This is a genomic window from Streptomyces sp. NPDC005281 (genome assembly GCF_040607495.1).
In the GTDB taxonomy this organism is placed as follows: domain Bacteria; phylum Actinomycetota; class Actinomycetes; order Streptomycetales; family Streptomycetaceae; genus Streptomyces.
This window is the reverse complement of the sequence record NZ_JBEXGX010000010.1, coordinates 1-57,671: the sequence shown is the minus strand read 5'-3', so window position 1 is coordinate 57,671 and position 57,671 is coordinate 1. Positions and strand designations below refer to the sequence as shown.

The 57,671-nt window shown below is 71.0% G+C and carries 42 protein-coding genes, 3 tRNA genes and 1 pseudogene (1 of these 46 running past the window's edge); 7 read left to right on the top strand and 39 right to left on the bottom strand.

All coding sequences use genetic code 11. The features are described 5' to 3' along the window. A protein-coding gene (locus ABZV42_RS16025; RefSeq protein WP_356052277.1) for a SpoIIE family protein phosphatase crosses the window boundary here: on the bottom strand, positions 1–1,478 show its 5' portion. 652 nt of this gene lie to the left of the window's left edge; only the first 1,478 of its 2,130 coding nucleotides appear in the window; the start codon lies at positions 1,476–1,478; the stop codon falls past the left edge of the window. Between the two features lie 291 nt (positions 1,479–1,769). On the opposite strand from ABZV42_RS16025, the gene ABZV42_RS16020 reads away from it, so the two are divergent. Continuing rightward, positions 1,770–2,354, top strand: a complete 585-nt coding sequence (locus ABZV42_RS16020; RefSeq protein WP_356052275.1) for a response regulator — start codon at positions 1,770–1,772, stop codon at positions 2,352–2,354. Positions 2,355–2,552: 198 nt separating this feature from the next. On the opposite strand, the gene ABZV42_RS16015 is transcribed toward ABZV42_RS16020, so the two are convergent. Together ABZV42_RS16015 and lepA are read right to left on the bottom strand one after the other, a co-directional pair. After that, complete coding sequence (locus ABZV42_RS16015) at positions 2,553–4,424, bottom strand: AMP-dependent synthetase/ligase (protein WP_356052274.1); 1,872 nt, start codon at positions 4,422–4,424, stop codon at positions 2,553–2,555. Between the two features lie 217 nt (positions 4,425–4,641). After that, on the bottom strand, positions 4,642–6,510 hold the full coding sequence (gene lepA, locus ABZV42_RS16010) for a translation elongation factor 4 (RefSeq protein WP_355976545.1): 1,869 nt from the start codon (positions 6,508–6,510) through the stop codon (positions 4,642–4,644). Positions 6,511–6,827: 317 nt separating this feature from the next. Between lepA and rpsT the strand changes: the two genes are divergently transcribed. Further along, entirely contained in the window at positions 6,828–7,094 is a 267-nt protein-coding gene (gene rpsT, locus ABZV42_RS16005) for a 30S ribosomal protein S20 (protein ID WP_355976546.1), read from the top strand. 422 nt (positions 7,095–7,516) lie between these two features. On the opposite strand, the gene holA is transcribed toward rpsT, so the two are convergent. The 8 genes from holA to leuS all read right to left on the bottom strand — a co-directional run bounded on the left by holA (position 7,517) and on the right by leuS (position 19,149). Then, a complete protein-coding gene (gene holA, locus ABZV42_RS16000) occupies positions 7,517–8,506 on the bottom strand; it encodes a DNA polymerase III subunit delta (RefSeq protein WP_355976767.1) in 990 nt (329 codons plus the stop codon). Positions 8,507–8,642: 136 nt separating this feature from the next. Next, on the bottom strand, positions 8,643–8,888 hold the full coding sequence (locus ABZV42_RS15995; RefSeq protein WP_355976547.1) for a hypothetical protein: 246 nt from the start codon (positions 8,886–8,888) through the stop codon (positions 8,643–8,645). Between the two features lie 83 nt (positions 8,889–8,971). Further along, the gene (locus ABZV42_RS15990) at positions 8,972–9,802 is read right to left on the bottom strand and encodes an arylamine N-acetyltransferase (RefSeq protein ID WP_356052272.1); all 831 of its coding nucleotides are present in this window, start codon (positions 9,800–9,802) and stop codon (positions 8,972–8,974) included. 4 nt (positions 9,803–9,806) lie between these two features. Beyond that, positions 9,807–12,221: a ComEC/Rec2 family competence protein gene (locus ABZV42_RS15985; RefSeq protein ID WP_356052390.1), complete on the bottom strand. Its 2,415-nt coding sequence runs from the start codon at positions 12,219–12,221 to the stop codon at positions 9,807–9,809. A gap of 699 nt (positions 12,222–12,920) precedes the next feature. After that, on the bottom strand, positions 12,921–13,748 hold the full coding sequence (locus tag ABZV42_RS15980; RefSeq protein ID WP_356052270.1) for a ComEA family DNA-binding protein: 828 nt from the start codon (positions 13,746–13,748) through the stop codon (positions 12,921–12,923). Positions 13,749–14,456: 708 nt separating this feature from the next. Next, a complete protein-coding gene (locus ABZV42_RS15975) occupies positions 14,457–15,302 on the bottom strand; it encodes a DegV family protein (protein WP_355976551.1) in 846 nt (281 codons plus the stop codon). 72 nt (positions 15,303–15,374) lie between these two features. Then, positions 15,375–16,106 carry a hypothetical protein gene (locus ABZV42_RS15970; RefSeq protein WP_356052268.1) on the bottom strand — a complete coding sequence of 244 codons (732 nt, stop codon included), beginning with the start codon at positions 16,104–16,106 and terminating at the stop codon, positions 15,375–15,377. Between the two features lie 151 nt (positions 16,107–16,257). Beyond that, the gene (gene leuS / locus ABZV42_RS15965) at positions 16,258–19,149 is read right to left on the bottom strand and encodes a leucine--tRNA ligase (RefSeq protein ID WP_356052265.1); all 2,892 of its coding nucleotides are present in this window, start codon (positions 19,147–19,149) and stop codon (positions 16,258–16,260) included. Between the two features lie 407 nt (positions 19,150–19,556). Here leuS and ABZV42_RS15960 point away from each other — a divergent pair, with 407 nt between their 5' ends. Both ABZV42_RS15960 and ABZV42_RS15955 read left to right on the top strand, forming a co-directional pair. Then, positions 19,557–20,843: a ferric reductase-like transmembrane domain-containing protein gene (locus ABZV42_RS15960; RefSeq protein ID WP_355976557.1), complete on the top strand. Its 1,287-nt coding sequence runs from the start codon at positions 19,557–19,559 to the stop codon at positions 20,841–20,843. After that, the gene (locus ABZV42_RS15955; protein ID WP_355976560.1) at positions 20,840–22,456 is read left to right on the top strand and encodes an NADH-ubiquinone oxidoreductase-F iron-sulfur binding region domain-containing protein; all 1,617 of its coding nucleotides are present in this window, start codon (positions 20,840–20,842) and stop codon (positions 22,454–22,456) included. The genes ABZV42_RS15960 and ABZV42_RS15955 overlap by 4 nt, the downstream gene beginning before the upstream one ends. Before the next feature lie 135 nt (positions 22,457–22,591). On the opposite strand, the gene ABZV42_RS15950 is transcribed toward ABZV42_RS15955, so the two are convergent. The 10 genes from ABZV42_RS15950 to ABZV42_RS15905 form a co-directional block, all read right to left on the bottom strand. Next, positions 22,592–22,664, bottom strand: a tRNA-Ala gene (locus ABZV42_RS15950). Positions 22,665–23,093: 429 nt separating this feature from the next. Then, entirely contained in the window at positions 23,094–23,327 is a 234-nt protein-coding gene (locus ABZV42_RS15945; protein ID WP_037618755.1) for a hypothetical protein, read from the bottom strand. A gap of 3 nt (positions 23,328–23,330) precedes the next feature. Then, complete coding sequence (locus ABZV42_RS15940; RefSeq protein WP_103553920.1) at positions 23,331–23,504, bottom strand: hypothetical protein; 174 nt, start codon at positions 23,502–23,504, stop codon at positions 23,331–23,333. Between the two features lie 474 nt (positions 23,505–23,978). Continuing rightward, positions 23,979–24,051 (bottom strand) — tRNA-Ala (locus tag ABZV42_RS15935). Between the two features lie 117 nt (positions 24,052–24,168). After that, positions 24,169–24,849 (bottom strand): histidine phosphatase family protein, encoded by a 681-nt coding sequence (locus ABZV42_RS15930; RefSeq protein WP_355976563.1) that lies wholly within the window; start codon positions 24,847–24,849, stop codon positions 24,169–24,171. Further along, entirely contained in the window at positions 24,846–25,289 is a 444-nt protein-coding gene (rsfS, locus tag ABZV42_RS15925; RefSeq protein WP_355976566.1) for a ribosome silencing factor, read from the bottom strand. The genes ABZV42_RS15930 and rsfS overlap by 4 nt, the downstream gene beginning before the upstream one ends. A 126-nt stretch (positions 25,290–25,415) precedes the next feature. Next, the gene (locus ABZV42_RS15920) at positions 25,416–27,263 is read right to left on the bottom strand and encodes a LytR C-terminal domain-containing protein (RefSeq protein ID WP_356052263.1); all 1,848 of its coding nucleotides are present in this window, start codon (positions 27,261–27,263) and stop codon (positions 25,416–25,418) included. A 17-nt stretch (positions 27,264–27,280) separates the two neighbouring features. Next, positions 27,281–28,012 carry a nicotinate-nucleotide adenylyltransferase gene (gene nadD / locus ABZV42_RS15915; protein ID WP_355976572.1) on the bottom strand — a complete coding sequence of 244 codons (732 nt, stop codon included), beginning with the start codon at positions 28,010–28,012 and terminating at the stop codon, positions 27,281–27,283. Positions 28,013–28,079: 67 nt separating this feature from the next. After that, the gene (locus ABZV42_RS15910; RefSeq protein WP_037618764.1) at positions 28,080–28,241 is read right to left on the bottom strand and encodes a hypothetical protein; all 162 of its coding nucleotides are present in this window, start codon (positions 28,239–28,241) and stop codon (positions 28,080–28,082) included. 262 nt (positions 28,242–28,503) lie between these two features. After that, on the bottom strand, positions 28,504–28,695 hold the full coding sequence (locus tag ABZV42_RS15905; protein WP_355976785.1) for a hypothetical protein: 192 nt from the start codon (positions 28,693–28,695) through the stop codon (positions 28,504–28,506). Positions 28,696–28,765: 70 nt separating this feature from the next. On the opposite strand from ABZV42_RS15905, the gene ABZV42_RS15900 reads away from it, so the two are divergent. After that, positions 28,766–29,935 (top strand): M48 family metallopeptidase, encoded by a 1,170-nt coding sequence (locus ABZV42_RS15900; RefSeq protein WP_356052261.1) that lies wholly within the window; start codon positions 28,766–28,768, stop codon positions 29,933–29,935. A gap of 157 nt (positions 29,936–30,092) precedes the next feature. Here the strand turns inward: ABZV42_RS15900 and ABZV42_RS15895 are convergent, their stop codons facing one another. The 5 genes from ABZV42_RS15895 to proB all read right to left on the bottom strand — a co-directional run bounded on the left by ABZV42_RS15895 (position 30,093) and on the right by proB (position 35,291). After that, positions 30,093–31,160 carry a hypothetical protein gene (locus ABZV42_RS15895; protein WP_355976577.1) on the bottom strand — a complete coding sequence of 356 codons (1,068 nt, stop codon included), beginning with the start codon at positions 31,158–31,160 and terminating at the stop codon, positions 30,093–30,095. Positions 31,161–31,283: 123 nt separating this feature from the next. Then, entirely contained in the window at positions 31,284–31,886 is a 603-nt protein-coding gene (locus ABZV42_RS15890; RefSeq protein WP_355976580.1) for a hypothetical protein, read from the bottom strand. Between the two features lie 235 nt (positions 31,887–32,121). Continuing rightward, positions 32,122–33,408 carry a glutamate-5-semialdehyde dehydrogenase gene (locus ABZV42_RS15885; protein WP_356052259.1) on the bottom strand — a complete coding sequence of 429 codons (1,287 nt, stop codon included), beginning with the start codon at positions 33,406–33,408 and terminating at the stop codon, positions 32,122–32,124. 61 nt (positions 33,409–33,469) lie between these two features. After that, entirely contained in the window at positions 33,470–33,880 is a 411-nt protein-coding gene (locus ABZV42_RS15880) for a hypothetical protein (RefSeq protein WP_355976773.1), read from the bottom strand. A 304-nt stretch (positions 33,881–34,184) separates the two neighbouring features. Then, complete coding sequence (gene proB, locus ABZV42_RS15875) at positions 34,185–35,291, bottom strand: glutamate 5-kinase (RefSeq protein ID WP_356052388.1); 1,107 nt, start codon at positions 35,289–35,291, stop codon at positions 34,185–34,187. A gap of 256 nt (positions 35,292–35,547) precedes the next feature. Here proB and ABZV42_RS15870 point away from each other — a divergent pair, with 256 nt between their 5' ends. Next, positions 35,548–36,948, top strand: a complete 1,401-nt coding sequence (locus ABZV42_RS15870) for a polysaccharide pyruvyl transferase family protein (protein WP_355976585.1) — start codon at positions 35,548–35,550, stop codon at positions 36,946–36,948. Positions 36,949–37,037: 89 nt separating this feature from the next. On the opposite strand, the gene ABZV42_RS15865 is transcribed toward ABZV42_RS15870, so the two are convergent. From ABZV42_RS15865 to ABZV42_RS15820, 10 genes are all read right to left on the bottom strand, one after another. Then, positions 37,038–38,174 (bottom strand): glycosyltransferase family 2 protein, encoded by a 1,137-nt coding sequence (locus ABZV42_RS15865; RefSeq protein ID WP_355976779.1) that lies wholly within the window; start codon positions 38,172–38,174, stop codon positions 37,038–37,040. 299 nt (positions 38,175–38,473) lie between these two features. Next, entirely contained in the window at positions 38,474–40,579 is a 2,106-nt protein-coding gene (locus ABZV42_RS15860) for a hypothetical protein (RefSeq protein WP_355976588.1), read from the bottom strand. A 171-nt stretch (positions 40,580–40,750) separates the two neighbouring features. Beyond that, entirely contained in the window at positions 40,751–42,250 is a 1,500-nt protein-coding gene (locus ABZV42_RS15855; RefSeq protein ID WP_355976591.1) for a bifunctional cytidylyltransferase/SDR family oxidoreductase, read from the bottom strand. Between the two features lie 263 nt (positions 42,251–42,513). Next, entirely contained in the window at positions 42,514–44,064 is a 1,551-nt protein-coding gene (locus ABZV42_RS15850) for an alkaline phosphatase D family protein (RefSeq protein WP_356052257.1), read from the bottom strand. 435 nt (positions 44,065–44,499) lie between these two features. Continuing rightward, positions 44,500–45,936, bottom strand: a complete 1,437-nt coding sequence (gene obgE / locus ABZV42_RS15845) for a GTPase ObgE (RefSeq protein ID WP_355976597.1) — start codon at positions 45,934–45,936, stop codon at positions 44,500–44,502. Positions 45,937–46,126: 190 nt separating this feature from the next. After that, on the bottom strand, positions 46,127–46,381 hold the full coding sequence (gene rpmA, locus ABZV42_RS15840) for a 50S ribosomal protein L27 (RefSeq protein ID WP_037618784.1): 255 nt from the start codon (positions 46,379–46,381) through the stop codon (positions 46,127–46,129). Positions 46,382–46,392: 11 nt separating this feature from the next. After that, a complete protein-coding gene (rplU, locus tag ABZV42_RS15835) occupies positions 46,393–46,713 on the bottom strand; it encodes a 50S ribosomal protein L21 (protein WP_164320786.1) in 321 nt (106 codons plus the stop codon). Between the two features lie 270 nt (positions 46,714–46,983). Beyond that, positions 46,984–51,042 (bottom strand): Rne/Rng family ribonuclease, encoded by a 4,059-nt coding sequence (locus ABZV42_RS15830; RefSeq protein ID WP_356052255.1) that lies wholly within the window; start codon positions 51,040–51,042, stop codon positions 46,984–46,986. Positions 51,043–51,304: 262 nt separating this feature from the next. Further along, positions 51,305–52,093 carry a TIGR03936 family radical SAM-associated protein gene (locus ABZV42_RS15825; protein ID WP_355976602.1) on the bottom strand — a complete coding sequence of 263 codons (789 nt, stop codon included), beginning with the start codon at positions 52,091–52,093 and terminating at the stop codon, positions 51,305–51,307. Between the two features lie 48 nt (positions 52,094–52,141). Continuing rightward, the gene (locus ABZV42_RS15820) at positions 52,142–53,371 is read right to left on the bottom strand and encodes a hypothetical protein (RefSeq protein WP_356052253.1); all 1,230 of its coding nucleotides are present in this window, start codon (positions 53,369–53,371) and stop codon (positions 52,142–52,144) included. Positions 53,372–53,919: 548 nt separating this feature from the next. Between ABZV42_RS15820 and ABZV42_RS15815 the strand changes: the two genes are divergently transcribed. Further along, on the top strand, positions 53,920–54,684 hold the full coding sequence (locus ABZV42_RS15815; protein ID WP_356052251.1) for a hypothetical protein: 765 nt from the start codon (positions 53,920–53,922) through the stop codon (positions 54,682–54,684). 309 nt (positions 54,685–54,993) lie between these two features. Here ABZV42_RS15815 and ABZV42_RS15810 read toward each other — a convergent pair. The 3 genes and pseudogenes from ABZV42_RS15810 to ABZV42_RS15800 form a co-directional block, all read right to left on the bottom strand. Continuing rightward, positions 54,994–55,085 (bottom strand) — tRNA-Glu (locus tag ABZV42_RS15810). A gap of 72 nt (positions 55,086–55,157) precedes the next feature. Then, on the bottom strand, positions 55,158–56,150 hold the full coding sequence (locus tag ABZV42_RS15805) for a phospholipase D-like domain-containing protein (RefSeq protein ID WP_355976611.1): 993 nt from the start codon (positions 56,148–56,150) through the stop codon (positions 55,158–55,160). Positions 56,151–56,703: 553 nt separating this feature from the next. After that, positions 56,704–57,150 (bottom strand): annotated as a pseudogene (locus tag ABZV42_RS15800) (IS30 family transposase); the annotation flags it as partial. Between the last annotated feature and the right edge of the window lie 521 nt (positions 57,151–57,671).

The window sequence follows — 57,671 nt, the reverse complement described above, 5'->3', positions numbered from 1 at the left end:
CCCGCCGGGAACACGTCGTAGAAGTCACCGCTCGGCCCGCCCTTGTCGAGCGGCTCGTAGACGAGGGCGCTGCGCACCCCGGGGATCTCGGCGACCGCGCCCGGCAGCAGCCCGCGCTGGAGGACCCGGCTGATGGTGGCCTGGCGCGCGTACTGGCGGGCCGCGCCGATGGCCAGGGCGATACGGCGGCTGAGGTCCTCGACGAGTCCGGTGACCTCGTCGGGGAAGTCGGGCGGTCCGGCCCGCCCGATGACGAGGGTGCCAAGCGGCCGGCCTCCCGCGATGAGCCGGTACGCCAGCGCCGCCCCGCTCGTTCCACGGGCGCCCAGCGCCTCGCCGGGCCAGGGCACCGCAACGGCACGGGAGCGCACCGCGTCGGGCAGCCGCGGCGGGTCCTTCTCCAGCGCGTGGCGCAGTCCCTCGATGAGGTTCTCGCTGCCGTGCCAGACGCGGGCGAGCCGGGGTCCGAGAGCGAGGCCGAGTCCGCCGGCCCGGTCGGTGGCCTCGTCCTCCAGCCATACGGCGCACCAGTCGGCGAGGCGCGGGACGAGGAGCTGCCCGGCCAGTGCGGCGACCAGGTCCTCGTCGAGCTGTCCCGCGAGCAGGTCGGAGGCCTCGGCGAGGAAGGAGAGGGCTCCACGGTCGAGCCAGTCGTGGCCCCGGGCGGTGCCCCGGTCCGCCTCCGAGGCGTACACGGCGCGGTACGGCCCGCCGCCGGCCACCGACGCGCGTCCCGGGACCGGCCCCTCGGCGTACGCGGCGGCCCCGGCCCCGGCCTGCTCCGGACCGCCCGCGTACCCACCCGGTCCGGCAAGAACGTCGTCGTCCGCGAATCCACCGCACCCCGGCAGACCGCCCGTACGCGCGAGGCCGCCCTGTCCTGGCAGAACGTCCGCGTCCTCGAAGCGGCCCGGCCGGCTCAGGTCGTCGGCGCCCGCGAAGACGTCCGCCCCCGGCAGGGCGCCGGCGGCCCCGTCGGCCAGCAGCCTCGACCAGACCGTCTTGACGCCCGGGCGGTAGGTGATCCCCCATGCCTCGGAGAGCGCGGAGACGAGACGCAGGCCCCGCCCGTACTCCGGTGTCCCGTAGGGCGGTTCGGCGCTGTCCTCCCGTATGGCACGCGAGGGGTGGTGGTCGGAGACCTCGACGACCAGCGTGCCGGGCGGGCCGTCGGCCGGGCTCTCCAGCCGGCACAGCAGCTCGACGTCGGTGCCCGCGTGCACGACCGCGTTGGTGACGAGCTCGCTGACCACCACGACCGCGTCGCCGGTGAGCCGGTCGTCGATGATCTCGGCACCGGGCAGGGCCATCTCGGCCCAGCTCACGAGCGCGTCCCGCAGGAACCGGCGCGCGGCCGCGGGAGCGAGTGGAGTGCCGGGCAACGATGTACGTGACACGACGTCCCGGCCTGCGCGGTGGTACGCGAGCGTGTCCGGTGCGCACGCCGTGGACTCCCGTTGCGTCGGAATGGCCCCCACTGTGCGGCTCCCTGGGCAGTTCGGACGAATACACGTCGGACGATGCGGCCAGGGTGACAGACTGGCGGCACTCATAAGCACCGAGTCACCGAACTGGGCCGCCATGAGTGAGAACAGTGGTAGGGATGTGCTCGAAGTCGGACAGAATCGAGCATCCGGTCCGCGTCCACCGCCCGCCACGACGACCGCGACGCGGGACGGCGGCCGCGGCGCGGCGCCCGGGGCGGGGCGTGGACCGGTCGCCGGACCGCGGGCACCGGGAAACCACGCACCGAGTGAGGCACCGACATCATGAGCGCCGAGGCGAGGAACGACGAGGGCGCGAGCATCCTCCTGGTCGACGACATGGAGGACAACCTGGTCGCGCTGGAAGCCGTCCTGCGTTCCCTCAACGAACCGCTGGTGCGGGCGCGTTCGGGCGAGGAGGCGATGGAGGCACTGCTGCGGCAGCGGTTCGCGGTCGTCCTGCTCGACATCCGGATGCCGGGCATGGACGGATTCGAGACGGCCGCGAACATCAAGCGGCTCGACCGGACCAAGGACGTGCCCATCATCTTCCTGACGGGCACGGACGCCGACGCGGGCTACGCCTTCCGCGGGTACGCGACGGGCGCCGCGGACTATCTGACGAAGCCGTTCGACCCCTGGGTCCTGCGCGCCAAGGTCACCGTCTTCCTCGACCTGCACCGCAAGAACCGCCAACTGGAGTGCCTGCTCGCCCGCGAACAGGACCAGATCGACGAACTCGCCGCCCGGCTCAGGAGGATGGACACGCGCCTGGCCGGCGGCGCCGTCCAGGACGTACCCGAACTACGCGACCAGATACGACAGATGGACGAACTGCTGAGCCGGATGCGGCGCAGGCGGGACGGATGAACCGCGGAGGACCACGGAACGGGGGCGGGACGGCCCAACGGCAGGGAGTCGCGCAACGGGGCGGGACGGATGGACGGCAGGCTTGCAGGCTCCGCGGAACGGGGGCGGGACGCGCGGGTCCCCGCCGCCCGTTCGCGGAGAGGTCCTGCGCGCCACCGCCCCCGTTCGGGCAGAGGTACGCGTTACGAGGTACGAGGGCTATGCCTCGCGGGAGCCCGCGTACATCTCGTCGATCAGGTGCTTGTACGCCTTCTCGACGACCGGGCGCTTCAGCTTGAGGCTCGGCGTGATCTCACCGTGCTCGATGTCCAGGTCGCGGGGCAGCAGACGGAACTTCTTGATCGTCTGCCAGCGCTGGAGGCCCCCGTTGAGCTCCTTCACGTAGCCCTCGACGAGGGCGACCGTGGCGGGCGCCGCGACGACCTCGGCGTACGACCTGCCCTCCAGGCCGTTGTCCTTGGCCCACTCCAGGATGGAGGGCTCGTCGAGCGCGATGAGCGCGGTGCAGAAGTTCCGGTCGGCGCCGTGCACGAGGATGTTGGACACGTACGGGCACACGGCCTTGAACTGGCCCTCGGCCTCGGCGGGCGAGATGTACTTGCCGCCCGAGGTCTTGATGAGGTCCTTCTTGCGGTCGGTGATCCGCAGATAGCCGTCGGCGGACAGCTCGCCGATGTCGCCGGTGTGGAACCAGCCGTCCGCCTCGAGCACCTCGGCGGTCTTCTCCGGGAGCCCGTGGTAGCCCTCCATGATGCCGGGGCCGCGCAGCAGGATCTCGCCGTCGTCCGCGATGCGCACCTCGGTGCCGGGCAGCGGCTTGCCGACCGTGCCGGTGCGGTAGGCCTCGCCCGGGTTCACGAAGGATGCGGCGGAGGACTCGGTGAGTCCGTAGCCCTCCAGGATGTGGATGCCGGCGCCGGCGAAGAAGTAGCCGATCTCCGGCGCGAGCGCGGCGGAGCCGGAGATGCAGGCACGCAGGTTGCCGCCGAAGGCCTCGCGGATCTTGGCGAAGACGAGCGCGTCGGCGACCTTGTGCTTGGCTGCGAGCGCGAACGGCACCGAGGCCGAGCCGGTGCGGCGGAAATTGTCCTGGCCGGCCTTCGCGTACTCGCGGGAGACCTCGGCGGCCCACTGGAAGATCTTGTACTTGGCGCCGCCACCGGCCCGCGCCTTGGCCGCGACCCCGTTGTAGACCTTCTCGAAGATGCGCGGCACGGCCGCCATGTACGTCGGCCGCACCACCGGAAGGTTCTCGATGATCTTGTCCACGCGGCCGTCGACGGCGGTGACGTGCCCGACCTCGATCTGGCCGGAGGTCAGGACCTTGCCGAAGACGTGCGCGAGCGGCAGCCACAGGTACTGGACGTCGTCCTGGCCGAGCAGGCCGGTCGAGGCGATCGCCTTGGCCATGTAGGACCAGTTGTCCTGCGGCAGCCGGACACCCTTGGGGCGGCCGGTGGTGCCCGAGGTGTAGATGAGGGTCGCGAGCTGGTCGGCGGTGATCGCGCCGACGCGCTCCTTGATCAGCTCGGGGTGCTTCTCCAGGTACGCGGTGCCGCGCGCCTCCAGCTCCCCGAGCGTCAGGATCCAGTCCTCGGTCTCCACGCCCTTGGCGTCGATAACCACGACATGTGTGAGCTCGGGGAGCTCGGCGCGCTTCTCCCGGGCCTTGGCGAGCTGGACCGCGTCCTCCGCGATCAGGACCCGGCTGCCGGAGTCGGCGAGGATGAACGCCGACTCCTCCGCGTTGGTCTGCGGATACACGGTCGTGGTGGCCGCGCCCGCGCAGAGGATGCCGAGGTCGGCCAGGATCCACTCGACGCGCGTCGAGGAGGCGAGCGCGACGCGCTGCTCCGGCTGGACGCCGAGTTCGATCAGACCGGCCGCGATGGCGTAGACCCGCTCGGCGGCCTGCGCCCAGGTCAGCGACTTCCACTCGTCCGGTCCGTCGCCCGAGGCCGGTACCGGGTAACGGTATGCCTCGGCGTCGGGTGTGGCCGCCACGCGCTCCAGGAAGAGGGTGGCGACGGACGGCGGACGGTTCTCGATCAGGGTCTGTGTGTCGCTCACGACATCCTCCGGGGCCCGCGGCAGTGCGGCGGTGGCTCAATTTGCGGCTGTTGTTTAACTCGCGAGTAACTACCGAGCAGAGATCAGACTAGAGCGCGTCCGGCCGGTGCGTAAGAGGCATCGGCGGGTGACTTCATGCAGCACACACCCATGAGACAAGCACAGAGCCCGCCGCACCGAAGCGCGACGGGCCCTGAATTTGCGGGATTCGGCGTGGCTACTTCTTGCCCTTGGCCGAACCGCCGCTGTCGTCACTGGACAGCACGGCGATGAAGGCCTCTTGCGGAACTTCCACAGAGCCCACCATCTTCATCCGCTTCTTGCCCTCCTTCTGCTTCTCCAGCAGCTTCCGCTTACGGGAGATGTCACCGCCGTAGCACTTGGCGAGGACGTCCTTGCGGATGGCGCGGATGGTCTCGCGGGCGATGACCCGGGAGCCGATGGCCGCCTGGATGGGCACCTCGAAGGCCTGGCGCGGGATCAGCTCGCGCAGCTTGGCGACCAGCCGGACACCGTACGCGTACGCCGCGTCCTTGTGGGTGACCGCCGAGAAGGCGTCGACCTTGTCGCCGTGCAGCAGGATGTCGACCTTGACCAGGCTGGAACTCTGCTCGCCGGTGGGCTCGTAGTCGAGCGAGGCGTAGCCGCGGGTCTTCGACTTCAGCTGGTCGAAGAAGTCGAAGACGATCTCCGCGAGGGGCAGGGTGTAGCGGATCTCGACCCGGTCCTCGGAGAGGTAGTCCATGCCGAGCAGGGTGCCGCGCCGGGTCTGGCACAGCTCCATGATCGAGCCGATGAACTCCGAGGGGGCGAGGATCGTCGCCCGCACGACAGGCTCGTAGACCTTGTCGATCTTGCCCTCGGGGAACTCGCTCGGGTTGGTGACGATGTGCTCGCTGCGGTCCTCCATCTCGACGCGGTAGACCACGTTCGGGGCGGTCGCGATCAGGTCGAGCCCGAACTCGCGCTCCAGCCGCTCACGGATCACGTCGAGGTGCAGCAGGCCGAGGAAACCGACACGGAAGCCGAAGCCCAGCGCCGCCGAGGTCTCCGGCTCGTAGACCAGGGCCGCGTCGTTGAGCTGGAGCTTGTCGAGGGCGTCGCGCAGCTCGGGGTAGTCGGACCCGTCCATCGGATACAGCCCCGAGAAGACCATGGGCCTGGGGTCCTTGTAACCGCCGAGCGCCTCGGTCGCACCCTTGTGCAGGGTGGTGATCGTGTCGCCGACCTTGGACTGGCGGACGTCCTTCACGCCGGTGATGAGGTAACCCACCTCACCGACGCCGATCCCGTCGGCCGCCTTCATCTCGGGGGCCGAGACACCGATCTCCAGCAGCTCGTGGGTCGCGCCGGTCGACATCATCCGGATGCGCTCACGCTTGTTGAGCTGCCCGTCGATGACACGGACGTACGTCACGACACCGCGGTAGGAGTCGTAGACCGAGTCGAAGATCATCGCGCGGGCGGGGGCGTCCTGGACGCCGACCGGGGCGGGGATCTCCGCGACGACCCTGTCGAGCAGCGCCTCGACGCCCAGGCCGGTCTTGGCGGAGACCTTCAGCACGTCCTCGGGGTCGCACCCGATGAGGTTGGCGAGCTCCTCGGAGAACTTCTCCGGCTGGGCGGCCGGCAGGTCGATCTTGTTCAGTACGGGGATGATCTTGAGGTCGTTCTCCATCGCCAGGTAGAGGTTGGCGAGAGTCTGCGCCTCGATGCCCTGGGCCGCGTCGACGAGCAGCACCGTGCCCTCGCAGGCCGCGAGGGACCGGGACACCTCGTACGTGAAGTCGACGTGCCCGGGGGTGTCGATCATGTTGAGGATGTGGGTCTTGCCCGGATCCTCGGTCGGCGCCCAGGGCAGCCGGACCGCCTGGGACTTGATCGTGATGCCACGCTCGCGCTCGATGTCCATACGGTCGAGGTACTGAGCACGCATCTGCCGCGGGTCGACCACCCCGGTCAGCTGGAGCATGCGGTCGGCGAGCGTGGACTTGCCGTGGTCGATGTGCGCGATGATGCAGAAATTGCGGATCAGAGCCGGGTCGGTACGGCTCGGCTCGGGCACATTGTTAGGGGTCGCGGGCACGCAGGGTCCTGTCTCTTGAGGCGCCTGTCGCCTCGGGTCGGATCGATACGTAGGCTCCATGGTCCCACGCGCGGCGGGCTGCGACCGGTTCGGGCCGCGCGAGCGGGACGGCTGCGGCCGGCCCGAAGGACCTGCCCAGGGCATCGGCGACCGGTCCCCGGACCGGGGACGTACGGCCGGTTTGGGCCGGTCGAGCGGGGGCTGGTAGCCTGGGTGGCTGTGTCTCGTGCCCTCTCAGCAGGAGACGCACCCAAGAAAATCAAACGGCGGGTGAGACGTGTACCGTCTCGCGCGCCTGAACCTGTAAAGGCTCATTCGTGGCGAACATCAAGTCCCAGATCAAGCGGATCAAGACCAACGAGAAGGCCCGGCAGCGCAACAAGGCCGTCAAGTCCTCTCTGAAGACCGCGATCCGCAAGGCCCGCGAGGCGTCTGCCGCGGGTGACGTCGAGAAGGCCACCGAGTACACGCGCGCCGCGTCGCGCGCGCTCGACAAGGCTGTCTCGAAGGGCGTCATCCACAAGAACCAGGCCGCCAACAAGAAGTCGGCGCTTGCTTCGAAGGTCGCCACGCTCAAGGGCTGAGTCGGCTGAGCTCCTCGGGGCTCAACCTCTGACTTACTTGACGTGACCGTCGGCCGGACCCGAGCGGGCCCTCTCTCTCCGCTCCCGACCGACACCCCGGATTCGCGCACGATCTGCGTTCGCCACGCGGGCGTGAATCCACCATCTTGTACCGAAGGCCCCGCTCCTCCCTTCCCCGGGAGACCAAGCGGGGCCTTCGGTATGCCAGGGGCCTTCGGTCGTAGGCGCGCCGCCGGCGACAACCCTTCGGGTGTGCGAGCCGCGCGTCGGTGGACTGCGGAGGTTCTGGGGACTGCGGAGGTTCTGGCGGAGCCGTTCCCGAACGGAGCCGGGCCTCGGGGTGGGCCACGACCGGTCCCGGCACGGCTAACGTCGGGCGGAGCGAGCCGCACGGGCGATGACCACGACCGGTCCCGGCAGGACTAACCTCGGCCGGAGCGAGCCGCACGAGCGATGGCCACGACCGCCTTCTCCAGGGCGTACTCGGGGTCGTCCCCGCCGCCCTTGACGCCGGCGTCCGCCTCCGCGACGGCCGTGAGCGCCATGGCGACCCCGTCCGGCGTCCAGCCCCGCATCTGCTGCCGCACGCGATCGATCTTCCACGGCGGCATCCCCAGCTCACGGGCCAGGTCGGCGGGCCTGCCGCCCCGTGCGGAGGACAGCTTCCCGATCGCTCGCACCCCTTGCGCGAGCGCACTGGTGATCAGGACGGGTGCCACACCGGTCGACAGCGACCAGCGCAGCGCCTCGAGCGCCTCCGCGGCCCGCCCCTCCACGGCCCGGTCGGCCACGGTGAAGCTGGACGCCTCGGCCCGCCCGGTGTAGTACCTCCCGACGACGGCCTCGTCGATCGTCCCCTCGACGTCCGCGGTCAGCTGCGACGCGGCCGACGCCAGCTCCCGCAGATCGCTCCCGATGGAGTCCACCAGCGCCTGGCAGGCCTCCGGAGTGGCCGCCCGGCCGAGCGTCCGGAACTCGCCCCGCACGAACGCCAGCCGGTCCGCCGGTTTGGTCATCTTGGGACACGCCACCTCCCGCGCGCCCACCTTGCGCGCGGCGTCGAGCAGCCCCTTGCCCTTGGCCCCGCCCGCGTGCAGGAGCACCAGGGTGATCTCCTCGGCGGGAGCCCCCAGATACCCCTTCACGTCCTTGATCGTGTCGGCCGACAGATCCTGGGCGTTGCGTACGATCACGACCTTGCGCTCAGAGAAGAGCGAGGGACTCGTCAGCTCGGCGAGCGTGCCCGGCTGCAACTGGTCCGGGGTGAGATCCCGTACGTCCGTGTCGGCGTCGCTGGCCCTCGCGGCGGCCACCACCTCCCGCACGGCACGGTCGAGCAGGAGATCCTCCTGGCCCACTGCCAGCGTGACAGGGGCGAGAAGGTCGTCTTGTGCGGTCTTCTTGGCCATCACCGAAAGCATCCCACGCGCCACCGACAACCCAAGCCGCCGACGCCCACCCACCCGGGGTGACCACGCCTCACGCACCACCCCCGGCTCGACCCCACGAGGCCCGACGAGCTCGGGCGAGCGGGCGGGCCGGAGGCCGTCACGGCTCCTCGTGCCAGCCGTCCCACTCGGCTGCGAACTCGTCCAGTTCCCTCGGGTCCAGCCGTGCCTCGGGGTCCGCCAGCACCACCAGCCACTGCGCGTCCTCGGCGTCGTCCTCGCCCGCGAGCGCGTCACGGACGAGCTGCGGCTCCTCAGGCAGGCCGAACCGGTCGCCGACGGCCTCCGCCGCCTCCTCGGCAGCGTCACGGTCGGGCAGCACCAGTACATGTCTCACATTGCTCACCCGAACATCTTCCGGCACGCCCGACGCGCCCCGCGCCGGGATCGGGATCCCGAGCATGTGATCTGCGCGGCTCCCGGCCCCGGCTACGGGAGTTCCTTGACCTCCGGCACCCGGTCCAGCTCGATCCCGAAACGCTCCCGGTAGGCGGCCAGCACCTCCTCGTCCGTCGCCAGTTCCGTCACCTCCTTGGTCCCGTCGGCCGTCGAGACGGTGAACCTGCGGCCGCCGAGCGTGATCCGGCCTCCGTCCTCGGTCACCCGAGAACAGACCAGTGACCGAGTGAAATGCGACTGCGGCGAAGTCCCGTGCCACCAGGCTCCGACGACGAAGTCCCCGAGCACGCGCGGCCGTACCTCCAGCCGGTACCGGCGCTTGTCGTCCAGGAGGACATCGAGATCCTCCTGATCCCGCGAACCGCCGGTGCCCCGCACCGCCGCCGCGTCCGGCGCCGACTCCACGACCCGGAACATCCCGCCGGGGTCCCGCTGTTCGCCTCGCTCCGTGAACGACAGCGGATAGTGGCTGTGCGCCCCGAACCCGACATCGGTCAGCCAGTCGCCCCCGTCCACCGTCCGCACCCGCAGCGCGAGATGGTCGTAGGGGATCCCGGGCTTCCCGTCATCCCCGTACACCCGCGCCGCGAGAAGCGTCACGTCGAAGCCCAGCGACACCAGCAACGCCCCGAACGCGCCGTTCAGTTCGTAGCAGAAGCCCCCTCTGCGGGCGCCCACCACCTTGTCCAGCAGCCGCTTCTCCTCCAGCACGATCTCCTCGCCGAGGTGGATCGACAGGTTTTCGAACGGCACTGTCCGCAGATGGCACAGCTGAAGCTCACGGAGCACATCGGACGTGGGCCATGCCGGGTGCTGGGCCCCGATACGGCGAAGGTAGGCGTCGGCCTGCGCGGAATTCATGCATTCAGTGTCGCGCCACACCAAGCCCTTCGCCCGCACCGGTGACGGCGAGATCACCGTCCTCGTCGGTACGCAGCACCACCGCGCCCCTGGATCGCAGGGCCGCGACCGTACTCGGCGCCGGATGTCCGTAGGGGTTGTCCCTGCCCACCGAGATGAGCGCGAACCGCGGCGCCACTCTGCGTATGAGCTCCGGATCCTGATACGCCGACCCGTGATGGGCGACCTTGAGCACATCGACACCTTCCAGTTCCGCGGCCGCCGGCGATCTCGACAAGGCCCGCTGGGCGGGCGGCTCCAGGTCGCCGAGCAACAGCAGCCGCAGCCCCGCGGAGCGCACGAGCAGGGTGACGCTGGCGTCGTTCGGGTCGTCCGGCGGCACCGCCGGATCCGGCGGCGGCCACAGCACCCGCCAGTCGAGCCGTCCCACGCGCCTCCTCTCCCCCGCGACGGCCCGGGTCAGGGGAATGTGCCGTGCGGCCGCCTCCCTTCGCACGAACTCGGCCTGGTCCAAGGGCTCTTCGAATCCGGTCGTCTCGATCGCGCCCACCGAACGCCCCCGAAGCACACCCGACAGGCCCGCGACATGGTCGGCGTGGAAATGTGTCAGGACGACGAGCGGGATCCTGGTGACCCCGAGTGTGCTCAGACAGCGGTCGGCCAGCGCCGGGTCGGGTCCCGCGTCCACCACCACCGCGCTGCCGTCCCCCACCGCGAGCACGCCCGCGTCGCCCTGCCCCACATCGCACATCGCGAATCTCCAGCCGGGCGGCGGCCACCCCGTGATCACCCTGGTCAGCGGCGTCGGCTGCACCACGAACAGCAGGAGCAGCACAGCGACGGCACCGCAGGGCAACGGATGCCTCAGCAGCCGCCGGCCGACTGCCACGCCGGCCACCGTGACCAGGGCCAGCAGCAGCGCGCCCGTCCAGCTGTCCGGCCAGTCCACTCCTCCACCGGGCTGGGCCGCCCCCGCACGCGCGATGCCCGCGATCCACCGGGCGGGCCAACTCGCCCACCAGGCAAGGACCTTGGCCACGGGCATCGCGAAGGAGGAGGTCGCCAGCGTGGCGAACCCCAGCACCGTGGCCGGCGTGACCGCGAACTCCGCGAGGAGATTGCACGGAACCGCCACGAGACTCACCCGGGCCGACAGCACGGCGACCACCGGAGCGCACAGGGCCTGCGCGGCGGCGGCCGCGGCCAGCGCCTCGGCCAGGCGCGCAGGCACACGACGCCGCTGGAGTGCCGTGCTCCAGCGCGGGGCGAGCGTCAGCAGGGCTCCGGTCGCGAGGACGGAGAGCAGGAATCCGTAACTGCGGGCGAGCCAGGGGTCGTACAGCACCAGGAGCAGAACCGCGGCGGCCAGCGCCGGGATCAGCGATCTGCGGCGCCCGGTCGCGACGGCGAGCAGCGAGATCGCTCCACAGGCCGCCGCCCGCAGCACGCTCGGGTCCGGCCGGCACACCATCACGAAGGCGAGCGTGAGCGCTCCGCCGAGCAGCGCGGTCGCCCGGAGCGGAACCCCGAGCCGGGAGGCGAGGCCCCGCCGCTCCACCCGCTGGGCGAGACCCGGCGGCCCGGTGAACAGTGCGAGGACGATGACGAGATTGCCCCCGCTGACGGCCAGGAGATGGGTGAGATCGGTGGCCTTGAAGGCGTCGTCGAGCTCCGGCGTGACACGGGAGGTGTCCCCCACGACCAACCCTGGCAGCAGCGCCCGCGCGTCCGCGTCCAGGCCGTCGGTCGCCGTCCGCAGCCCTTCGCGCAGTCGGCCCGCGAACCGCTGCGGACCGGACGGCGCTCGCACCACCTCGGGCGGCGCACTCCCCCGTACCCGCAGCACCGCCGCGATGTCGTCGCCGTCCGTCAGGGCGGGCACGACCCGCGCCGCGACCCGCAGCCGGGTCGACGGCAGCAGCGACAACCAGGGCGAGCGCCCGTCGGCCTCCCGGAGCACACCCCGTCGAGGGCGGCCGCCCGCCGCCCGGGGCGCACCCCGCCGCGAGCGGGCGTCGACGATCACCAGCACCGGCGCCCGGGTGGCCAGCACCGTGCCGTCCGCCTGTGTGACCCGAGTGACGTCGGCGTCGAACAGCAAGGCCGTCGGAGCGATGTGGTCCCCTTTGATCCGGGGCCGGGTGAGCCGGGGGTCGGAGGTGATCTCCACCTCGGCGGTCACGTCGGCGAACTTCTCCGCGAGCGCGGGGACGGGGCCGCGTCGCAGGTCCGCAGAGTGCAGCCCCGCTGAGGCCGCGGCGGCGGCGACGCAGAGGAGCACGGCGGCGACGGACACCCATAACCCCGGTCGCACCACCCCTGGCCCCTGCCCCGCACCCGGGTCCGGACCCGGGGCTCCCCGCCCCGCACCCGCCTCTCCCCACCCGATACCCGAACCATCTCTTCCGGCGCCAGAGATGCCTCGGTCGGCACCCGGACCTCCCCGTCCGCTTCGCTGGTCCCCTCTCCCGGCGCCCAAGCTGCCCGAGCCGCCTTGCCCGGTGCCCGAGGCGCCCGAGCCGCCTGAGCCGCCTCGCCCGGTGCCCGAGCCGCCCGAGACGCCCCGCACGACACCCGAGGTACCCGAACCAGCCCGCACGGCGCCCGAGCCTCCCCACCCGGTTCCTTGGTTCCCTCGCCCGGCGCCCGCGGCTCTCCTCCCCGCGTCCTCGTCCCCTCGCCCTGTCCGCATGTCTCCCGGCCCTGTCCGCATGCCTCCCGGCCGCGCAGCCAGCAGTACGCCGGCCGCGACCAGGGACACGGCCACGACGGCGGTGACCCGGCCCGGTGACGCTCCGACGCTCAAGGCTGCCGTGAGCCAGACCGCGGCAGCGGGTGCCACGAGCCGGAGATCGGCCGGCCCCTCCGCCCTCGGGTGCGAGGCCCCCCAGCCGTCGCCCCGAAGCCGCGTGCACGGGCCTCCGGCCGCCGGCCCCGGGAAGGCCCGCGGGGCCCGACGGAGAACCTTGTGGCTCCCCGACCCCCGTCATCGGCGACGGCGCGGGCTCCCCGGCCCTCGTCATCGGCGACGGCGCGGGCTCCTCCGGCATCCTTACCGGCCCGCCGGGTGCCCCGTTCGTCACCGGGGCCGCCCGCTCGTCCCTCCTCCAGGAACCGTTCATGGCCGCACCAGGTCGCGGAGATCGGCGAAGCGGCGGTCTCCGATCCCGGTCACATTGCGGAGCTCGTCGACCGAGCGGAAACCGCCGTGCGCCGTGCGGTAGTCGACGATGTGCCGGGCGAGGACGGGCCCGACCCCTGGCAGGCTGTCGAACTGGTCGACCGTGGCCGTGTTGAGAGGAATCGGCGCGGCGGGCACGGCCCCCGCCCCCGGTCCTCCGCCTCCGAGCGGTCCGGAGCCAACGGAACCAACGGAGCCACCCGGTCCGGCTCCCGTCGGGGGCACGGACGCGCCGACCATGATCTGTTCGCCGTCCACGAGGAGCCGGGCGCGGTTGAGTCCGTCGGTGTCCGTGCCGGGCCGCGGTCCGCCGGCGGCTCGCAGGGCGTCCTCGACACGGGAGCCGGCCGGCAACCGCCGGAGTCCGGGGGCGCGCACCTTTCCGCCCACGTCCACGACGACCACGCTCCCGCCGGCACCCGCCGTGCTCGACGCCGCCGCCGGAGCACCGGATCCCGCTCCCGGCCCGTCGCCCGGCGCGCGCTTCCCGCCGTAGGGCGCCGCGGCGCTCACCACCTCGGGAGCCCGGACAGGCCGGGTCCGGCCGGCCCAGAAGTGCTGCACGGCGAAGACGGCGGCCACGACCAGTAACACGGTCAGCGCGGCCACGCTCCTGCGTTCCAGACCGCACCTCGACTGGAGCCACAACGGGAGCCGCTCCCGTACGGCGAGCCCGGCCCGGTCCCGCCAGGCGCCCGCCTCCCCGGCCGGATCCCGCGAGGCGGGCTCACCCACCGCCAGCGCGCCCACAGCCTCCGAGCCCACGGCCGATGAGTTCAGGGCCGATGAGTTCAGGGCTGGCGAGCTCACGGCCACCGAGCCCACGGCCACCGAGTTCAGGCCCGCCGAGTTCACGGCTGGCGAGCTCACAACCGGCGAGACGGCCGCCATCCCCTCGGCCGTCGAGACATCCGCCCACGGGGTCCGGCCGGGGTCCGGTCCGGTGCCGCGACCGTGGGGCCGGGCCCGGGAGTTCCCGGGGCTCTGCACACCGTCGGTCAGAACTCCCGTGTCCGCAGCCGTGTTTGCCCTAGGGACGTCCCCGAGATCAGGGTCGGTCTCCGGTGGTCCGCTCCCCGACTCGCGTCGCCGCTGGGCGTGTTCGGTGAAGAGCGCGTCGGCGCGCAGACGAAGGGCCGTGGCCGAAGCCTCGTTACCGCGGCTCCAGGTCCGCCCGTCGTGACGAGTCCGGGTTCGCCCGTCGCGGCGGCGATGGCGGCTGCGGCTGTCGGAGAGGGGGCCACGACCCGGTCCGCTGGTAGGGGTCGCGGTGCGTGTGCTCGATCGAAGTGCCATGCGGCGAGGATGCGGCAACCCGGCACCATCGCGATGATCTTGCTCAATTCCGGTGGAGAGCGGCCCCGTTGTGGATAACTCCATCACCCGCACGAGCGACGTAGACCCTACCCGCACGAGCGACGCACGCCCCAGCCGCACGAGCGGCACGCAGGAGTGACAGGGCTGCCGGCCCCCTCACCGGGGTGACACGACCGCCGCCAGCAGCCCGGGTCCCGTGTGAGCTCCGATCACCGCGCCCACCTCGCTCACGTGCAGTTCGGCAAGTCCCGGCACGCGCGCCCGTAGACGGTCCGCGAGGGCCGACGCCCGCTCGGGGGCCGCCAGATGGTGAACGGCGATGTCGACCTGTGCACTGCCCGCCCGGTCCACGACGATCTCTTCCAGCCGGGCGATCGCCTTGGACGACGTGCGGACCTTTTCGAGGAGTTCGATACGGCCGTCGTGGAGCTGTAGCAGCGGCTTCACCGCGAGCGCGGAACCCAGCAGGGCCTGAGCGGCCCCGATCCTGCCGCCGCGGCGCAGGTAGTCGAGGGTGTCGACGTAGAAGTGGGCGGACATGCCCGCGGCCCGCTTCTCGGCGGCCGTGACCGCGTCGTCGACGCTTCCGCCCGCCTCGGCGGACTCGGCGGCTGCCAGCGCGCAGAACCCGAGAGCCATGGCGACCATCCCGGTGTCGACGACGCGCACCGGCACCGGGGCCTCGCGCGCCGCGAGCACCGCGGCGTCGTAGGTGCCCGAGAACTCGGAGGAGAGGTGCAGAGAGACGATGCCGGTGGCGCCGGACTCGGCGACCTCGCGATAGGTCGCGGCGAACGTCTCGGGGCTGGGCCGGGACGTCGTGACGGGGCGCCGCTTCTGGAGTGCCTGGGCCAGCGAGCGGGCCGAGATCTCGGTGCCCTCTTCGAACGCCTGGTCGCCGAGGACCACGGTGAGGGGAACCGATGTGATGCCGTGGCGCTCCATCGTCCGCGGCGGCAGGTAGGCCGTTGAATCGGTGACGATCGCGACATGGCGGGACATGAGCTGGAGGTTACCTGGCGGGGCGGGTGCGCGGCAGCCCGGCCCCTTCCACCTGCGGTCGCGACGGCCGGATCATGTCGTGCTCTCGGGGCGGGGCTTCTTCTGCCAAGGGTAGGCGGGCCGTTGGCCGGGCGGTGTGATCGCCGAACGCCTCGACCGGTCCTCGGGACGGGAGCGCGGGCTCGTCGGCGGGGTCTGTCCGTCGGAGGTTCCCGCGTCCGCCGCGGGGGCGTCGGGCCAGGACGTCGCCGGACCCGGTTCCTTGGTCCAGTGACGCAGTGCGCCGGCCTCCACGTCGATCTGGGCACTCAGGGTGTCCAGGTCGTCGCCCGCGAAGCGGTGGGCCCGGTCGCGGGCCGCCCAGCGAAGCGAGTCCGCCGACTGCGTGATCCGCCGGGTGCGCTCGCGCAGGCCGGGCAGCCGGGTGGCGAGCGTGTCCCGGTCGGGCTCGGCCTCCAGACGCTTCAGTTCGGCGTCCAGCTCGTACCCGTGGGCGCTGAGCCGCTGGAAGAGGCTCAGGGACTCCTTGAGGGACTCATCCTCCGCGGCGCTCGCCTGGAGCGCGTCCTGGGTGGCGCGCATCGATGTGCGCAGTGTCAGCCTGAGCTGGGCGAGCTCGCCCTGGGGGCCGGGCTGGGCGAAGGACTTCGCGCGCAGGGTGGTGTCCTCGACCGTGCGGCGGGCCTGCGAGATGGTGCGGTCCACACCGCGCTTGGCGGCGCCGATCACCTTCACCGTCGCGTACGCGCCGAACACCACGAACAGCAGGAAGAGCAAGGCGATCACGGTGATCACGGTACCCATCACACTCCTCCTCCGACCGACCGCGGCCGAACTTTCGCCGCGCTCTCAACGGTAAACGCTGCGGGCAGGTTCGGAGTTCCGAAAGAACCCCGAACCTGCCCGTAAGGGACTACCCCGAGCCGTCACACCGCCCGGACCCGCGTGGTGCCGGCTAAGCGGTGACGATGTTCACCAGCTTCGGCGCGCGCACGATCACCTTGCGGATCCCGGCGCCGCCCAGCGCTGCGACGACCTTCTCGTCGGCCAGCGCCACCTTCTCCAGCTCCGCGTCGGTGATCGACGGGGAGACCTCCAGGCGGGCCTTGACCTTGCCCTTGATCTGCACGACGCAGGTCACGGCCTCGTCGACGGCGTACGCGGGGTCGGCGACGGGGAAGTCCTGGTGGACGACCGAGTCGGCGTGGCCCAGCTTGCGCCACAGTTCCTCGGCGATGTGCGGGGCCAGCGGCGCGACCATCAGCACCAGTGCCTCGGCGACCGGGCGCGCCACCGGGCCGCCCACCTTGGTCAGGTGGTTGTTCAGCTCGGTGACCTTGGCGATGGCGGTGTTGAACCGCATGCCCTCCAGGTCCTGGCGCACCCCGTCGATGGCCTTGTGCAGGGCACGCAGGGTGTCCTCGTCCGGCTCGGCGGCGACGACCGTGACCTCGCCGGTCGTCTCGTCGACGACATTGCGCCACAGCCGCTGGAGCAGACGGTACTGGCCCACCACCGCGCGCGTGTCCCACGGGCGGGACACGTCCAGGGGACCCATCGCCATCTCGTACAGGCGCAGGGTGTCCGCTCCGTACTCGGCGCAGATCTCGTCCGGGGTCACCGCGTTCTTCAGGGACTTGCCCATCTTGCCCATCAGCCGGGAGACCTTCTCGCCCTGGTGGTAGAAGGCGCCGTCGCGCTCCTCCACCTCGGCGGCGGCTACGGCGATACCGCGGCTGTCGCGGTACACGTAGGCCTGGATCATGCCCTGGTTGAACAGCTTGTGGAACGGCTCGGCCGACGAGACGTGGCCCAGGTCGAACAGGACCTTCGACCAGAAGCGGGCGTACAGCAGGTGCAGCACGGCGTGCTCGGCGCCGCCGACGTACAGGTCGACGCCGCCGTGCGGCCGGCCCTCGCGCGGACCCATCCAGTACTGCTCAATGGCCGGGTCGACCAGCTTCTCGTCGTTGTGCGGGTCCAGGTAGCGCAGCTCGTACCAGCAGGAACCGGCCCAGTTGGGCATGGTGTTGGTCTCGCGGCGGTACTTCTGCGGGCCGCGGCCGTCCTCCAGGTCCAGGGTGACGTGGACCCAGTCGTCGTTGCGGGACAGCGGGGTCTCGGGGGACGTGTGCGCGTCGTCCGGGTCGAAGGTGCGCGGCGAGTAGTCCTCGACCTCCGGCAGCTCCAGCGGCAGCATCGACTCGGGCAGCGAGTGGGCGACGCCGTCCTCGTCGTAGACGATCGGGAAGGGCTCGCCCCAGTAGCGCTGGCGGCTGAACAGCCAGTCGCGCAGACGGAAGTTGACGGTGCCCTCGCCGATGCCCCGGCGCTCCAGCCATTCCGTGATGCGCGCCTTGGCGTCGACGACGCCCAGACCGTCCAGGGAGATGCCGTCGCCGGCGGAGTTGACGATGTTCGCGTCGTACGAGGCGAAGGCGTCGTCCCAGGCGGAGGCGTCGGTGCCGCGGTCGTCCGAGGGCTCGACCACACAGCGCATGGGCAGCTCGAAGGCGCGCGCGAACGCGAAGTCGCGGCTGTCGTGCGCCGGGACGGCCATGATCGCGCCGGTGCCGTAGCCCATCAGCACGTAGTCGGCGATGAAGACCGGGACCTTCTCGCCGTTGACCGGGTTGGTGGCGAACGTGCCGGTGAAGACACCGGTCTTGTCCTTGGCCTCGGCCTGGCGCTCGACGTCGGACTTCGAGGCGGCCTGCGCGCGGTAGGCGGCGACGGCCTCGGCGGGGGTCGCGTGACCGCCGGTCCACACGTCGTGGGTGCCCTCGGGCCAGGCGGCCGGGGTGAACTTCTCGACCAGCGGGTGTTCCGGCGCCAGCACCATGTAGGTGGCCCCGAACAGGGTGTCCTGGCGGGTGGTGAAGACCGTGATCGCTTCGCCGTCGATCGGGAAGTCGACCCGGGCGCCCTCGGAGCGGCCGATCCAGTTGCGCTGCTGGAGCTTGATGGCCTCGGGCCAGTCCAGCGCGTCCAGGTCGTCCAGCAGGCGGTCCGCGTAGGCGGTGATGCGCATGTTCCACTGGCGCAGCTTGGCCTTGAAGACGGGGAAGTTGCCGCGCTCGGAACGGCCGTCGGAGGTGACCTCCTCGTTGGCCAGGACGGTGCCCAGGCCGGGGCACCAGTTGACCGGTGCGTCGGAGGCGTACGCCAGGCGGTAGCCGCTCAGGACGTCGGCACGCTCGGTGGCGCTCAGCTCGTTCCACGCGCGCGTGGTGCCGCCGACGGCGGGGACGCCACGCTCACCGCTCTCGAACTGGGCGACCAGGGCGGAGATCGGACGGGCCTTCGCGGCCTCGTCGTCGTACCAGGAGTTGAAGATCTGCAGGAAGATCCACTGGGTCCACTTGTAGTACTCGGGGTCGATCGTGGCGAACGACCGGCGCTTGTCGTGGCCCAGGCCCAGCGCGCGCAGCTGGACCTTCATGTTCTCCATGTTGGCCTCGGTGGACACGCGCGGGTGCGTGCCGGTCTGCACCGCGTACTGCTCGGCGGGCAGACCGAAGGCGTCGAAGCCCAGGGTGTGCAGGACGTTGTGGCCCGTCATCCGCTGGAACCGGGCGTATACATCGGTGGCGATGTAGCCCAGGGGGTGCCCCACGTGCAGACCCGCACCCGAGGGGTACGGGAACATGTCCATGATGAACTTCTCGGGCCGGGCGGCCAGCTCGGGATCCCCGGCCAGGTCGCCGGTGGGGTTCGGAGCCTCGTACGTGCCCTCGGCGTCCCAGAAGTCCTGCCAGCGTGCCTCGATGTCGGCCGCCAGAGCGGCCGTGTAGCGGTGCGGCGCGGCCGACTCGGCGGTGGCGGCAGCGGTGTTCGTCTCGCTCATGTCCTCAAAGCTCCATCGATCGTCTCTGCCAGCAGAAATGAAAAAACCCCTCGCACAGGAGGGGACGCCGCGCTGATGCCGACCACGATGCGTCAGCGGTCGGGACTGATCAGCGCGGCTCGCTAAGCAGAAGGCGTACGGCACGCATGGCGTCAGGGTACCGCAGCGCCCGCGCGGGCCACGACGAGCTCGCGGGCACCTCTGATACCCCGCACGCCTCTCGGCACCCACAAAAAACGTTGACCGATGTTCAAATTTTACTTCGCTTAACGGACGCTTGCGGACAACACAAAGACCTCATTGCCCTTTGGTAACAACGCAATAACTCAAACGTGGAGCTCGGCGCCATTTCTCGACCTAGAGTGCGCCTTCGGGACCGCTTCCCCGAACCGTAGGGAGTACCCCTCATGAACCCTCGCCGCAACAACAGCTCGCTTCCCCGGGTGGGCCGTTCGGCCTACGGGGCCGCCACAGCTGTCGTCCTGGTCCTCATACCCGTGATCGTGCTGGTGGGAGGCAGCGCAGTCCAGGACTTCCTGAACTTCGGCGCCGGCGTCCTCTCGCTGGTCTCCCTGTCCTGTTCGGTGATCTGGGGACTGGTCGCGACCGACCGGATCTTCCTTGACACCCGCCAGCGGCTGGTGGCCCAGGCCGTGCACCGGACGACCGCCGTCTCCTCGGTCGCCTTCCTGCTGCTGCACATTACGGTGAAGATCGCGCTCGACCACACGAGCCTGCTCTCCGCCCTCATCCCCTTCAGCCTCGGCTTCACGGGCATCGCCGGGCTCATCGGACTCGGTTCCCTGGCCGGTCTGCTCATGATCTTCACCGCCGTCACCGGTGCCCTGCGCAGCGCCTTCGCCTCGCCGGCCCCGGTCGCGGCGCGCTGGCGCGCGATGCACCAGCTGGCCTACCCGGCGTGGTGCGCCGCGCTGGTCCACGGCCTCTACGCGGGTCGCGCAGCGAAGCCGGTCTTCACGATCCTCTACAGCCTGTGCCTGCTCGCGGTCATGGGAGCCCTGGCCCTGAGGACCTCGCCCGCCCCCTTCAAGCACAAGGTCGCGGCGAGGGTCCTGGCGCTCATCGGCGGCGGCAACGCCCGCGGGTTCCGCGAGGACCTCGACGCCTCCCGCGCCGCCGCGATGGAGTCGCCGCAGCCGGGTTCGGCGGGGCGCTCCGCCCAGCGTTCCTCCGGCGGTGACGGTGTCCCGTCCCAGCGCAAGGAATCCTCGTCCCCGCTGTTCGGCGGCGCGCCCGACCCCGCGGAGACGGCCGGCTTCGCGGCGGCCTACCGGACCGTGGCACCGTCCGGCGGCAGCCCCGCGGCCCCGGGGACCCAGCAGTTCCAGATGCCCGTCAACGCCCAGCCCACCGAGACGTTTCCCCGCGTCGGCAACGGCGGTGCGCAGACCAGCTGGCCCGTCCCCACGGGCGGCCCCGTCGGCGAGGCCCCGGCATCGGCGTACGACCCGCTCAACGACACCGGATACACCGCCCCGGTCTATGGCAATCCGCCCGCCGGCGGCTACGGCACGAGTGATGTGTACAACACCGGTGAGACGAACGCGTCCTACCGCACGTACAACACCAACGACACGTACGACAGCGGTCCCACGACTGACGTACTGCCGGGCGCCTTCGACGCTCCTGGCTCCGGTGAATCATGGAATGCCCCTTCCGGAGGCTTTAAGTGAACGAGGCCCTGCCCGACGTCCCGGAGGTCCGCGTAGTCGGACTTCCGCAGCTCACGTCGGGTTTCGACCTGGTTGAACGTCTTGATCTGCCCATGCACCTCAAGGTGCATGGGCCGCTCGAACCCCTGGGCGGGGAGGAGCTCGCGAGCCTCGCCGAGGACATCAACCTGAAGGGCCGTGGCGGGGCGGGCTTCCCGTTTGGCAAGAAGCTGCGCTCGGTGGCCGAATCGGCCATCAAGAAGGGCATCCGCCCGGTGGTGGTCGTCAACGGAAGCGAGGACGAACCGGCCTGCCGCAAGGACACGGTGCTCATCAACCGTGCCCCGCACCTCATCCTCGACGGCGCCCTCCTGGTCGCGGAGGCCATGGGCGCCCGCACGCTCGTGATCGGTGTGACCCGCGAGTCCACGCAGCGCTCCATGGAAGCCGCGCTGGCCGAGCGGGGTCTGAGCAACCGCAGGGGATCGCCGCTTCGCGCGCGCGTGCAGCGCAATCCCGTGCGCATGGTGACCGGCGCGGCCGCGTCGCTGATCCGCTCGATCGACGGCGGCCCGGCGGTGCCGCCCGGCCGCAAGGTCAGCGCGTCCCAGGTGGGCGTCGGGGGCGCGCCCACCCTCCTGTCGAACGCCGAGACGTTCGCCCAGCTGGCCATCGCCGCCCGCATCGGCCCCGACCGCTACCGCAACACGGGCCTGTACGACGAGCCCGGCACCGTCCTGCTCACCGTCTCGGGCGCGGTCGCGCGCCCCATGGTGATCGAGGTCCCCACCGGCGTACCCCTGCGCTACGTGCTCCAGTTGGCCGGCGCCCCGGAGATGCCCCAGGGCGTGCTGACCGGCGGCTACCACGGCAAGTGGCTGGACGCGGCGACGGTCAACGAAGCGATCGTCTCGCGGGACTCCCTGGCCGCGGTGGGCGGCTCGCTCGGTGCCGGCGCGATCCTCCCCATCACCCAGCAGACCTGCCCTCTAGGAGAGTCGCTGCGCGTGGCGCAGTGGCTGGCCGACGAGAGCGCGGGACAGTGCGGCCCCTGTTATCTCGGCCTGCCCGCCGCGGCGCGCGGCCTGGCGGACATCCTCAACGGCGGCGGCCCCGCCGCGCTGGAGGCCGTGAAGCAGGTCGCCAAGTCCGTGAAGCGGCGCGGCGCCTGCTCCCACCCCGACGGTTCGGCGATGTTCATCGAGTCGACCCTGAAGGCCTTCACGGACGACCTGGCCGCGCATGTCCTCGGAAACGGCTGCGGAAGGCCCGTGGAGGGCGTTCTGCCGCTCTTCGAGGACGGCCGGGTGCCCATGGGCGTCCTGACCGGCCCGGGCGAGCAGGACACGGGCTCCAGCCGCCAGAAGATCTTCGTCGACTGGACGCTGTGCCGCGGGCACGGCCTGTGCGCCGATCTCCTTCCCGAGGTCTTCGAACTGGGCGCCGACGGCTTCCCGACCGTCGCGCAGGCCCCGGTACCCCAGTTCGCCGAGGCGAAGGCCCTGCGCGCGGTGCGCCGCTGCCCGGCGCTGGCCCTGCGCATCGAGGAGGACACCAGGGGCTCGGCCCCGTCGCGCAACCTGCCGGTCCTCTCCCAGGGGCGTGGGCGCCGCGCGCTCGGCAGCGGCCGCTGACACGAGGAAGCGGGCCACCAGGAACCGGTGGCCCGCCTTCGGAACGTTCCGGGCTCCGGCCGGAGGCCGTTGCGCGGGAAACGGGAGAACGAAGAAGCGGACCACCCTGATCGGGTGATCCGCTTTCAACGTCTGTGGAGCTAAGGAGAATTGAACTCCTGACCTCCTGCATGCCATGCAGGCGCTCTACCAACTGAGCTATAGCCCCTCGTGACCACGCGGTCGAACCGCGTTCTCACCGTGTCGCCCGGTTTCCCCGGCGGCGACGCCAACATTACACGGTTCCGCAGGTGAACCACCAAATCGTTTCCCGTGTGTACCGATTCGGGCCCCATGTCACATTTTCCCGGCTCTGGCGTGCGCGGTGTCCGCCCGCCCCGAGAGGACTGCTGGGCCGAACGGGGCTCGGGAGACGCCGGCGCGGGAGCCGGGGGCGACACACGGCCAAGGAGGCCAAGGAGATGCCCCCCGGGCGTCCACGCGACTCCTGGCGGGCTTCAAGGGCCTCACGGCGGCCCGTTCGGCGCGCGAGTGCGACGACGGCTCAGGCGCCGCCCGTACGCGCGCTGACGGCCCCTGCGCCGGACAGCCCCGGGGGCGGGGCGGACATCCCCCCAGGGGTCGCGGGGCCCTGAGGTCAGGCCGTGGCGAACGAGTAGAAGCGCTTGAGGGTGCAGTGCTCGTCGAGGAGCCGTGCGTAGATCGGCTCGCCCTCGAGCTCCCGGTACGTCTCGATCGGGTCGCCTTTTATGATCAGCGCCCGCGCGCATTCCTCGCACCAGTACTGATAGTCGTGGTTGACCGGCTCCATGTCGCGGACGATCGGCGTACCACTGCCGCACCAATCGCATTTCCGCCTGTGCGCACCCATCAATCAGCTCCAGCTGTGGCCGCAGGCCGTGCACACGTAGGAGATTCCACCGTTGTCACCGAGAACCTGGGCAACGTGGACCGATCCGCAGGAAGGGCAGTCGAGGAGGGTGGCTTTCTTACGGTTCAGTGCCACTTCGAGGAGATCGTGGACCTCCTCGAGGATGCTGGCAGGCATCGCTACTCCCTCCCGTCGGGCCGCGCCCCCTTCCGGCCGTTTGATTCTGCCACGGCCGGAGCAATACGGTCAGCGACGCCTGCGTACCAGTCCGGACACGAGCACCCAGCGGGGCTGTAGCGGGCGGCGCATGCGAGCACGCCGGGAGCGCGTCCGCAGAGGTATACGCCCCAGGGGCCCCAAGTGACTCAAGCAGTTTCGAGAAGAGTGTGCCGAAGACCACGGCACCCATGGGCCGGGACGGGCGCGATCCCGGACGGTGCGGCAGTCGCCGCCCGAGCGGCGCCTCCGGCGGGGGTCCACGACGCGGGCTCCGACGTCCGGCCGCCGGCTTCGCCCGCCAACTGCGCCCGCCGCGACGCGTTCTTCGGAGACGAGGTCCCAACTCGCGGATGAACAAAGAAAAATCCCGCTCCCTGACGGGAACGGGATCTTTCATCACTCTGTCCGACAACTCCGGAGAGGTTCGGTCTGTGGAGCTAAGGAGAATTGAACTCCTGACCTCCTGCATGCCATGCAGGCGCTCTACCAACTGAGCTATAGCCCCTTGTGTTCTTCCCGCCCTGCGGGCTGAACAAGAAGAACTTTAGCCTGCGACCAGCCGGAAAGTGAAATCCGGTCCCGCCGGGTCCGCACGACCGGACGGAGGGCCGTCCGGCGCGTCTCAGTCGTCGTCGCCGAGGACCGGCTCGGGCAGCGTGCCGGCGTTGTGCTCCAGGAGCCGCCAGCCGCGGGCGCCCTCGCCGAGGACGGACCAGCAGCAGTTGGACAGACCCCCGAGGCTCTCCCAGTGCCGGGACTCCAGGCCGAGCAGACGGCCGATGGTGGTGCGGATCGTGCCGCCGTGGCTGACGACGACGAGGGTGCCGTCGTCCGGGAGCTTGTCCACGTGCCGCAGCACCACGGGGGCGGCGCGGTCGGCGACCTCGGTCTCCAGTTCGCCCCCGCCTCGCCGCACCGGCTCACCGCGCTTCCACGCGGCGTACTGCTCGCCGTGGCGGGCGATGATCTCCTCGTGCGTCAGCCCCTGCCAGACGCCCGCGTAGGTCTCGCGCAGGCCCTCGTCGTGGGTGACGTCGAGGTCGGTGAGAGCGGCCAGCTCGGCGGCCGTGGCGGCGGCACGCTTGAGGTCCGAGGCCACGACGGCGTCGGGCTTCAGCGAGGCGAGCAGCCGGGCGGCGCGACGGGCCTGCCCGATGCCCGTCTCGGTCAGCTCGACATCGGTCGACCCCTGGAAGCGGCGGTCCACGTTCCAGGAGGTCTGGCCGTGCCGCCACAGGATGACGCGGCGGCCCCTGCCCGGCTTCCCGTCGGTGGCCGCGGCCCCGCGGGCCTCGGCGCTCACCGCAGCTCCCCCATGTCGGCGGAGTCCTCCTCGGCCTGGAACTTGGCGTGTTCGGCGGCCTTGCCCCGGGTCGCCTTGGCCTCGTCGGGCAGGTCCAGCTCGGGGCAGTCCTTCCACAGCCGCTCCAGGGCGTAGAAGACGCGCTCCTCGCTGTGCTGGACGTGCACCACGATGTCGATGTAGTCGAGCAGCACCCAGCGTGCCTCGCGGTCGCCCTCGCGGCGCACCGGCTTGGCGCCGAGCTCCTTGCTCAGGCGCTCCTCGATCTCGTCGACGATCGACTTGACCTGGCGGTCGTTGGGCGCGGACGCCAGCAGGAAGGCGTCGGTGATGGAGAGAACATCGCTGACGTCGTAGGCGATGATGTCGTGCGCGAGCTTGTCGGCGGCCGCCTGTGCGGCGGTCTTGATGAGCTCGATGGAGCGGTCCGTGGCGGTCACTACGCGGCTTTCCGTCGGCGGTCGGTTACGAGTCAAGGGTCTCACGGACCGCCGAGGACACCCCACGCGTTTCTCCGGCCACGCCCCGGGGCTCTCCCCCGGGGCGTGATGCCGGTCACCCGAGGGTCACCCCTTCGAGCCGCTGGTGATCTTGTAGTCCTGGCCGAGGACGACGGACACGTCCGCGTTGCCGGTGGCCTTGCCCTTCTTCACGCTGCTGGTGGGCAGCCCCAGGGTCTTGGCGACCTCGACGGCGTCCGCCTTCCTGGCGGCGTCTCCGTAGGTGATCCGGGACACGCTCTGGACGGTGGAGGAGGAACCGGAGTCCAGGAACGTGTAGCCGCCGTTGACCAGGACGACACGGGCCTGCCCGGTGGCCGCCTTCACGCCGGTGGCGTTCTCGATGCCGACACGGACCGCGGAGCCGGCGTCGGGGCTCTTCGCCGTGCCGCCCAGGACGTCCTTGATGACACCGCTGGAGGTGTTGGCGTTCAGGGTGCCGTCCTGCTGCACGGGCAGCAGCGCGGTCTTGTAGTCGCCGCCCTTGGCGAGGTCGGCGAGCTTGGCGAGGAAGGCGCCGAGGTCCTGGTCGGTCAGGGACGGGTCGAGGATCTGGGCCAGGGTCTGCACGGTGGTGGTCGCGGCCTGCTTGTCCGAGGACAGCTTGCGCATGACCCCCTGCATGACCTGTCCGAACCGCTCCAGCTGCGCGTTCTGGGCCTCGCCCGCGGCCCGGTAGGTGGCGTAGGCCACGGCCGTCTTGCCGCTGAGGGTCTGGTCCGCGCCCTTCTTGACGAGCGGGGGGTCGCCCTTCTTCTTGGAGGCGGGGTCCGGCACGTCGGTATCGGTGGTGACCTCGATGTTGCCGACGAGTTCGACGAGGTTGTTCAGGTAGGGGGTGTCGAGCCGCCAGGTGCCCTGGATGTTGGTGCCCAGCACGGTGTCGAGCGCGTCCCGCGTACCGGAGGAGCCGTCGTTGTCGACGGACTTGGCGAGCGTCGTCGTCGAGCCGTCGTCGTCCGTCAGGGCGAGGGAGTTGGGCAGCAGGACGGTGGTGCCGCGCTGGGTGGTGGTGTTGTCCACGAGCAGGGCGGTGGAGGTGCCGCCGCCCTTCGTGTTGTGCAGATGGACGACGATCACGTCGCGCTTCTGCGCGGCGACGGGCGTCGAGGTGCCCGGCTTGGCGGCCGAGGCGGTACCGGGCAGCCTGCCCGAGTACCAGAGGTATCCCGCGCCACCGGCCACGACCAGGGCCGCGACCACGACCAGGGCGACGATCCGGCTGCGGGCGCGGCGCTTGGCCTCCTCGCGGCGCTCGGTGCGGTTCTCGGTGAACTTCAGCCAGTCGATGACATCCTCGGACTCGGCCTCCTGGTCCTCGACGAAGGCGAACTGCTCGGTGCCGTAGTCGCGGTCGCTCCTGGGCGCGTCGTCCTCCGCCGGCCCGGCCTGCTGCGGGATGCGGGCGGTCTGCTCGGCGACCCGGGGCTGCCGGCCGGTGCTCGCGGCGCCCGCAGTGTCGGCGCTCCGCCCGTAGGCGTCGTACGGCGCCTGCGTGGCGCCGGTCCCGCCGCCCCGGGGCGCACCGGTGCCGAACGGGTCGAAGGAGTCGTACGAGGAGACGGACGGCTGCTGACCTGTGTCGTAGGGCGACACAGGCGACTGACGGCCGGTGTCATAGGGCGACACGGTCTCCTGCCGACCGGTGTCATAGGGCGACACCGTTTCGTGCTGACCGGTGTCATAGGACGACACAGGCGGCTGGCGGCCCGTGTCGTAGGGCTGGACGGGTTCCTGACGGCCCGTCGCGTAGGGGTCGTAGCCGTAGCCCTGCTGCTGCCGGGCGTCGTAACCGTCGTACCCCTGGGCGGGCTGCTGCGGGACCGGCCGGTACACCGGCTGCCCGTACTCGTCGTAGCCGACGAGTTCGTACTGCTGGTCGCCGCCCGCGTATCCGTCGTATCGGTCGTTCACCGGGTGCCCCTCTCGGCTCACTGGCCGCGGTACAGCTCACGCTTGTCGATGTAGCGCACCACACCGTCCGGAACCAGATACCAGACGGGGTCGCCCTTGGCGACTCTCGCACGGCAGTCTGTGGACGAGATGGCGAGCGCGGGAACCTCGACCAGCGAGACACCGCCCTCCGGTAGTCCCGGGTCGGTCAGGGTGTGACCGGGCCGGGTGACCCCGATGAAGTGCGCGAGGGAGAACAGTTCTTCCGTGTAGCGCCAGGTGAGGATCTGGCCCAGTGCGTCCGCACCGGTGATGAAGAAGAGGTCCGCGTCGGGGTTGAGCGCGCGCAGGTCGCGCAGGGTGTCCGTCGTGTAGGTCGGGCCGCCGCGGTCGATGTCGATCCGGCTCACCGAGAACTGGGGGTTCTCGGCGGTCGCGATGACCGTCATCAGGTAGCGGTCCTCGGCCGGGGTGACCGTGCGGTCGCTCTTCTGCCACGGCTGCCCGGTCGGCACGAACACCACCTCGTCGAGGTGGAACTGCGCGACGACCTCGCTGGCCGCGACCAGGTGCCCGTGGTGGATCGGGTCGAAGGTGCCGCCCATGACGCCGAGCCGGCGCTTGCCCTGATTCGAGGGGCCGCCTCCCGGACCGGCCGCCGGGCGCTTCGAGCCACCGCCGGCCGTTCCACTCGGGCCGCCCGAGGCGGCGCCTGCGGCGCCGCTGTCCGTGTCACTCGCCGGACCGGTAGGCATGTCCTGCTCTCCCATGCGTGCAGACCCTACCGGCCCGGCCGACGGGCTCCGGCAGACAGGGGCCCCGAGCGGGCCCGCGGGCTCAGCGGTCGCGGTTGAAGCGCGTGGTGATCCACAGCAGCAGAAGCAGGATGAACAGGGCCCCGCCGCCGGTCAGGTACGGGCTGAGGCTCTCGTGGTTGCCGCCGTTCTCGCCCTCGGCGACGACGGTGGCCAACTGTGCGGCGGTGTGCTGGAAGCTCATCTCGGCAGGACCTATCCGATGAGGGTCCCCCCGCTCGACCGGAATCGAGAGGTGGGGAGGGTGGGATGAAGATGTCGGCCCATCGTATGCGGGCGCCTACGCCACGAACACGCCGACTCCGCCGTTGGGTACGGCGCTCAGGCGGTCAGGCCTGCCGACCCCATTGGTACTCGAGGCGTCAGCCGCCCGCCGACCCCGTTGGCACTCCGGCCCTCGGCCGCCGGCCGGACCCGTTTGCGCTCCCGCCGCTGCCCGTCGGCCGTCAGTCGTCGCGCTTGTACCCGCGCAGCAGGAACCAGGCTGCCAGGACCACGCCGATGACCATGACGATCAGCACGACGCGGAGCAGATTGCCCGGACCCTGCTTGTCTGCCGCCGCTGCGGCTTCCGTGAACCACGCGGCTGCGGGGATGTGCTCCATGTCGTACGACTCCTTCTCTGTACTGCCCGTCAACGGTATCTCCGCCTAGGCTGGACACTGCCTTGGGGGCACATAGGGCACTCAGACGCACATGGGGGAACACATGTCCGACGACGACCACGGGCGGAACGGGCACGAGAAGGTGCCGAGCAGGCAGCGCAGGCGCTTCGAGGGGATCTCCTCGCGGGCCTACGAACACCCGGCGGACCGCTCGGCCCTGGTGGCCCTGCGCAAGCTCAGCGGCTTCGACACGGTCTTCAAGGCACTGAGCGGTCTGCTGCCCGAGCGCAGCCTGCGGCTCCTCTTCCTGTCCGACTCGGTGCGAGTCTCGGACGCCCAGTTCGCGCACCTCAACGAGATGCTGCGGGACGCCTGTTACATCCTGGACCTCGAGAAGGTCCCGCCGATGTACGTGAACCAGGACCCGCAGCCGAACGCGATGTGCATCGGGCTGGACGATCCGATCATCGTGGTGACGACCGGACTCGTCGAGCTGCTGGACGAGGAGGAGATGCGGGCGGTCGTCGGCCACGAGGTCGGCCACGCGCTGTCCGGTCACGCCGTCTACCGCACGATCCTGCTGTTCCTCACCAACCTCGCGGTCCGGGTCGCCTGGATCCCGCTGGGGAACCTCGCGATCATGGCGATCGTGACCGCGCTGCGCGAGTGGTTCCGCAAGTCGGAGCTGTCCGCGGACCGTGCCGGTCTCCTGGTCGGCCAGGATCTGCGGGCCTCGATGCGCGGCCTGATGAAGATCGCGGGCGGTAATCATCTGCACGAGATGAACGTGGACGCGTTCCTGGCGCAGGCGGAGGAGTACGAGTCGGCGGGCGACCTGCGGGACTCCGTGCTCAAGATCCTGAACGTGCTGCCGCGCACGCACCCCTTCACCGCGGTCCGCGCGGCCGAGCTGAAGAAGTGGTCCGAGTCCCGCGACTACCAGCGGATCATGGACGGCCACTACCCGCGGCGCGACGCGGACAAGGACACCTCGGTGTCGGACTCCTTCCGGCAGTCGGCGGCCAGCTACGCGAGCGACGTGAAGAACTCGAAGGACCCGCTCATGAAGCTGGTCAGCGACATCGCGGGCGGCGCGGGCGACCTCGGGGGCCGGGTACGGCGTGGCTTCGGCGGCTTCGCGGCCGGCACGCCCAAGGACGGCGCGGCCGACACGGCGGGCGCGGATGCCGGGGGCACCGCCACCGACACCGGCACCGGGCAGGCGCCGCGTGAGGACCGCTCCGGTGACGAGGACACCGACGGCCGGGACTGATCGCCCAGCGAGGTGGTGCCGTCCGGAACCGGTCGAACCGCCGGGCGGCGCCGGCTGAGAACTCCCGGACAAGCACTCCCGGGATCGGCCGAAACCGCCGCACAGCACCGCCTTGGACCGACGGCGGGCGGCCAGCCGGCGCCCGTCGGCGGTCCGGCTACACCTTCGGCTGCGCGCTCCGGGCCAGCGAACCGCACACGGCGGTGGCGCTGCCGGTGGCGTACGGGTCGGTGCCGGCCGGACCGCCCGCCTTGGCCGTCTCACCCGCGAGCAGCGGTCGCAGCCGGCTCACCGAGTCGTCGGAGCAGGCGAGCGGGCCGGCCTGGACGTAGGACACGACCAGTTCGGCCTGGTGCAGGCGCAGGTCGTCGCGGTCGAAGCGGAAGGTCAGCTCGCGCCGGACGGTGAACAGGGAGGCCTTGGCCCGGGCGTTCGCACCCGTCGGCTTGAGCGCGTAGACGAAGGTGTGGTCGGCGACGACCTCCAGGGTATTCGCGTCGGACTCGGCGGCCTGGAGCGTGCCCTGCACCCGGATCCCCTTGTCGGCGAGCTGCGTGCGGGCCGCGTCGAAGCGGATCAGCCAGCCGGTCGAGGCGTGCCGTCCGTCGGCGGCCGGGTGGTCGAGGCTCTGGTCGAACTGGTCGAGCTGCCGCGGGTCGAGCAGGATCCGTACGGGCCGGGTGGCGCCTCCGGTCAGGACGCTCGGGTCGAGGGACGACTCGACGAGGTAGTCCTTGGCGGTGGTCAGGGCGGTGACGACCTGGCTGTCGGAGAAGTGCGCGGTGCGCCGCACGGCGGGCATCGTGATGCCGTCGGCACCGATGCGGAACTGGGCGGCGGGGCTGTCGCTGTACAGCTGGTCGGTGCTGCTGGTGCCGGGGACGGCGGTCTGCGGAGCGAGCGGGATCACCGTCATCCGCAGCGGCTCGGCCGGCTGGGTGACGGTGGTCGGGTACGGGTGGCGCACGCCCATGTAGATCGCGGTGCCGAAGGCCATGGCTATCAGCAGGACGAGGATCAGGGCCTGCCGGGACAGTCCGCGTTGCAGCGGCGGGCGCCGGCGTACGGCCGGGCTGTGGTCGGCCATCCGTTCCTGGGCCGAGAACTCCTGGAGGCGGGCAGCGCGGACGAACGACTCGTCGAAGACGACGGATCGGTACTCGTCCTCGCCACCGGCGGGAGCACCCTCGGGTGTCCCCTCAGGTGGGTCTCCAGTCCCGCCCATACATTCAGAGTAGGTCTCCGGGGGCTCAGGTAAACGCTGTGGTGCGCGACAAGTTCTGACAGGTTCGCACCAGGACGGTCACGCTGTGCGACGAATGCAGGCGCCTCGGCGGGAAGACCGGCGTCAGGGTGTTCGCGGCACCGCCGACACCGCCGGCCGGGAAAGGGTCGCGGAGGTGGAGGGACCCGGGCCGGTGACCTTCTCCTGGCCCTGTTCGAGGCCGGAGGAGGCGGGTGAGGGGACCTGGCCCTGGCTGCCGGAGGAAGCGCCTCGGTAGACCGCCGTGAAGGCGAGGGCGACCATGCCGATGCCCATGACGAGAGCGAGGATCCAGGCCACCGGACGGTGCCAGCGGATCTGCTTGCCGTGGGGCCTGCCGTACGTTCCGGGGAAGCCGTCGCGGCCCTCCAGGACCTCGGAGTCGTCCGGGTCGTCCAGGTCGGGATCGTGGGCGAAGTCGGGACCGAAGCCGTCCTCGTAGCGTTCGTCGTCGCCGCGGGCGCCTCGGGCGTGCGCCCGGCGCGCCTCGGCCTCCGACGCCTCGGCGCGGGCCTGGGCGGCCGCGAGCAGCCTCTCGACGGCGGTCGGTTCATGGAACGCCGCCGCCCGTACGAAGTCCTCGTCGAAGACCACGGAGGCGAACTCTTCGTCCGCGCCCCCGCGGTCGTGGTCGTCGTCGGGCTCCCAGCCGTCAGGGAACGGCGTGCCCCCCACGTCCTCCGGCACGCATCCAGAGTAGACCTGAGGGGTCAATTTGGGCAGACGGTACGGAAATTCGTCTGCCCGAGGAGACCGCGCCCGAGTGGACCGCGGGCCGTGAACCGTCCGCCGCGCGCCCCGGCGCCCACGCACCGCGCCGCCCGCACGCCCGGCGCACCCCCAGGCACGCCCCAGGGCGCCCGTACGGGCGCGCTTCCGGGTTCGAGGGCGTGCGGGGCCGCCCCGCGCCCCCGCCGGTGTCTCAGCGGCGGATGTGGCCGTCGCCCGTGACGATGTACTTGGTGCTCGTCAGCTCCGGCAGTCCCATCGGGCCGCGCGCGTGAAGCTTCTGCGTGGAGATGCCGATCTCGGCGCCGAAGCCGAACTGGCCGCCGTCGGTGAAGCGGGTCGAGGCGTTGACGGCGACGGTCGTGGAGTCGACCAGCTGGGTGAAGCGGCGGGCGGCCTGCTGCGAGGTGGTGACGATGGCCTCGGTGTGGCCGGAACTCCACAGCCGGATGTGCGACACGGCCTTGTCGAGCGAGTCCACGACACCCGCAGCGATGTCGTAGGACAGGTACTCCGTGTCCCAGTCCTCCGCCGTGGCCTCCACGACGGTGGCCTTGGAGCCCTTGGCGTAGGCGAGGACGCGCTCGTCGGCGTGCACGGTGACCCCGGCGTCCGCGAGGGCGTCCAGGGCGCGGGGCAGGAACTCCGCGGCGATGTCCTGGTGGACCAGGAGGGTCTCGGCCGAGTTGCAGACGCTGGGGCGCTGAGCCTTGGAGTTGATCAGGATGTCGACGGCCATGTCGAGGTCCGCCTGGGCGTCGACGTACACATGGCAGTTCCCGGTGCCGGTCTCGATGACCGGGACGATGGACTCCTGGACGACGGTACGGATCAAAGACGCGCCGCCGCGCGGGATGAGGACGTCGACCAGGCCGCGGGCGCGCATCAGCTCACGGACCGATTCGCGGCCCTCGCCGGGCACGAGCTGGATGGCGTCGGCGGGCAGCCCGGCACCGCCCACGGCGTCGCGCAGGACCCGCACGAGGGCCGTGTTCGACTCGTAGGCGGAGGACGAGCCGCGCAGCAGGACCGCGTTGCCGGACTTCAGGCACAGGGCGGCCGCGTCGACGGTGACGTTCGGGCGGGCCTCATAGATGATGCCGACGACGCCGAGGGGGACGCGGACCTGGCGCAGGTCGATGCCGTTCGGGAGGGTCGAGCCGCGGACGACCTCGCCGACCGGGTCGGGCAGCGCCACAACGTCACGGACGTCGGAGGCGATGGCGCGCACGCGCTCGGGGGTGAGCGTGAGCCGGTCGATGACGCTCTCGCTGGTCCCGGCCTCGTGGGCCTTGGCGATGTCCCTGGCGTTGGCGGCGACGATTTCGCTCGTACGGACTTCCAGCGCGTCCGCGATCGCGAGCAGCGCGTCGTCCTTCTCGGCCCGCGGCAGAGGCGCCAGGTCGGCGGCGGCGGACTTCGCGCGATAGGCGGCCTGGGCCACCGGGGACATGGAGTCGTACGGCGAGAGCGTGGTCATGGGGGAAGGGTAGTGCGCCCGGCGGGCCTGTTCCGTGCTTGTCCCATTCGGCGAGACAGGCTCAAAAGGGGTGAACTCCCACCGGTGTGGCGGGCAGCGGTCCGTAGCCCTCGGCGATCCGCTGGTGGTACGTCTCGCGGTCGATGACCTCCAGGCCGACGATCTCCCAGGGCGGGAGTTTGGCGGTCTGGCGGTGCTCGCCCCACAGGCGCAGCGCGACGGCCGCCGCGTCGTGCAGGTCGCGGGCCTCCTCCCAGTAGCGGATCTCCGCGTGGTCGTTGGCGTACCTGCTGGTCAGGAGGAAGGGGTGGTCGTGGGCGAGCTGTTCGAGACCGCGCCGTACCTCGGTCAGCGGGGCCTCGCCGCCGGACACGCTCAGCGTGACGTGCCACAGCCGGGGCTGGTCGGCCGGCTGCTCGCCCTCGTAGGTGTCGCCGGCCGCGACGCTGGTCAGGGCCCGCTCCTCGCCCATCGCACGGGAGGCGGGGCCACCGCGGGACGTCGCCGCCCCAGGGCGTACTCGTCTCACGACGGCCTCCTTTACCCGATGGTCGTACCGAATCCCGGACTCTCCCTGCCACAAAGTTGAGCAGGTGAGAAGCCGCCGTGTGGCGGTTTTACGGAACGTCCACCGCTGGGGGCGGCGGATTCGGCCGTTTACGGGTGTACCGGACAGCCGTCTCGGCGGTGCGCCCGGGACACCGGAACCGGCGGCGGGCGGATGGGGCCACCGTGACATCCACCGGCGGCCCGGGACGTGGGACCGGGCGCGGGTCCTACGGGTTCAGCAGGACGAGGTCGTCGCGGTGCACGACCTCGCGCTCGTACGCGGGGCCCAGCTCGCGGGCCAGCTCGCGGGTGGAGCGGCCGATCAGCTGGGGGATCTCCTTGGCGTCGAAGTTCACCAGCCCGCGGGCGACGGCCCGGCCCGTGCCGTCGCGCAGTTCGACCGGGTCACCCGCGGTGAACTCGCCCTCGACGCCCGCGATGCCGGCGGGCAGCAGCGAGGTGCGCCGCTCGACGACCGCGCGCACGGCTCCGTCGTCCAGGGTGAGGGCGCCCTGCGGTGTGGAGGCGTGCTGGAGCCACAGCAGGCGGTCGGCCGACCGCTTGCCGGTGGCGTGGAAGAAGGTGCCGGTGTCCCGGCCCGCGAAGGCGTCGGCGGCATGGACCGCGCTGGTCAGCACCACCGGGATGCCGGCCGCGGCGGCGATCCTGGCCGCTTCGACCTTGGTGACCATGCCGCCGGTTCCGACGCCCGCCTTGCCCGCGCTGCCGATGTCGACGCCGGCGAGGTCGGCGGGCTCACGCACGTGCGCGATCCGCGAGGTGCCGGGCCTGCTGGGGTCTCCGTCGTAGACCCCGTCCACGTCCGAGAGCAGGATCAGCAGGTCGGCGCGTACGAGATGGGCGACGAGGGCGGCGAGACGGTCGTTGTCGCCGAAGCGGATCTCGTCGGTGGCCACCGTGTCGTTCTCGTTGACAACCGGCAGGGCGCCCATCGCGAGGAGCTTGTCCAGGGTGCGCGAGGCGTTGCGGTGGTGGGCGCGCCGGCTGGTGTCGTCGGAGGTGAGGAGCACCTGTCCGACGCGGATGCCGTAGCGGGCGAAGGAGGCCGTGTAGCGGGCCATCAGCAGACCCTGGCCGACGCTCGCGGCCGCCTGCTGGCGGGCGAGGTCCTTGGGCCGGCGGCGCAGCCCGAGCGGCGCCAGACCGGCGGCGATGGCACCGGAGGAGACGAGGACGATCTCCTTCGCGCCTCCGTCACGGGCTTTGGCGAGGACGTCCACGAGGGCGTCGACCCGGTCCGCGTCGAGGCCGCCGGAGGCGGTGGTGAGCGACGAGGAGCCCACCTTGACGATGATCCTGTGGGCCCGCGCCACGGCGTCCCTGTCGGCGTGCGCCTCGCTCTGCCTTGCCGCTGCCACCTGCGGTGTGTCCCCTCGCGTCGGTCCGGGTGCCCCGCCCCGCAATCTACGCGAAGGGGAGGCCGGCCGGCCCGCCGGTCCAGCAGACGGACGGCGCCGCGTAGTTGAGTGATCACAAGGTGTGTACGCGAAAAAGGTTGTACGGGTTCCTCATGGGAATTAAAGGCAGGGCAAAGTTAAGTTGAATACTGTGTCATCTACCGTTCCCCCCGTGAAGCGCATACTGCTGAGATCGGGCAAGAGTCCGTACGACGTCGTTCCGGTGGAACAGGCCCTCCACCAGGACGTCTTCGCCACCAATTCGGGCAACCTCATCTTCAGCGACGCCGCGCACAAGATTCTCGAGACCCCGCGCACCGAGGTCGTGTCCAACGGCATCCGCACCGATGTGGCCGCCGCGGGCCGTATCAACGAGGAGTTCGACGCGTTCGTCGTCCCGCTGGCCAACGCGTTCCGGCCCTCGTTCGAGGCGCAGCTGCGACGACTGACGCGGCTCATCGGCAGGTTGAGGATCCCGGTGATCGTCCCGGGCATCGGCGCGCAGACCGGGCTGAATTACGACCCGGCGCGGCTGAAGCCGATCGAACCCGCGGTCCGGGAGTTCGTCTCGGCGGTGCTCGACCGCAGCGCGTCCATCGGGGTGCGCGGCGAGTTCACCGAGAAGTACCTGCGGGACATGGGCTTCAACGACGTGGAAGTCATCGGCTGCCCCTCCCTGTTCATGTACGGCGACCGGCTCGACGTGCGCGAGAAGGCCGGTTCGCTCGGGCCCGAGTCCCGCATCGCGGTCAACGGCTCGCACACCGCGATGCGGTCGCAGGGTCTCGACCCGGTCGTCCGCAACGCCCACGCGCGCTATCCGCATCTGCGTTTCATCGGCCAGAACCTCAGCGACGCGCGGCAGTTGCACTGGCGCGACCTGTCGGACCCGAACAGTGCCGTGACCTCGATGCCCACGCATCCGGACCACCCGATGTTCCGTGAGGACAAGGTCCGCGTCTACATCGATCCGGTCACCTGGATCGACGATCTGCGCGGCTTCGACTACTCGTTCGGCTCCCGCATCCACGGGAACATCGCGGCGCTGCTCGCCGGCACGCCCGCGACGGTGCTGTGCGGCGACTCCCGCACGCTGGAGCTGTGCCGCTACTTCGGCATCCCGCACCGGCCGATCACGAAACTGCCCGCGGACCTCGATCCGGCCCGGCTGTACGAGGAGGCCGACTTCGGCGCGCTGACCCGCGGACACCGGGAGCGCTTCGAGCGTTTCACCGGGTTCCTGACCCGCAACGGCCTGGAGAACACCTTCACGCACGGCGACGGGGGCGCGGCCCACGAGGAGCGCATCCGTTCCCTGCCCTTCCCGCCCGGTGTCCGGCCCTGGAACGACGCCGACATCGCCTCGCTCACCACCCGCTTCGGCTTCCTCCAGAGCCGTATCACCGAACTGTCCACGGAGAACGTCCGGTTGCAGCGGGAGCTGACCCGGTCGCCCAAGGCGGCGAGGCTCGCCCAGGGACCGGCGGGAACACCCGGACGCTCGGTCTACCGGCTGGCGCGGCGCGCGGTGGGCCGGCCCCTGCGCAAGGCGTTGCAGTCGGGCCGCCAGTAGCGCGGCGCGGGCCCCTCCCGGCGGCGCGGTGGACCCTCCTGACGGTGGTCCGCCCGACGGCCGCCGGGAGGAGATCCTGAGGCGCGGTGTCAGCGCCGGGGGCCGAGCACCCGCCTGGCCAGCCGGCGCAGCCGCCGGAACGGCTTGGGGCGGGGCTTGAAGCCCTCGATGGTGACCGTTTCACGCGTCGTCGGGACGTAGCAGCTGTCCGGGACACCCGCGCTCTGTTCGCGGAAGTGCGGGTAGGCGAGGTAGACCTTGTGTCCGCGCGACTCCAGCACTATCCCCGGGGCCTTCTTCGACTTGACGAACTCCACCACGTCCAGCAGGAGATCGCCCCGGCCGCGGGCCACCAGATGCAGCCGCAGCCGCTCGTGGACCTTGAGGCGGCGGGCGACGCCCTCGTTCCAGTAGGCGTCCATCAGCGGCTTGGCCAGTTCGAGTTTGTGACCGCGCACCTTCTCGTCCTGCTTCAGCAGACCCGGGCCGAACTGCGGGAGCAGGGTGATCAGGAAGGGCCGGACCATCAGACCGTCGCGGCGCGGCCCGGCGGGCACGTACTCGGCGATGAGGTTCATCAGGGCGCGGGCCGAGTCGAAGCGCAGGCTGTAACCGCCGCTCTTGGTCACGTGCTTGCCGTCGTCGCGGCCGACCAGGTAGTAGCAGTCGTGGTCGGCGATCACCGAGACGCCGTCGGCGCGCAGGTAGGCCTCCATCGTGAACAGCGCGTCCTCGCCGGTCTTCAGCGACTCGTCGAAGACCATCCCGTGCCGGGTGAGCAGGTCACGGCGGAACAGCTTCTGCGCGCTGAGCGTGAACTTGATGTTCGACGAGAAGACGTCGGTACGGGGCAGGGTCTTGCCCCACATCGTCCTCGGAGCCGTCCTGTTGACCCCGACGACCTTGCCGAGCACGACGTCCGTGCCCTGTTCGTCGGCCATGGCGACCATGCGCTCCAGGGCCTCGGGGCCGAAGTAGTCGTCGGCGTCCAGGAAGAAGACGTAGCGCCCCCGCGCCTTGCCGAGACCGACGTTGCGCGGGCCGCTGGGGCCGCCCGAGTTGGCCTGCCGGATCACCGTCACGGACATGGCCGCGCGCTCGGCGAACTTCTCCAGATACTCCCCCGTGCCGTCCGTGGACCCGTCGTCGACGGCGATGACCTCGATGCGTTCCGGTCCGATCGTCTGGTCCTCGACGGATTCCAGGCACTTGACCAGGTACGGCATCGCTTCGTACGCCCCGATGACGATGGTCACGTCAGGTTGCGTCACGTTTCCCCCTTGCTCGGGAAGTGTCACAAGAACATTTCCCCCTTATCACCTCAATCGCTACCTAGAAGACGACTGGAAGTACGAACCGGTTGCCCGGAACGACTCATTTCGTGACCCAGGTCACAGGAACGGTGGGTGACCAACCCGTGAAGACTCACAGAACGACGTAAGAGAAACGGTGAGGGGCGTAAGAAACAGGCATGGCCCCGGGGAGAACTCCCCGGGGCCATGCCCGTGTGTGCTTGCGGACCGGATCAGCCGGTGACCGCGGCCTCGTCCGTCTCGCCGGTCACCCGCTGGGCGGGCACCGCGCTCGCCAGGTCCACGTCCACGACGTCGGCCGACGTCACGCTCTGCTGGCCGAGGTTGCGCCGCTCGGCCTCGCGCGACAACTCCCGCACCGCGGAGTTGAACTGGTCGATGGAGGCCGGCTCGTCCGGGCCCAGCAGATAGCGCTTGAGGTCCTCGCGGCCCGCGGCCTGCGCGTCGGCGGCCGGGTCGGCCACCGCCGCGAGCAGCTCGCCCAGCTCGGCGGACGAGTTGGACAGGATCACGGCGGCACGCACCGCGGTGTTCTGGCGCTTGAACTCCTCGACACCGAGCTCCGCGGAGTCCGTGACGGCGTACGGCTTGCCGCTCGCGATGAAGTCGGAGACGACACTGGAGATGTCCGAGACCATCGCGTCGGAGACGTTGAAGCAGTCGTACAGACGCGGTTCGGCACCCGTGATCACACGGTGCTCGGCGGTGCTGAAGGAACGCCAGTAGGTGTCGTTCCAGTCGGCGCGCAGCCGGGCGACCTCGGAGTGCCGGGCCACGTCGATCATGCCGTCACGGCTGGCCTCGGCCTCGTCCCTCTTCTCGCCGCCGGTGCCGGTCAGCTCGGCGATACGGGCCTCGATCTGGGCCAGCTCGGCCCTGGCCCCGGCCTGGGCGGCCGCGTCTGCGGTGAACCGGGGGTCGACGGCACGCTCGGCTGCGGCCTTCTCGACCAGGGCGGTGACGCGCTTGTGCGCGGCGGCGGCCTCGGCGCTGACGGAGCCCGTGAACGGGTGCGGCTTGTACAACACACGGACCGGCGGGTCGGCCGCGACCAGCTTCTTCACGATGTTCTCACCGGCGAGCACGATCGAGGTGTTGCCGGGGTTGCCGTCCCAGCCCTCCCAGGTCGGCGCGTAGAGCACGGTGGGTATGCGGCCCTCGGGCACACCCTGCGAGGTCCGGATCGGGGCGAGCTGCGGCCGGCCGACCTCGACGATGTCGTCGTCGCGGACGCCGACGTCGGCTATCGCGTAACGGTCGCGGCCCGCGCGGCCCGCGGTCCACACCTCGTCGTACACCTTGCTGAACGGGTTGACGCTGGCGAGCTTGTCGCTGTCGCCGTGGCCGATGAAGACGTGCTGGATGGTGGGCACCCGCAGCATGTGGATGTTCTTGCCGACGTTCGCCGCGTAGAGCGCGACCCGCACCGCCGACAGGTCCATGTTCATCAGGTGCACCCCTCCGGGCACGCAGATGACCGGCGCCGTGGTGGGCGCCATGCGCTCCAGGATCGCCCGCTCGCGCAGGATGATCAGCGGCCGGGTGTCCAGCTGCTCCATCGTCTCCAGCCACATGTTGAGCTGGTAGGCGGAGTCCTTGGAGCCCGAGAAGTAGAGCACCGTCTGCGGACGGTAGTCGCCGAGCCAGGCGTCGACGGCCGCGAGCACCTTCTCGGCGCTCGGCGGGGTCTTGCGGCCGCGCACGAACGGCACGAGGGCCGCGACGTAGCCGAAGGCCAGCAGCAGCGACGCGCCGACGCCCGCGAAGCCGTAGACGCCGTCGTCGGTCGCCCCGGCGACCAGGAGGCCTACGACGGCCACCAGGTCGAGGTGCAGCATCTTCTCCGCGGACCTGGACAGCAGCCCGCGCGGCGGCGCGTCCGGGATGCGCAGGCGCGAGCCCAGGTCGACGTTGCGGGTGGCGACGGGCATCTTGCGGCGCAGCCGTATCAGCGTGATCAGCGCGCCGTGCGGTGCCTGGAAGCCGTAGAAGGCCAGGAAGCACGCGATGGCCGCGTAGAAGACCAAGCTGTTCGACAGGTCGAGCCGTGCCAGAAGCAGGACGAGCAGCAGCTGCCGGATCAGGAACCTGATGGACAGACCGGCCCGCACCTTGCTGAGGCGGTTGACCAGATAGCTGCCACGCCGGTGCAGATAGTGGTCCGCAAGGTACGTGACGGCGGCGGCGGCCGCGAAGGCGCCGACGCTCGGCAGGAGCGCGGCAAGCATCAGACAGGGGAAGCCCAGCATCATGAGGGCCGCCGCCGCCAGCTCGGCCGCGCTGCCCACCCGGGCAACGCGAATAGCGGTGGAAATCACGGAGAAACCTGCTCTTGAGGGGTGAAGTGCCGGTTTGATACCAAAAAGTTCTTTTGATGCCGAAAAGGGGACCGAAAGCGAAAAGTGGAATCTACGGACTCAGGCCCTTGCGAATGCGCGGCGAACGCGCGGACACAAAGGCCTGAATTCCGAAAGGCTATTCGTTTTTGATTATGCCACGCCGTCCTGGCGGTCCAGGACGCTGGCCAGAGCCGCCTCGAAGCCGGAGGCGCGGCCCGCGCCCGCCGTCGGGTCCTGCTGGCGGACGTCGATGACGTGACCGGTCAGCTCGGAGAGCAGGACGTCCAGCGAGGTGCGCGCGACGGCCTCCGAGGACAGCAGCGAGCCCGCGGGCTCCTGGCCGAACGCCTTGGTGCGCATGGGGGTCGCGGTGCGCTCGGGGTTGATGCAGTTGACGCGGATGCCGTCGCCGGCCCACTCGTCGGACAGCGCCTGGGTGAGGTTCACCATGGCGGCCTTGGTGGAGGAGTAGAGGCTGTACTCGGCGCGGCCGCGGGTGTAGCTGCTGGAGGTGTAGAGCAGCAGCTGGCCCCTGCTCTCGGCCAGGTACTTGTAGGAGGAGCGGGCGATCTGCACCGGCGCCAGGTAGTTGACCTTCAGCGCTTCCTCGATGGTCGCGTTGTCCGTCTCGGCCAGCTTGCCGATGCGCAGCACGCCCGCGGTGTTGATGACGTAGTCGATGCGCCCGGTCTCCGCGTACGCCGTGGAGAGCGCGTCGTCGACCTCCTCGGGGTTCTCGACGTGCGTGCCGGTGGTGGAGCGGCCGAGCGCGTACGTCTTCGCGCCGTAGCCCTCGGCGAGCTCGGCTATGTCCTTGCCGATGCCGTACGAGCCGCCGAAGACGACAAGGGTCTTGCCGGTGAGCAGCTCGCGGTAGGCGGCCTCGTCGGCCTGGACGGGCGCGGCGGTGGAGGCGAGCTGGAAGAGCTTGTCGGCGATGAAGACGTCGACGGGCTGGGTGACCTTCATGTTGTACTCGTCGCCCGCCACGACGTGGATCGGCACGTCCGGCAGGTACTTGAGCACGACCGAGCAGTCGTCCGTGGCCTGGAAGTTGGGGTCACCGGCCGCGACCTCGTAGGCGCGGCGGACGGTGGACAGCTTGAACGCCTGGGGCGTCTGGCCGCGGCGCAGCCGGGAGCGGTCCGGGATCTCCGTGATGAACTCGCCGTCCTCGCCGTGGGTGCGGGTCACGATGATCGTGTCCGCGGACGGGATGGCGACGTCGACGGCCTGGTAGCGCTCCAGGGCCGTGACGCAGTCGTCTATGACGCGCTCGGACAGCAGCGGGCGCACGGCGTCGTGGAACAGGACGTTCGCGTCCTCCCCCTCCGCCAGGCCCTCGCCGAGCGCGGCGATGGCGCGCTCGGTCGTCTCGTTCCGCGTCGAGCCGCCCTCGATGACGCGGGTCACCTTCGTGAAGCCCGCCTTCGCGACGATCTTCTCGACGTCCGGCACATAGCCCGGGGCCATGAGCACGATGATGTCGTCGATCGAGTCGGCCTGCTCGAAGGTCGTCAGCGTGTGCTCGATGACCGCCTTGCCGGCGATCTTCAGCAGTTGCTTCGGAATCGACAGACCCACGCGCTGGCCGGTGCCGCCGGCCAGGATCACTGCGGTGGTACGGGGCTTGGCAAAGTGCTCAGACACAGGTGACCTACCTTGGGACGACAGGGAACCCGGGAATGGTCCCACCTCCGGTAACTGCGGTGCAAGGTGAGCGCCGCCCACTGCATATGTGCGCGCAACCGGGCATTCACCTTGCACACAGGCGACTTTGAAGAGACCGGGTCGAATTGTCCGGATTTGCTGTGAGTAACTCCACACGTCCCGCGCGGAGTCTTCACCTTCTTCTCAGACGCCCGGACACTCCGTGACGCAGCACACGCACGGGTTCCCCGGGCGGGTGCGCGTCACACCAGCCGTACGCCCGGCTTCCCCGCCTCCACCCGCAGACGGGCCGGGGTGCCGGAGGCGGAGTCGGGCTTCAGCACCGTCTCCGCGACGCGCACCTGGGCGTCGACGCCGTCCCTCCGGATGTCGAAAAGGTGGTAGCCGCGGTGGGCGTCGACGAACTTCCAGTGCGGGTTGTCCGGCATCCGCGCGTCCCACTCCTTGTGGAAGGTCGTCTGGTCCTGGTCGCCGCCGCTGGAGATCGACGTCCCGACGAACTCGGCGCCCACGGCGTCGGACTCCGGGTCGGCGAAGTCCGCCTTGAGGTCGCTGATCATCGTGAGGTGCCGGTCGCCGCTGAGGACGACAGGGTTGCGGATCCGCGCGAACTCCGCCATGAGGGCGTTGCGCTCGGCCTGGTAGCCGTCCCAGGCGTCGTAGTACCAGAGCTTCCCCTCGCCGACCTGGAGGTCGGTCTCGGCCATCATGATCTGCGAGGCGACGAGGTTCCAGCGGGCGGGCGAGTGGTGCAGCCCGCGCAGCAGCCACTCCTTCTGCTCCGCGCCGAGCATGGTGAGCGAGGGGTCCCCCGCGCCGTCCTGGCCGGTCGCCTGGTCGCTGCGGAACTGCCGGGTGTCGAGGACGTTCAGCCGGGCGAGGCGTCCGAAGTCGAGCCGCCGGTACATCCGGATGTGCGGCCCGTCCGGGATCGAGCCGGCCCGGACCGGCATGTGCTCGTAGTACGCCTGGTAGGCGGCGGTCAGCCGGGCCACGAACGCCTCGTGGGTCTGCTTGCCCGGGTCCTGCGGGATCTCCCCGGCGAAGTCGTTGTCGACCTCGTGGTCGTCGAAGGTGACCACCCAGGGCGCGTTCGCGTGCATCGCCGCGAGGTGCGGGTCGCTGCGGTACTGGGCGTACCGGTTGCGGTACTGGACGAGGGTGTACGGCTCCCCGGTGCCCTCGTGGCGGCGCACTGCCGTCGCCGACGGCGCGGACTCGTAGATGTAGTCGCCGACGAACAGGACGACGTCGGGGTCCTGTTCGAGCATGTCGGCGTACGGGGTGAACCAGCCGTTCTGCCAGTTCTGGCAGGAGGCGAGCGCGACGCGCAGCGAGCCGCCCTCGCGGGACGGGTGCGGCGCGGTGCGGGTGCGGCCGGCCGGGGAGAGCCGGCCGTCCGTGCGGAAGCGGTACCAGTACACGCGGTCCGGGCGCAGCCCGCGCACGTCGACGTGGACGCTGTGGCCGTACTCAGGACGCGCCTGCACGGTGCCCCGGCGCACCGGCTCGCGGAAGCGGGCGTCCTCGGCGATCTCCCAGTCGACCGGCACCGTGCGGTCGGGCATGCCGCCGCCGTTCAGCGGGTCCGGGGCGAGCCGGGTCCACAGGACGACGCCGTCGGGCAACGGGTCCCCGGAGGCCACGCCGAGGCTGAACACGCCCTCGGGCAGCGGGGTTTCGGCGGCCCGTGCGGTGCCGGGCAGCCAGAACTGGGCGGAGGCGGCGGCGCCGAGCACGGCGGCCGAGGCGGTGAGAAAGTGGCGGCGATCGCGTGAGGCCGTTCCGGACATCGGCGAACTCCCTTGCGTCGGTTGCCTCTTGGACACCGGGAAGCCCACACGGGACAGCGGCCCACCTCTTGAACAAGGCGCATCGTAGGCATGGCGAACGCACGAGCAACGAACGACCCGCCGCGACAAGGGCGCAGCCGTTGCGAGGGCAGTGGTCCCCGCCGAGCAGTCCGCTGTCGAGCAGTTCGTCACCGAGCGGTCCACCGCAGGCGGTCCGTCACCGAGCAGGGTTTCGATGTTCCTCGTGCGGCCCCAGGAGGAACCGTCGCCTGTCCCGGCGGGCCGGATGTCCTCACGGCCCGCCCGTCAGACCCCGCGCACGTCACGTCCGCTCAGCGGACCCCGAACGCACCGCGGGCGCGGAGAGGAAGTCCTCTCCGCGCCCGCAACGACTCAACGGCCCGGCGTGGGCACACGGCCCGCCGGAAACGATGCTTAGAACGGCTCGAAGTCGTCGTACTCCTGCTGCGACTCGTCCCGCTCGGCCTGCTTGTCCCGGCGACGCTGGGCCGCGGGACGCGGGATCTCCATGCGGTGGTCCTCACCGCGGCGGCCCAGCATCTCCGCGCCGGCCATGACGGTGGGCTCCCAGTCGAAGACGACCGCGTTCTCCTCGGGGCCGATCGCGACGCCGTCGCCGGAGCGGGCGCCCGCCTTCATCAGCGCGGCCTCGACGCCGAGGCGGTTGAGACGGTCGGCGAGGTAGCCGACGGCCTCGTCGTTGCTGAAGTCGGTCTGGCGCACCCAGCGCTCCGGCTTCTCGCCGCGCACGCGGAAGAGGCTGTCCTCCTCCGGTGTGACGGTGAAGCCGGCGTCGTCGACCGCCTTCGGGCGGATGACGATCCGGGTCGCCTCCTCCTTGGGCTTCGCGGCCCGCGCCTGCGCGACCGTCTCGGCGAGCGCGAAGGAGAGCTCCTTCAGACCCATGTGGGCGACCGCGGACACCTCGAAGACGAGGTAGCCGCGGGACTCCAGGTCGGGGCGCACCATCTCCGCGAGGTCCTTGCCGTCCGGCACGTCGATCTTGTTGAGGACGACCATGCGCGGACGGTTGTCGAGGCCGCCGTACTGCTTGAGCTCCTCCTCGATGATGTCGAGGTCGGAGATCGGGTCGCGCTCGGATTCGAGGGTGGCCGTGTCCAGGACGTGGACGAGCACGCTGCACCGCTCCACATGGCGCAGGAACTCCAGGCCCAGGCCCTTGCCCTGGCTCGCGCCGGGAATGAGACCGGGCACGTCGGCGATGGTGTAGACGTTCTCGCCCGCGGTCACCACGCCCAGGTTCGGGACGAGGGTCGTGAACGGGTAGTCCGCGATCTTCGGCTTGGCAGCGGACAGGACCGAGATGAGCGAGGACTTGCCCGCGCTCGGGTAGCCCACCAGGGCGACGTCGGCGACGGTCTTCAGCTCCAGGACGATGTCCTGGAGGCCGCCGGGAACGCCGAGGAGCGCGAAGCCGGGCGCCTTGCGGCGGGCCGAGGACAGCGCCGCGTTGCCGAGGCCGCCGCGGCCGCCCTCGGCGGCGGCGTACGTGGTGCCCTGTCCGACGAGGTCCGCGAGGACGTTGCCCGCCTTGTCGAGCACGACCGTGCCGTCCGGCACCGGCAGGATCAGGTCCTGGCCGTCCTTGCCGGAGCGGTTGCCGCCCTCGCCGGGCTTGCCGCTGGTGGCCTTGCGGTGCGGCGAGTGGTGATAGTCGAGCAGGGTGGTGACGGACTGGTCGACGACCAGCATCACGTCACCGCCACGGCCGCCGTTGCCGCCGTCCGGGCCGCCGAGCGGCTTGAACTTCTCCCGGTGTACGGAGGCACAGCCGTGGCCTCCGCTACCCGCGGCGACATGCAGCTCGACGCGGTCCACGAAGGTGGTCATGTGGGGTTCCTCCAGCACTTCGGTTACTTCGGTCCGTACGGAATGTCTCTTACGTAACACGCGAAAGGCGGACCCTCTTCCCGTGGGGGAAGTGAGGTCCGCCTCGCGAAGAACTCTGTTCTACGGAGCCTGGGCCCCGAGGCTTCCGCTCCGGCCCGCGTGGGACCGGTTCAGCCTCGACGGGACTGGATCAGGCGACCGGAACGATGTTCACGACCTTGCGGCCACGGTGCGTGCCGAACTCGACCGCACCGGCGGCCAGCGCGAACAGCGTGTCGTCCTTGCCACGGCCGACACTGACGCCGGGGTGGAAGTGGGTGCCACGCTGGCGGACCAGGATCTCACCGGCGTTGACGGTCTGACCGCCGAAGCGCTTCACACCGAGCCGCTGAGCATTGGAGTCGCGACCGTTCCGAGTGGACGATGCGCCCTTCTTGTGTGCCATGTCTCAGTCCCTTACTTCGCAGCCGCGGGGATCTCAGTGACCTTGATCGCCGTGTACTGCTGGCGGTGGCCCTGACGACGGCGGTAGCCGGTCTTGTTCTTGTAACGAAGGATGTCGATCTTGACACCCTTGTGGTGATCCACGATCTCGGCCTGGACCTTGATGCCGGCCAGGACCCAGGGGTCGCTCGTCACGGCTTCGCCGTCGACAACGAGCAGGGTCGAGAGCTCGACCGTGTCGCCAACCTTGGCGGTGGGAATCTTGTCAACCTCAACGATGTCGCCGACAGCAACCTTGTGCTGGCGACCACCGCTGCGCACGATGGCGTACACGCGGATCTCTCTTTCGCTCGGAACGGATCCCCGCAGTCCAGCCGCCGACTCGCGCGAGCGGCCTCTCCCTGGGCACGGAGCACGAGGCCCGGAGCGCTGGGGAGGAAAAGGTTTACGGGGTGCGGCGCGTCAGGGGACGCGCCGACGGTCAAGGTTACGGGGCCACGGCCGAAAGGGTCAAACCAGGCCGGGCCCCGCGGGTGTGCCACCGGTCACGCGACGTCCCCGGCCCGCGCTCGCGAGCGCGGGCCGGGGACGTCGTGCGGAGCCTCAGCCCTCGTCGGTGGACGCCGTGACGGTGGAGAGCGTCTGCTCGGCCGCCACGGTCTTCTTCGCCGTGGACTTGACGGCCGCCTTCTTCACGGTCGCCTTCTTGGCCGTGGTCTTCTTGGCGACCGTCTTCTTGGCCGCCACGGCCTTCTTGGTGGCGGCCTTCTTCGCCGTCACCTTCTTGGCGGTCTTGCGGGCGGCCGCCTTCTTGGCCGCCGGGGCCTCGGCATCGGACTCGACGGCCTCCGGCTCGGCGGACTCCGCGACCTCGGGCTCGGCGACCGGCTCCGCGGCGACCGACGGGACGACCACGACGGCCGCCTCCGCGGACGCGGTGGGCGCGGTGGCCTTGCGCACGGCACGACGGCGCGGACGGGCCGGCGCGACGCTCTCGGCGGGGGCCTCGGCCACCGGCGCGGACACCGGCTCCGCCTCGTCGGCGGTCTGCGCGGGGGCCTCGGCCACGGGCGCCTGAACCGGCTCCGTGACCGTCACGACGGCCTCCTCGGCAGCCTTGGGCGAACCGGCCGGCGCCGACACCTTGCGGGTCGCACGACGGCGCGTACGGCCCTGGGGAGCGGCCTCGACCTCCGGAGCGGGGGCCGTGACGTTCTCGGCCAGAGCCTCGGCGACCGGCTGCTCCGTCTCCGGCTGCTCGGCGGCCGGCGCCTCGACGACCGGGTCCTCGGCCGCGAACGGCTCGGCCTCGGCAGCCTCACGGGACCGCGCGGCGGCCCGCTCGGCACGCTCCTCGCGCCTCGTCCGGGGAGCGCGCTCCTCGGTCCTGGGCGCACCGGCGGGAGCCGACGCGCGCCGGGAGGTCCGGCGCCGCGAACGGCCCCGGCCGGCCGCGGCCTCCGCCTCGGCGGCGCTGCCGTACAGCTCCTCGTCCGGCTGGATCTCGGTCTCGACGAACGGGACGGGCGCGGCGACCTCGGCGGCCACCTCGGCCTCGGTCTCGGTCTCCAGCTCCTCGGCCGGCTCGTGCGTGAGCTCGTGATCGTGCTCGTGCTCGTGCCCCTGCTCGGCACCGCCGCGGCCGCGCTTCTTGCGCTTGCCGCCGCCACCGACGGACGTCGGCTGCTCCATGTGCACGATGACACCGCGGCCGTTGCAGTGGACACAGGTCTCGGAGAAGGACTCCAGCAGGCCCTGGCCGACCCGCTTGCGGGTCATCTGCACGAGGCCCAGCGAGGTCACCTCGGCCACCTGGTGCTTCGTACGGTCGCGGCCCAGGCACTCGAGCAGACGCCGCAGCACCAGGTCGCGGTTGGACTCCAGGACCATGTCGATGAAGTCGATGACGACGATGCCGCCGAGGTCGCGCAGCCGCAGCTGACGCACGATCTCCTCGGCCGCCTCCAGGTTGTTCCTGGTGACGGTCTCCTCGAGGTTGCCGCCCTGACCGGTGAACTTTCCGGTGTTGACGTCGACCACGATCATGGCCTCGGTCTTGTCGATCACCAGGGAGCCGCCGCTGGGCAGCCAGACCTTGCGGTCCAGCGCCTTCATCAGCTGCTCGTCGATCCGGTAGGTGGCGAAGACGTCGACCTCGGAGGTCCACTTCGACAGCCGGTCGGTCAGGTCGGGCGCCACGTGCGAGACGTAGCCGTGGATCGTCTCCCAGGCCTCGTCGCCGCTGACGATGACCTTGGAGAAGTCCTCGTTGAAGATGTCGCGGACGACGCGGACGGTCATGTCCGGCTCGCCGTAGAGCAGCGTCGGGGCGTTGCCGCTCTTCGCCTTCTTCTGGATGTCCTCCCACTGCGACTGAAGACGCTCGACGTCACGGCGCAGCTCGTCCTCGCTCGCGCCCTCGGCGGCGGTGCGCACGATGACGCCCGCGTCCTCGGGGACGATCTTCTTGAGGATGGTCTTCAGCCGCGCGCGCTCGGTGTCGGGCAGCTTGCGGCTGATGCCGGTCATCGAGCCCTCGGGCACATACACGAGGTAGCGGCCCGGCAGCGAGACCTGGCTGGTCAGACGGGCGCCCTTGTGGCCGATCGGGTCCTTGGTGACCTGCACCAGGACCGACTGGCCGGACTTGAGCGCGGACTCGATACGGCGCGGCCCGTTGGCCATGCCGAGCGCCTCGAAGTTGACCTCACCGGCGTAGAGCACCGCGTTGCGGCCCTTGCCGATGTCGATGAACGCGGCCTCCATCGACGGCAGCACGTTCTGGACCTTGCCCAGGTAGACGTTGCCGACGTACGAGACGGCCTGCTCCTTGTTGACGTAGTGCTCGACGAGCACGTTGTCCTCAAGGACGCCGATCTGGGTGCGCTCGCCGCTCTGGCGGACGACCATCACGCGCTCGACGGCCTCGCGGCGGGCCAGGAACTCGGCCTCCGTGATGATCGGAACACGGCGACGGCCCTGCTCGCGGCCTTCACGGCGGCGCTGCTTCTTCGCCTCCAGACGGGTCGAGCCCTTGATGGACTGCACCTCGTCCGAGGGCTGCTCCTCGCGCCTGCCGCGCGGCTCGCGGACCTTGACGACGGTGCGCTCGGGGTCGTTCTCGCCGGGCTGCTCGGCCTCGCCACCGGAGTCACCGGCGCGACGGCGACGGCGACGGCGGCGACGGCTGCTGCTGGAGCCGCCCTGCTCCTCGTGCTCGTCCTCCTCGGCGTCCTCCTCGGCCTGCTCCGCGGTGTCCTCGGCGTCCTGCTCGGCCTGCTCGGCGGCGAAGTCGTCCTCGCCGGCCTCGCTGTCCGAGTCCGAATCGGCGGACTCGCCACGGCGGCGACGACGGCCACCGCGACGGCGACGGCGACGGGAGCCCGCGGACTCCTCCTCACCCTCGTCACCCTCGACGGCGTCCTCGGCGTCCTCGGCGTCGTCCGCGTCCTCGGCGGATTCCAGGTCCTCGGCGGGCCCGGTGTCCTCGGACTCCTGCGGCTCCTCGGCCACGGCCTGCGGCTCGTCCTCGAAGCCCCGGCGACGACGGCGCCTGCGGGGGGCCGCCGGCTCCTGGACGGCTTCGGCGGGTTCGGTGACCTCGGCCGGTGCGGCGGCCTCGGCGGCCTCCGCGGCGGCCGCTGCGGCGGCCCGCTCGGGCGTCTGGAACATCGGCTCGGCGAAGACCGGCGCCTGGAACACGGCGACGGCCGGACGGCCCGGGCGCCGCGAGGACTCCTCGGTGTCCTTCTGCGCGGGCGCCGAGAAACCGACGGCGGCCTTGCGGGTGGCGCGGCGGCGGCCACGGCGCGGACCGCCGTCCTCCGCCTGCGCGGCCTCGCTCTGGGGGGCCTCGGCCTCGACGGCGTCCGGCCGCGTGGGCTCCTCGGGCTTGCTCTCGCTGCTCACGGGCGCCTCCACGCGCTCGTCGGCGGTGACGCCCTCGGTCGCGCCGGCGGGAGCGGAGACCCGGCGGGTGGCACGACGACGGGTCGTGCGGCGCGGGGCGGCCTCCTCGGCGGCGGGCGTCTCGGGCTCGGCCTCCTCGACAGCGGGGGCGGCCACCGGTTCGGCGGCGGCCGTCACCACCTCGGCGACCTCCGCCTCGGCGGGCGCACCGGCGGGGGCGGAGGAACGGCGGGTGGCACGGCGCCGGGTGCGGCCGGCGGGCGCGGGCTCCTCGGCCGGGGCCGGGGCCTCCTCGACGGGCCGGCTCTCGGATTCGGCGACGGCGGGCACGACGGTCGCGTCGGCCTCGGCCGTCGTCGGCGCACCGGCGGGGGCGGAGGAACGACGGGTGGCACGGCGCCGGGTGCGGCGCGGTGCGGCGTCGTCGGTCTCGGGGGTGGCGGCTGCCTCGGCCTCGGCCGGGGCCTCCTCGGTCTTTTCGGCCGCGGCTGTCCCGGCGGCCTCTTCGGTCTCGTCCGTCTCGTCGGCCTCGGCGTTCGCGGAGGTCAGGGCCCCTTCAGGGGCCTCCTCCGCCACGAGGTCGGCGGACGCCACGGCCGGTATGGCCGGCGCGGTGGTCTCGGCCGCGGCCTCGGAGGCGGCGGCCGGGGGACCGGCGGGTCGCGACGCGGCACGGCGGCGGCGCCGCGGCGGCAGGGTGTCGCTGGGGGTGTTGTTGTCGGAACCCTCAGTGGGTTCGATCGGCTCGAGCATGCGGGTGGATCTCCCGTCAGGCTCCCGGGCGCCGCGCCTGGCCCGGCAATGCCGGTGACGTCCGCGGCTCGCGCGATGCGCGGTGCCGCCGTCCGGGGCGCGGGCGCCGCACGGGAGCTCTCTGTGTCCTGTCTCGCCGGTTCCGTACGCCATGTGTGCGTACGGCCTGGCGAAAGTCTTTAAGGTCGGTGCGCTGCCCGACCCAGGTGGCTCCCGGATACGAGGGCGGCGCTACGACATCTGCCCTTACGCGGGACCTTCCTTACGCCGACGCCTTCGCGGCGGCAGTTTCGGCGGCCCCTGCGCGATCGGCTGGGGCGGCTGCGACTGCCTCGCGGTCGGGCGCGAGCGGGTCGGTCACCGTGCCGGTCTCTTCATCGAACAGCCCCTGCGCCAGCCTGGTCACCGCAGCGGCGACCGGCGGCGCCAGGTCGGCCACGGCGCGAAGACCGGACAGGACGTCGTCGGGTCGTACGGCAGGCGTCACGTGCCGAACAACCAGCCGCAGTATCGCACAGGGCTGGTCGGTCGGCCTATCAGCCTGTGGACCGTGCGTCTCTGAGGTCACCCCGAGGCTTGCCACGGCGCTGCGGGCGTCGAACGTCCGCATGCCGTTCTTGGCCTTGCGGCTGACCTCGACCGTCCCGGCCGCGTTGAAGGCCGCCACCGCGCGCTCCGCGTCCGCCGGGTCCACACCCTCGAGGCGCATCTCCCACACGGAGGCGGTGAGCCTGTCGGCGAGACCCGAGACTCTGGCCTCGACCGCCTCGATGATGTCGAGACCCTGGGGCATCGACTCGTCGAGGAGTTCGCGCAGCTGCTCGGGGTCGCGCCTGTCGGTCAGCGCGATCTCCAGATACTCCGCCTCGCTGCCCGTGCCGGTGGGTGCGGCATTGGCGTACGACACCTTCGGATGCGGCGTGAACCCGGCCGAGTACGCCATGGGTACGGCGGCACGGCGCAGGGCACGCTCGAAGGCGCGCTGGAAGTCACGGTGGCTGGTGAACCGGAGGCGGCCGCGCTTGGTGTAGCGCAGTCGGATGCGCTGCACCGCGGGTGCGGGCGGCGGGCCTTCGGGCTGTCGCTTGCCCAGTGTCGCTCAGTCCTTCATGAGTGCGGTCGTACTGCTACCTAGAGTACGTGTCTCACCGGCCGCTGGTTCCCGCCCGGCGAGCGGCTGCGGTTCCGGGGGCGTTCCGAAGAGCATCCGCCGGAAGTCCGCACGGGCCTGCCAGGCGCTTTCGCGGGCGGCCTCCAGAGCCTGCCGTGCGGTCCGCCGGACGGCGCGCGCCGCCTCGGCGGCGGGCTTCAGCACCAGGTCGCGCACGGCGTGCCCGACCGGCGTGAGCACGGTCCGGTAGGCCCATCGCGCCGGTTCCACGAAGGTCCACCGGAAGAGACGCGCGAGGAACCGTCCGACGGCGAGCGAGACGTACCCGGCGACCCGCCACGCGTGCCCGAGCGCCTCACCGACCTCCCTGGCGACGACGGCGAGGGCCCGCCCGGCGGGCACCAGGATCCGGCGCCACACCACGAGGGCGGGAAGCACCAGCAGGACCCGGGCCGTCCAGTAGAGCGCGGCCCCGATGCCCACGAAGATCATCCGTACGATCCGCGCGAACCACCCGGCGAGAAACCCGACCGCCCTGCCGACGGGGGCGAGGACCCAGGTGTACAGCCACACGGCGGGGACCACGAGCAGATACCGCGCCAGCCAAGCGAGGACGGTGTACGCCCCGATCGCGACGGCGGCGAGGACCGTGCCGACACCCTTGAGCAGCCAGGCCACGGCGTGTCCCACGGGCGTGAACAACCACGCGTACACGTGGCGCCACACGGCCGCGACACCGCCGAGGACCCGGTCGACGGCGGTCACGACGCCGCCGAGAAACCACAGGAGCGCGGCCACGGCGCCGCTGAACAGCCAGCCGAGCAGGGCGCCGGTCCCCCGGGCCACCCTGGCGAGGGCGTGCCCGAGCGGGGTCAGGACCGTGCGGTACAGCCAGACCGCCGGCACGACGAGCAGCACCTGCCCGAGCCGGGCCAGCGCGGCGCCGACCGGCAGGAGCACGTATCGCCACAGCGCCACCCAGGGCCACACGAACAGCGCCCGTGCCAGCCATCCGAGAGCCCGCCCGAGCGCTCGCCCCAGCGGCCGGAGCAGCGTGTCCCGCAGAAACCTTCCGCCGACGACGAGCGCGTCCCACGCCATCCGTACCGGCACCACGAGGACGAGCACAACGATCCGCACCGGAATGCGGATCGCGACGGCGAGACATCCCTCGGCCTGCGCGGCGGGCCGGGCGGCGGACGGCTTTTCCAGATCCATACCCGCGTAGACGCACCGGCCGCCGCAATGGATGCGACAGGTCGGCATCCCGCGCGAGACCGGCGCCGTTCGCACGGCTCCGGCCACAGTGCCAACCAGGGGTCCTTCCGCCGCACCTTGCCGGTGCCGGTGCCGCCTCTTGCCGGTCTTGCCGCCACCTCCAGTCAGTCCTGCCGCCATCTCCGGTCGGTCCCGCCGCCGTCTCCGGCCGGTCCTGCCACCGTCTCTCGGTGGTCCTCCGGCCGCCTCCGGCCGGTCCCTCCGCTGCCTCCGCTGCCTCCGACCAGTCCTGCCGCCGTCTCTCGCCGGCCCTGCCCGCCATCTCTCGACGGTCCTCTCGCCATCCACCCGATCGGACGAAGCAAGTCCAACTTCGAACTACCGGCAGACAGTTGAGCAAGAACCGCGACTCGGTCCCTAATTGGGCTGATTTGATGATATGTATGGCGCGTTTCCATGGAATGGGCCGGTCCGACCGGTGTCAACGGGTCAAGCTCGCGATCGGCTTCAGGGAATTCCCCACCGATCGATCCAAGGAGCGCCCCCGTATGAATCCTGAGTCCCGGACCGTCCGCCTGCTGGGCCCGCCGGCCCGCGGCCGGTTCAAGAGGGCGGGCGTGGTCGCCTCGCTGACGCTGGTGATGGCGTCGGGGGTGGTGGGCCCCGCGACACCGGCGGACCTGAACACCTCCGAGCGCGCGGCCTCCGCCCCGGACGGCGGCAGGTGCGGACCCCGCCGCCTCGAAGACAGGGTCCCCCCGGACGAAACCTCCGACGGCAGAAGGGGGTGCAGAGGTCCACGGGGGCCGAGGGGCGAGACGGGACCCGCCGGGCCCCAGGGCCCGACCGGCGCCACGGGAGCGACCGGGGCCGCCGGCCCCCGGGGCGAGACCGGCGCGACGGGACCCACGGGCCCCTGCGTCGGCCTCGACGCCGCGCAGGAGTCCGAGGACTTCGAGATCCGTCTCGCGCTGACCGGCGGAAGGACGTACGCGGGCATCCGCGACCAGCGGGCCGGTGAGAAGCAGACCGTCCTGTGGACCGACCTCAGCGCACGTCCCGACTATCCCACGGGCGGCGCGGCCGGTCTGCCCTGCGACGTCGCCGTCAACGCGCACAACCGGTCCGCCAAGGTGCGGCGCGTCAAGTTCGACGTCATCACCACCACGGGCCAGGTCTGGGAAGCCGCCTGCGTCGCGTTCACGACCACCCACCCCGCGACCCTGAACTGCGCCGACCGTACGGGCCATCCCAAGCCCTGGATCCTGGTGGCCCGGCAGCCGGTGCCCGAAGCCGTCAACAGCGGCTCGTGACCGAGACGCGAGGGGTGTCCGAGGTGGCCAGCGGCCGACGCCCTCCTCGGACACCCCTCGCGGCGCCCCACGCCGGAGAGTCGTCCTGCGCGGGCCGCACCAGTCAGGGACGGGGCACACCGGGCCGGGACGGTCGCACTTGGCCGGGCCCTTCCGCGGCCGCTCCCCCGAGGTCCTGACGGCAGCCGGTCGGGCACGACAAAGCCGCCCATCCGGAGGTCCCGGTATGGACGGCTCGGTCAAAAGGTTCAGAGATCGGAGTCGACGGCGGCGACGTAGCATCCTGGGCCGCTGGACGACACCGGCCGGGGCCGGCGGCGGCATTCGAACCCGCGTCGCTCTCGTGAAAGGAGAAGTAGCCGCAACCTGCGCACCTGAACGAGGCCAACGTCAACGCCGGCCCACGGCTCCGGCATTCCAATATCGGCTCGGGGCCGTGACCGGCGCCTCGCCGACGGCTCACGTGCCCGCGATCAGGCGGTGGTGCCACCCGCGTAGTCGCTGTTGAAGGTGGTCTCGACGGTCGTGGCGACGGACTGGGCGACACCGGTTCCCGTGAGGATGAGGCCCAGTTCCCGGTTGTTGCTCAGCGAGTTGCTGCTGATGTTCATCGACCCCGCTTCCACCTCCTGGGTGGACAGGCCGTAGTCGGCGACCATCGCCTTGGCGTGGATGTAGAAACCGTAGGGGTCGGAGTACCCGACGACGGTGCCGCCGGCCGCCTTGATCGCGGACACCTGACTGGAGTAGCTGGAGGGGCTCTCCAGGACCACGCGTACCGTCACTCCCGCCTTAGCCCTGGCCACGATGGCGTTGACCACCGTGCTGTCGCTGAACTCCAGCTCCTCGACGTCGAGCGTCTTGGTGGCGCTGTTGATCACGGACACCAGGCGGCTGCGGGAGTCGGTGGGGGACCAGAGGAGATGGTCGCCGTCGGTCGGGGTGATCGCGGTGCCGGCGTAGTCCGCGTTGAACACCTTCTCGATCGAGGCGACATCGCGGCTGTCGTCGTCGAACACACCGTAGTCCCGGCCGGTCGGGTAGTACTGCGCGGTGAGGTTGCCGGTGAGGATCAGCGACTTGGCGCTGTCCACCGTGATGGTCTTCTGGTGGGTGTAGACGAAGGTGGACGACGACCACACCACGCCCGCGCCCGCGCTCGTCAGGGAGTTGTACGCCGACTGGTTGGCGGACTTGTGCGCGCTGTCCAGGATCACCCGGACCGTGACGCCCTTCTTCTCCAGGGCTATGAGGTCGTTGACGGCCGCCGTGTCCTCCAGCTCGTACATGGTCATGTCGAGCGAGGTGGTGGCCGAGTTGATGAAGTCGTAGACGGCGGGCTGACTGCTGCTCCGCGAGAAGGCGAACGCCGTGTAGCTCGCGGCGTTCGCGGGGACGGCGGTGACGAGCGCGGTGGCGCCGACCGCCAGCGTGACACCGGCGCGACCGAGGAATTTCCACAACATGCCTGACTCCTGACCGAGTTGACGCCCACCCGGGGGGCCGTGGGCGTGGGCATGACACCACGCGCGTAGACAGCCGAGGAAGAGGAGGTTGGTGAACGTGCAGTTACCGGTCGGCCGCTCAGGCAGACAAAGGGGACTCCGCCCAGCTGGAAAGCGGTTCATGCGATCCCCGCGCAATCGCAAAATCTTCGTAGCGGGCTACGGAAGTCGCGGTGGGTCACCGAAGTCGTCGTGGGCCACGGACGTCACGGAGGGCCGCGGACGTCGTCATGGACTACCGACGTCACGGAGGGCCGCGGACGTCGTCATGGGCCACCGACGTCACGGCGGACCGCGGACGTCGTCATGGGCCACGGAAGTCGTGGCGGGCCGATGAAACGAGCGAAGCACGGATCCGCTCGGCTCCCGCCCCGACCACGCGCTTCCCGACCGGCTCTTCCACCCACCGGCACTTCCACTGGCCGGCACTTCCACCGACCGGCACTTCCACCGCGCAGCGAAGAAGCCCCCTCCCGACGGGGGCGAATTCAAGGGGTCGTGGCAACACCGCTGATCATGCGGCTGTTGTGAGGAGCTTAGTGAGGCGCTGGGCTGGGGTTTCCCAGTCCAGCGTTTTGCGTGGGCGGCCGTTGAGTTCGGCGGCGACGGCGGTCAGGTGCTCGCGGTTGTGCCGTGACAGGTCGGTGCCCTTCGGGAAGTACTGCCGCAGGAGCCCGTTCGTGTTCTCGTTCGAGCCGCGCTGCCAGGGGCTGGAGGGGTCGCAGAAGTAGACCGGCATGCCGGTGGCCATGGAGAACTGGTGGTGCAGGCCCATCTCTGAGCCCTGGTCCCAGGTCAGTGAGCGCCGCAGGTGGGCCGGGAGGGCGCTGACGGTGTCGATCAGCGCGTCACGGACGGCGATGGTGTCGCGGCTGCCGGGCAGGTGGACCAGCATCACGTAGCGGGTGGTCCGCTCGACCAGGGTGCCGATCGCGGAGCCGTTGTTCTTGCCGATGATCAGTCGGGTAGCGGGGACGCATTACTGCGTCCCCGCCCCCTCAGAACCGTGCAAGCAGCTTTCACCGCACACGGCTCAAGCAAGCCCCAAAGGATCGCCGGCAGGCAAAAGTGCTGGACTCGTCATCGCGGCGGCCCCATTCCGCTGCTGACAATGGGTGTGGAGGAGACGGAGTCGTTGACCGTCCGGCGTGCTGCCGTCCGGAAACGCGATGTATTGCTTGGAGATCGCCTTCCGGATGACCGCCCGCCACGCTTCCCATTCCTGCGGGCTTTGTGGCGGGTGGTCGGAGTGCAGCAAGAGTCCTCCGCAGATCGGGCAACGGCCGTGCTGTGCCTGTAGGAGACGCACGGTCATAGCGTCGATTGGTAGAGGGGTTCCCTTGCGTTGCCGCTGAGCCCAGTAGGATTCCAGGGCAGGGTCGTCCGGGTACTACAGCCGTGGCTCGCGATCTCGCTTGTCGCGGGTGGCGTAGTGGCAGCGTTGTGCGCGTGCTTGGTGGGCTCGCCGCCAGAGTGACTGGA

What these genes read in the sequence shown, in the direction of transcription:
- ABZV42_RS16020 (WP_356052275.1), top strand. Translation starts at nt 1,770, where the DNA reads ATGAGCGCCGAGGCGAGGAACGACGAGGGCGCGAGCATCCTCCTGGTC.
- ABZV42_RS15990 (WP_356052272.1), bottom strand. Translation starts at nt 9,802, where the DNA reads ATGAATTCCGCGCAGGCCGACGCCTACCTTCGCCGTATCGGGGCCCAG.
- ABZV42_RS15975 (WP_355976551.1), bottom strand. Translation starts at nt 15,302, where the DNA reads ATGTCCCGCCATGTCGCGATCGTCACCGATTCAACGGCCTACCTGCCG.
- ABZV42_RS15970 (WP_356052268.1), bottom strand. Translation starts at nt 16,106, where the DNA reads ATGGGTACCGTGATCACCGTGATCGCCTTGCTCTTCCTGCTGTTCGTG.
- leuS (WP_356052265.1), bottom strand. Translation starts at nt 19,149, where the DNA reads ATGAGCGAGACGAACACCGCTGCCGCCACCGCCGAGTCGGCCGCGCCG.
- ABZV42_RS15960 (WP_355976557.1), top strand. Translation starts at nt 19,557, where the DNA reads ATGAACCCTCGCCGCAACAACAGCTCGCTTCCCCGGGTGGGCCGTTCG.
- ABZV42_RS15945 (WP_037618755.1), bottom strand. Translation starts at nt 23,327, where the DNA reads ATGGGTGCGCACAGGCGGAAATGCGATTGGTGCGGCAGTGGTACGCCG.
- ABZV42_RS15940 (WP_103553920.1), bottom strand. Translation starts at nt 23,504, where the DNA reads ATGCCTGCCAGCATCCTCGAGGAGGTCCACGATCTCCTCGAAGTGGCA.
- nadD (WP_355976572.1), bottom strand. Translation starts at nt 28,012, where the DNA reads ATGGGAGAGCAGGACATGCCTACCGGTCCGGCGAGTGACACGGACAGC.
- ABZV42_RS15910 (WP_037618764.1), bottom strand. Translation starts at nt 28,241, where the DNA reads ATGAGCTTCCAGCACACCGCCGCACAGTTGGCCACCGTCGTCGCCGAG.
- ABZV42_RS15900 (WP_356052261.1), top strand. Translation starts at nt 28,766, where the DNA reads ATGTCCGACGACGACCACGGGCGGAACGGGCACGAGAAGGTGCCGAGC.
- ABZV42_RS15895 (WP_355976577.1), bottom strand. Translation starts at nt 31,160, where the DNA reads ATGGGCGGGACTGGAGACCCACCTGAGGGGACACCCGAGGGTGCTCCC.
- ABZV42_RS15885 (WP_356052259.1), bottom strand. Translation starts at nt 33,408, where the DNA reads ATGACCACGCTCTCGCCGTACGACTCCATGTCCCCGGTGGCCCAGGCC.
- ABZV42_RS15880 (WP_355976773.1), bottom strand. Translation starts at nt 33,880, where the DNA reads ATGGGCGAGGAGCGGGCCCTGACCAGCGTCGCGGCCGGCGACACCTAC.
- ABZV42_RS15865 (WP_355976779.1), bottom strand. Translation starts at nt 38,174, where the DNA reads ATGCCGTACCTGGTCAAGTGCCTGGAATCCGTCGAGGACCAGACGATC.
- ABZV42_RS15850 (WP_356052257.1), bottom strand. Translation starts at nt 44,064, where the DNA reads ATGTCCGGAACGGCCTCACGCGATCGCCGCCACTTTCTCACCGCCTCG.
- obgE (WP_355976597.1), bottom strand. Translation starts at nt 45,936, where the DNA reads ATGACCACCTTCGTGGACCGCGTCGAGCTGCATGTCGCCGCGGGTAGC.
- rpmA (WP_037618784.1), bottom strand. Translation starts at nt 46,381, where the DNA reads ATGGCACACAAGAAGGGCGCATCGTCCACTCGGAACGGTCGCGACTCC.
- ABZV42_RS15830 (WP_356052255.1), bottom strand. Translation starts at nt 51,042, where the DNA reads ATGCTCGAGCCGATCGAACCCACTGAGGGTTCCGACAACAACACCCCC.
- ABZV42_RS15820 (WP_356052253.1), bottom strand. Translation starts at nt 53,371, where the DNA reads ATGGATCTGGAAAAGCCGTCCGCCGCCCGGCCCGCCGCGCAGGCCGAG.
- ABZV42_RS15815 (WP_356052251.1), top strand. Translation starts at nt 53,920, where the DNA reads ATGAATCCTGAGTCCCGGACCGTCCGCCTGCTGGGCCCGCCGGCCCGC.
- ABZV42_RS15805 (WP_355976611.1), bottom strand. Translation starts at nt 56,150, where the DNA reads ATGTTGTGGAAATTCCTCGGTCGCGCCGGTGTCACGCTGGCGGTCGGC.